This window comes from Achromobacter sp. LC458, from assembly GCF_001005835.2.
In the GTDB taxonomy this organism is placed as follows: Bacteria; Pseudomonadota; Gammaproteobacteria; order Burkholderiales; family Burkholderiaceae_B; genus Achromobacter; species Achromobacter spanius_B.
On the sequence record NZ_LBHW02000003.1, the window covers coordinates 169167 to 225168 of the forward strand.

The window sequence follows — 56002 nt, forward strand, 5'->3', positions numbered from 1 at the left end:
CTGAAGCCGTTCGATCAAGTGGAGAATGCCGTTGAGTTCGGCCTGCGCAAGGGTGCGCTGGTCGGGGGTCAGTTCGATTCTGGCCAGCCGGGCAATGCGGGCCACATCTGTGTCATTGAGCGCCATAGGGATTGCAAAATCGATAAGCGAAGGCCGAAGGGCGGGACCGGGCAGTATGTATGCGCCGATCCCGTTACAAAGCTTGAATAGCCTGCATTTATGCGCTATTTCCGGTGAAATTATAAGTTATGATTCACGGTTTAATCGCCGTGATGACAGGCGGACCCGACCTTTTTCGGGCCAAACGCCCCATGGCATGAACCCAATTCCCCCCAGAATTTAGCTGAGCTCCCATGTTCGGATTCCTGCGCAGTTATTTTTCCAGCGATATGGCGATTGACCTCGGTACCGCCAATACGCTGATTTACGTCCGCGGCAAGGGCATCGTGCTCGATGAGCCCTCCGTGGTCGCAATCCGTCATGAAGGCGGGCCTCACGGCAAAAAGATCATCCAGGCCGTCGGCCACGAAGCCAAGCAGATGCTCGGCCGAGTTCCCGGCAATATTGAGGCCATCCGGCCCATGAAGGACGGCGTTATCGCCGACTTCACGGTCACCGAACAGATGCTCAAACAGTTTATTCGCATGGTGCACCCCCGCAACATGCTGGCTCCCAGCCCGCGGATCATCGTCTGCGTGCCTTGCGGTTCCACCCAAGTCGAACGTCGCGCCATCCGTGAATCGGCGTTGGGCGCGGGCGCCTCGCACGTCTTCCTGATCGAAGAACCCATGGCCGCGGCCATCGGCGCCGGCCTGGCCGTGTCCGACGCCAGCGGCTCCATGGTCGTCGACATCGGCGGCGGCACCACCGAGGTGGCAGTCATCTCGCTGGGCGGCATGGTCTACAAGGGTTCGGTGCGCGTGGGCGGCGACAAGTTCGACGAAGCCATCGTCAACTACATCCGTCGCAACTACGGCATGCTGATCGGCGAACCCACGGCTGAACTGATCAAGAAGGAAATCGGCTCGGCATTCCCGGGTTCCGAAGTCCGCGAAATCGAAGTCAAGGGCCGCAATCTGGCCGAAGGTGTGCCGCGCAGCTTCACGGTCTCGTCCAACGAGATCCTGGAATCGCTGACCGACCCGCTGAACCAGATCGTGTCCGCGGTGAAAATCGCGCTTGAGCAGACCCCGCCGGAACTGGGCGCCGACATCACCGACAAGGGCATCGCCCTGACCGGTGGCGGCGCGCTGCTGCGCGACCTGGATCGCCTGCTCCAGGAAGAAACCGGCTTGCCCGTCGTGGTGGCCGATGATCCCCTGACCTGCGTCGTGCGCGGCTGCGGCGAAGCGCTGGAACACCTTGAGAAACTGGGCGCCATCTTCATCAACGATTAATACCGCCCGCCAGCCCGGAGCCCCGCTTTTTTTCGGCTCCGGCCGCTGCGGGGGCTTCGGACGCGGGCGCCCGGGCTGAGATTCATGCAACGACAAGGGACCCCCCCTTTATTCAGGCGCGGCCCACCCGCGGAGGTGCGGCTGGTCGTTCTGGTCGTCCTGGCGTTGGCCCTGATCATCATCGATTCGCAATGGCGCATGCTTGAACCGGCGCGCCGTACGATCGCCGTGGCGCTTTACCCCTTCCAGCGCGCCGTCATGGCGCCGCGTGACCTGGTGCAACAGGTCAACGAATGGGTCAACGCGGCCAATCTTATCCGCAGTGAAAACGAAGCCTTGCAGCGCCAGCGCATCGAGCTGGCCCAGGTGGCGTCGCACGCCGCCCAGTTGGCGGCCGAAAACGCCCAGCTGCGCCGCCTGCTTGGCGTGACCGATACCGTGGCGCAATCGGCCGTGGTGGTCGAAGTCATGTACGAACCCACCAATGCCTTCACACAGCGGCTGGTGTTCAACAAGGGCAGCAAGGCCGGCCTGGCGCCGGGCATGCCGGTGATCGACGAAGGCGGCGTGGTCGGCCAGATCGTGCGCGTGACGCCGATGACGGCCGAGGCCGCGTTGGTCACCGACGAGCAGGTGTCGATCCCCGTGCAACTGCTGCGCAACGGCTTGCGGCTGATTGCATTCGGCGGCAATTCTCCCGGCAAGATGGAAGTTCGTTACCTTGCCGCCAATGCCGACATCAAGGAAGGCGATACTATCGTCACCAGCGGCGTGGGCGGCCTGTTCCCCGCCGGACTACCCGTGGCCAAAGTGACCTCGGTCGAACGCGACACCGCCTCCGGTTTCGCTCGCGCCGTGTGTGAACCGCTGGCCCATCCCGAACGCTATCGCCACTTCCTGGTCTTGCAGGTGGATGTGGCGCGCGCCGAGTCCAACCGTCAGGAGGTCGATTCCGGTGGATCGGACTAATTCTTCGCAACCCAGGCGCCGCCTGGGTACGCCCAGCAACGTGCACCCCGACCGGCTGTCCGGTCCCGCGCACGGTGTGTTCGTGTGGGGCACGGTGCTGCTGGTGTGGCTGGTGTCGTTGCTGCCCTGGCGCCTGTGGCAGGGCGCGCCGGACGTGCTGCTGCTGATCATCGCCTTCTGGTGCGTGCATGAGCCGCGCCGCGTCGGCCTGTTCACGGCGTTTTTCTTCGGCTTGCTGATGGACGTGCACGACGCCGGCATGCTGGGCGAACACGCGTTGTCCTACACCCTGGTCGCCTATGGCGCCGTGGTGCTGCATCGCCGCCTGCAACGGTTCGACCTCTGGAGCCAGGCGATGCACATGCTGCCTGTGTTCTTCGTGGCGCGTTTCCTGACGCAGATCATCCATGCCTGGGTCGCGGGCAAGTGGCCGGGTTGGGATTGGTGCATCAGCGTGGCCATCACGGCCGCCCTGTGGCCGTTGGCGGGTTGGGTTTTGCACCTGCCGCAGCGCGGTGCCGACGACGCCGAATCTTCCTCCGCCTGATGGCGGCGTCGCGTCATGTTTGAATTCAAGAAAACCGGCCAGCAGCAAAAGCAGCGCTTCCGCCTGCGCGCATGGGTGGGCGGCGTGTTTGCGCTGCTGTGCTTTGGCGTGCTGGTGGGCCGGTTCTGGTATTTGCAGGTGGATCGCTACGAAGGTCTGTCCGAACGCGCCGATCGCAACCGTATCGCCGTGGTGCCGATTCCGCCGCGGCGCGGCGAGATCCTGGACCGCAACGGTGAAGTGCTGGCGCGCAACTACCGCACCTACACGCTGGAAGTCGTGCCGGCCCACGCGGGCAACATGAACGAATTGTTCGAACGGCTGACCGAAGTGGTCTACATCAGCCCGACCGACCAGCGCCGCTTCAAGCGCCGCGCCGCCGAGTCCAGCCGCTACGCCAGCCTGCAACTGCGCAACAACCTGAACGAAACGGAAGCCGCGTGGTTCGCCGCGCACGCCTTCCAGTTTCCGGGCGTCGAGTTGCGCGCGCGATGGGTGCGCGAATATCCGCAAGGCGTGTCGGCCGCGCACGTGGTGGGCTACATCGGCCGCATTGCCGAAGGCGACAACGAAGAGCTGGAACGCGCCGGGCAACTGGGCAACTATCGCGGCACCGATGTCATCGGCAAGAAGGGCATCGAGAAAACCTGGGAAGAGCAGCTGCATGGCCGCACCGGGCTTGAAGAAGTCGAAGTGACGGCGGGCGGGCGGCCCATGCGCACGCTGCGGCGCATCGACCCGGTGCCGGGGTCCGACATCATGCTGTCCATCGATCTTGGCCTGCAAAAGGTGGCCGAGGAAGCGTTTGAAGGGCAGCGCGGCGCCCTGGTGGCCATCGACCCCGACACGGGCGAAGTGCTGGCCTTTGTGTCGCAGCCCTCGTTTGACCCGAACCTGTTCGTGGACGGCATCGACGTCGACAACTGGCGCATGCTGAACGAATCGCCCGACCACCCGCTGATCAACCGCCCGCTTTACGGCACCTACCCCATCGGGTCGACCTACAAGCCCTTCGTGGCCCTGGCCGCACTGGAACTGGGCAAGCGCCGCGCCACGGACCGCATCTCGGACCCTGGCTACTACGAATTCGGCGGACAGAAATTCCGCAACGCGGGGGGCGCGGCCTACGGCATGACCGACATGCACAAGGCCATCGTGGTGTCGTCCGACACGTATTTCTATTCGCTGGGCCCCGAGATCGGCGTGAACGCGCTGCACGACTTCACCAAGCAGTTCGGCTTTGGCCAGATCACCGGCATCGACCTGGAAGGCGAAAAACGCGGCGTGCTGCCGTCCACCGACTGGAAGCGCGCGGCCTACAAAGACAAGGACCGCCAGCGCTGGTACGCGGGCGAAACCATTTCGGTTGCCGTGGGCCAGGGCTATAACGCGTTCACCTTGCTGCAACTGGCGCAGGGTACGTCCACCTTGGCCAACAACGGGTTGTTTCGTCGCCCGCACCTGGTGCACGCCGTGCGCGACCCGCGCAGCGGTGTGGCCAAACCCACCGAGTCCACGCCCGACTACCGCATTCCGCTCAAGCAGGCCAATGTGGATGTCATCAAGAATGCCATGGCGGACGTGGTGCGGGCGGGCACCGCGCGCCGCGCGTTTGCCAATGCGCCGTACCAAGCGGCCGGCAAGACGGGCACCGCGCAGGTGTTCAGCCTGCGTGGCGGCCATTACCGCGCCAGTGCCATCGACGAACGCCTGCGCGATCACGCGCTGTTCATGGGCTTCGCCCCACTGGAACACCCGCGCATCGCTTTGTCGCTGATCGTCGAGAACGCCGGCTGGGGCGCCAGCGTGGCCGCGCCGGTCGCGCGCAAGGTGTTCGATTATTGGCTGGCCAAGGACCGCCAGGACAAGATCGTGCGCCCGGAACGCGCCGACCCCCTGGCCTCGGTCGAAACCATTACCTCTGACGTGGTGCGCCAACAATGAAGCGCCTGGGCCTTATCCTGCTACGCGTCTTCACGGCGTTCGACTGGCCGCTGCTGGCCATCCTGATGATGTTCGCGGCGCTGGGCCTGACCGTCATGCATTCCGCCGTGGGCGGCACGGACTGGCGGTTCGCCGAACAGTCCCGCAACTTCATCATTGCGTTCTTCGCCATGTGGATCATGGCGCTGATTCCGCCCAAGTGGCTGATGAAGCTGGCGCTGCCCTTCTACGTCGTGGGCGTGGTGCTGCTGCTGGGCGTGGAGTTCTTTGGTGAAACCAGCAAGGGCGCCACCCGCTGGCTGAACCTGGGCGTGACCCGCATCCAGCCGTCCGAGATGATGAAGATTGCGGTGCCGATGATGCTGGCCTGGTATTTCCAGCGCCATGAAGGCGCCGTGCGCATCCGCGACTTCCTGGCCGCCGCCGCGATGCTGGCCGCGCCTTTCGCGTTGATCGTGCTTCAACCCGACCTGGGCACGGCGCTGCTGGTGTTTGGCGCCGGTTTCTTCGTGATCTATTTCGCGGGGCTGTCGTTCAAGCTGCTGGTGCCGGTGATGCTGGCCGGCATCATCGCCATTGGCACGCTGGTGTATTACGAAGACCAGTTGTGCGAGCCGGACGTAAGCTGGGTGGTGCTGCACGATTATCAAAAGCACCGCGTCTGCACGCTGCTCAACCCCAGCTCGGACCCCTTGGGCAAGGGCTTTCACACCATTCAGTCCATGATCGCGGTGGGCTCGGGCGGCGTGTATGGCAAGGGCTACATGAAGGGCACGCAGACCCACCTGGACTTCATTCCCGAGCGCACCACCGACTTCATCTTCGCCGTCTACGCTGAGGAATTCGGCCTGTACGGCGGCATCGCCATCCTGGTGCTGTACGGCCTGATGATGGCGCGCGGGCTGACCATCGCGTCCCGCGCGGCCTCGCAGTTCGGGCGGCTGCTGTCAGGCGCGCTGACGATGATGCTGTTTATCTATGTGTTCGTGAACGTCGGAATGGTCACGGGCATCCTGCCCGTGGTGGGTGTGCCCCTGCCGTTCATGAGTTACGGCGGGACGGCGTTGTTCACCATGGGCATCGCTTTCGGCATCATGATGAGCATCAGCCGCCACCGCTCCGTAAAAGCCTGACGCCCCGATAGCGGGGCGTCAGAGGCGCGGTCGAGCTTGCGGCAACGTGCCTGTCCCGCTCAGCCAGGCAATGCGTCCGGCACACCCAGTTCAATGGCCAGCGTCGTCAGCCCGTCCCAGATGCGGCTGTCGAACTCGATTGAATCCGCATTGACGGCGCGGTTGCGGGCTTCGTACTCGCCCGGATACTGCACGCTTTCCACGCCGGGTTGCGGCTTGCAGGCGTGCAGGTAGTCGATGAACGCGCCGACTTCCATCGACCGCCAATCCGTATTGAAATCCACCTGCGGGTCCAGCAGTAGCGCAAACATATTGTTCGTCGCCACGCCAATGCGCGGGTGCTGCGGCTGGATCGTGCCGCCGCCGGACAACACGCCCGCCAGCAACTCGGCCACCAGGCCCAGCGCATAACCCTTGTGGCCGCCAAAGGGCAGCAGGGCGCCCGGCGGGTCGGCGAACAGCGCATTGGGGTCCGTCGTGGGGTTGCCCTGGGCATCGATCAACGACCCCGGCGGGGCCTTTTCGCCCTTGGCCGCCAGCACGCGCGCCCGGTTCACGGCGATTGAACTGGTCGCCATGTCCACGATGAACGGCGGCCGGCCACCGGGTAGCGGGCCGGCAAAGCACAGCGGATTGGTCGTCAGGCACGCCTGCGCGCCGCCGAACGGCGCCACGGTGGGCGAACGGTTGATCACGTTGGTGAAGGCCAGCAGGATCAAGCCCTTGGCCGCAACCATTTCCCCAAAGTGGCCCATGCGGCCCAGGTGGTGGCTGTGGCGCAGCGTCACGATGCACTGCCCGTGTTCCTGCGTGCGTTCGATGGCCTTTTCGATGACCGTCTTGCCCACGTACTGGCCCAGGCCGTGGTGGCCGTCGTAGGCCAGCATGGCGCCACGGTCATTGACCAGTTCAGGCCGGCCGTCTGCCTGCGCCAGCCCTTCGGACAGGACGCGGCGGTAGTTGGTCAGGATGGACAGGCCGTGGCTGGTGTAGCCGACGCGGTCGGACTCCACCAGGTGTTCGGCCACGTCGCGCGCGATATCTTCCGGCACGCCTTGCGCCATCAGCACGCGGCGGCCGTATTCGTTGGCTTGGGCTAAAGAGAGTTTCATGATGCGTTCTCCTTACAGCCAGCCAAGCCAGCGCCAGTAGGTCATGCCCATCAGCAGCATCAGCAGGTAGCCCACGATGGTGACGATGATGCCGACTTTCGCGAACTGCTTGGCGTTGAAGGTTTCCGTGCCCAGGCACACCATGTTTTGCGGCGCGTTGATCGGCAGGATGAAGCCATAGCTGACGACAAAGCCCAGCAGCATGGTCATGCCCAGCCGGCTGAACTCGCCGGGCAGCGTGGCCAGCACCGAGATCAGGATGGGCAGCATGGCCGACGTCAGCGCGGTGGCGCTGGCAAAGCCCAGGTGGATGACGATCAGGAACGCGGCCAGCACGGCGAAGATGGCCAGCGGACCCAGGTGATCCAGCCCCGTGTGCGCCACGACCTGGTTGCCCAGCCATTGGCCGGCTTGCGTCGTCAACAGGGCGGTGCCCAGGCTGATGCCCACGCCGAACACAATCACGGTGCCCCATGGGATACGCGACTGCACGTCCTTCCATGTCATCACGCCAAAGCGCGGCAGCATCAAGAGAACCAGGCCGAAGTAGGTGGTCGACGTGGTGTCGAACTTGTGCAGCTTGCCTTCGGTCGACCAGAACAGCAGCAGCATGATCGACACGGCCATCAGGCGCTTTTGCGCGCCGGTCATCGGGCCCAGTTCAATCAGCGACTTTTCGACGGCTTCCTTGCCCCCGGCGATGCTGTCGCTTTCCGGCGGCAGCAGCTTGAGCACCACCACGATCAGCACGGCCGACATGATCAGCGACCACGGTGCGCCCGCGATCAGCCAGTCCGACCACGCCACGCGTTCGCCCAGCATCTTTTCCATGAAGCCGACCGTCAGCAGGTTTTGCGCGGCGGCGGTCTGGATGCCCACGTTCCAGATACTGGTGGCCTGCGCCACGATGATCATGATGCCGGCGGCGATGTTGGACCGCTTGTCCACGCCGAACGCGGCGATGACGCCCATCATGATCGGCACCACGGCGGCGCTGCGCGCGGTGGCGCTGGGCACCACCAGGCTCAGCACGATCGTCACGGCGATACATCCGATCAGGATGCGGCGCGTGCTGGTGCCCACTCTCGACAGCGTGACCAGCGCAATGCGCCGGTCCAGCCCGGTGAAGGTCATGGCGGCGGCAATGAACAGGGCGCCGGTCACCAGCGCCAGCGCCGAGTTCGCGAAGCCCGTCAGCGCCATGCTGATAGCGGCCGAGGTGCCGTACAGCACGTTCGGGTCTTTGATTGTCGGAGCCGTGCCCAACAGGAAAGCCATCAGCGTCGTGATCATGATCGCGCTGGCTTCGTAAGACACGGCTTCGGTAATCCAGACCACCACGGCGAATGCCAGGATTGCCAGCATGCGGTGTCCCGCGACCGGCAGGTCGGCGGGCAGGGGCATCAGCAATACCCCGATCATCACCACGAAACCGGCGATTAGTCCGATGGGAATTTTTGCTTTTTGGGGTGCCTGTGAGGCAGGGACGGCGGCTGGCGCGGTCATATCCATCTCCGGTTGAGGTCAAACCGTCGACACACTCCCCGCGAGCACGGGTTTGTTCAATTCGATGTGTCGACGCTACAGGACGATCGTGACGGCATTGAGGAAAACCCGCATTGATATGGATCAAGCCGATGAAGATTTCGGCTTGAGAAAACCCACCTGGCGCATTATGCTCGCGCGCCCTGTTGCGCCGCAAGCACGGTGCGGCCGACCAAGCCCGCCATCAACCCAGCGCCAGCCGCAGTTGTTCGTCCAGATGCAGCGTGGGCGCCACCCGCCAACCGCTTTGGGCGTAGCGCAGCCAACGGCCCAGCACCAGATGCGTCAGCAGGCTGGCGTGCGCTGCTACGTTGGCGTCCGCGGGCAGCCCGCCGTCGGTGATCGCGATGCGCAGCGACTGCTTCAGCGACGTTTCGATGCGGTCATTGATATGGTTGATGCGCTCTTGCAGCCGGTTGTCTTCCGTGACCAGCGCGTCGCCGGTCAGCACCCGCGTCATGCCCTTGTTGCGTTCGGAGAACGTCAGCAGCATGGCAACGGTCTTGTGCGCCTGGGGCACGCCGTAGGGTTCCACGGTGGCAATCTGGTTGACCAGCGTGAAGATGCTGGTCTCGATGAATTCGATCAGCCCTTCGAACATCTGCGCCTTGCTGGCAAAGTGCCGGTACAAGGCGGCCTCGGACACTTGCAGACGCGCGGCCAGCGCAGCCGTGGTGATGCGGGAAGCGTGCGGCTGCTCCAGCATTTCGGCCAGGGTCTGCAGAATCTGGGTCTTGCGCTCGCCGGGTTTGCTCGCCATGGAAGGGACTGCTCTCGCGCAGGCTTGACGGTGAAGGGGGAGGGAGGAGCGCGCCGCTATCCCCGCAGGGGACGCCGGCGTAACAACAAATCACTGACGGAGTTTACCCGCAAGTCGACATAGGGCGGACGATGCGAACGACCGCGCGAGAAGGGCGTGCCAGGGTGATACACGTGCACGGTGCGCACGCCGACGCGGCGCGCGCCGCGCAGGTTGGCCAGCGTGTCTTCGACCAGCACGGCACGGTGGGCGGGTACGCCTTCGCGGGCCAGCACATAACGCAGCAGCGCGGGCGACGGCTTGGGGCGGAATTCGCCATGCAGCCGCATATGTTCAATGGCCCACAGGCTGTCGAACTGCCGCAGGATGCCCAGGCGTTGCAGTACGGAGCGGGCGTAGCGCAGCGGCGCGTTGGTCAGCAGCACCTTGCGGCCGGGCAGCTGGCGCAGCTTGTAGGCCAGCGCCTTTTCGCCGCGCACCAGCGGGTTGACGTCGAAGTCGTGGCTGCGGTGCAGGAAGTCGTGCGGGTTGACGCCGTGGTGGCGGACCATGCCGATCATCGTGGCGCCGTAACGCTGCCAATACTTGCGGCGCAAGTCGTTGGCAGTGTCGACGTCCACGTTCAGCGCCTCGGCCACCGCCATAGTCATACCCAGATCGATTTTCGGGAAGATGGCGTGCGAGGTGTCGTGAAGCGTGTTGTCCAGGTCAAACAGCCACAGGCGTTCGGAAACGCCCGTGGCCATGCGGCGCGAGCGGCGCATACGCACCGCCGGCCGTAACAGCAGACGTTGAGCTCGCATCAATGCGAGCTGATCATCGTGCCCACGCCTTGGTCGGTCAGGATTTCAAGCAGCAGGCAGTGCGGCACGCGGCCGTCGACGATGTGAACGGAATTCACGCCGTTCTTGGCGGCATCCAGCGCCGACGAGATCTTGGGCAGCATGCCGCCCGAGATGGTGCCGTCGGCGAAGAGTTCGTCGATGGTCTGGGCCGACAGGCTGCGCAGCAGCTTGCCCGCCTTGTCCAGCACGCCCGGGGTGTTGGTCAGCATCAACAGCTTTTCGGCGCCCAGCACTTCGGCCATCTTGCCGGCGACGACGTCGGCGTTGATGTTGTAGGCCGTGCCGTCTTCGCCATAGCCGATGGGCGAGATCACGGGAATGAACTGGTCGTCTTGCAGGGCCTTGACCACGGCGGGTTCAACCAGCGTGATGTCGCCCACGAAGCCGATGTCGATGGGTTCGGCGGGGTTGTCCTTGTTGGCCATCAGTTTTTTCTGAGCCTGGATCAAGCCGCCGTCCTTGCCGGTCAGGCCCACGGCCTTGCCGCCGACCTCGTTGATCATCATGACGATGTCTTGTTGGACCTGGCCGCCCAGCACCCATTCGACCACTTCCATGGTCTCGGCATCGGTCACGCGCATGCCCTGGATGAAGGTGCCCTGCTTGCCGATGCGGCGCAGCGCGTCGTCGATCTGCGGACCGCCGCCGTGCACCACCACCGGGTTCAGACCCACCAGCTTGAGCAGCACGACATCGTGCGCGAAGCTGCGCTGCAAGCGCTCTTCCGTCATGGCGTTGCCGCCGTACTTGACCACGATGGTCTTGCCGTGGAATCGTCGGATATACGGCAGTGCTTCAGACAGCACAGCGGCTTTGACAGCGGGGGACGAAACGGCAGCAGGGTCGGGGGTGTCGGTCATGGCAGCTAAGTCGGCAAATATGTATGAGTGGTTAGAAAAAATGCCTGCACAACATCGCGTTCGAAACGCGGTAGCGCAAGCATACGACGGATTGTAGTACCCACGCGTTTCATATGCCTAAAACCCATGTCCATATGCCCGACAAATAACCGGCATTCAGGTAAATTGGGGCGTTTTCGAGACGCGAGCCCCCCACAAAAGGGGGGCAAATCCGCACCGGTCGGGGTATCAGCCCCCATTTTATTTCCATAAAAGAGGCAAGCCATGCGTTTGAACTTCGTCCGCGCCGCCCTGGCGGCATCGGCCTTCCTGGTGGCGGCCAACGCCGCCCATGCAGAAAAAGTGGTGGTGGGCGCCACGCAGGTCCCGCACGCCGAGATCCTGGAAGTGGTGAAGCCGCAGCTGGCCAAGCAGGGCGTCGAGCTGGACATCAAGGTGTTCAGCGATTACGTGCAACCCAACCTGCAATTGGTGGACAAGCAGCTGGACGCCAATTTCTTCCAGCACAAGCCGTATCTGGACACGTTCAACAAAGACCGCAAGGCCACGCTCGTGCCGGTCGCGCTGGTGCACGTCGAGCCCTTCGGCGGCTACTCCAAGAAAATCAAGAGCCTGGCCGACCTCAAGGACGGCGCCACCGTCGCCATCCCGAACGATCCGTCCAATGGCGGGCGTGCGCTGGTGCTGCTGCAAAAGCAGGGCATCATCAAGCTGAAGGACGCGTCCAACATCCTGGCGACGGCCGCCGACGTGGTCGACAACCCCAAGAAGCTGAAATTCCGCGAACTTGAAGCCGCCATGCTGCCGCGTTCGCTGGACGACGTGGACCTGGCGCTGATCAACACCAACTACGCGCTCGAAGCCGGCCTGGTGCCCACGAAGGACGCGCTGTTCATCGAAGGCGCCGATTCGCCTTACGCCAACATTCTGGTCACCCGTTCCGACAACAAGGACGCGCCGGGAATCAAGAAGCTGGTCGACGCGCTGCACTCGGCGGACGTGAAGAAATTCATCCAGGAAAAGTACAAGGGCGCGGTCATTCCGGCGTTCTAAGCCTGAGAGGCGGCTCCTGGTTCCGTTGCAGGTTCCGGGTTTGCCGGCCCAGCGAATGGGTTCGGCTGGCCGCAAGCAAGCCACCGCCAATGAAACCGCGCCAATGAAAAACCGCCCTCGTGGGCGGTTTTTTATTCAGGCCGGGGAAGGCCGCAGAGCCGGGCGATCAGCCCGCCGCCAGCGCCTTTTCCACGGTGGCGTGGAACTCAGCCACATCGTATTCGCCCAGATAGCGCTTAATGATGTGCCCCTGCTTGTCGATCAGGAACGCCGTGGGCGTCAGCCGGATGTCGCCAAAGGCGCGCGCGATGTCGCCCTTGGTGTCCAGCGCCACCGGGAACGGCAGCTTGCGCTGGTCCGCGAAGTTCAAGACGAAATTGGGCGGATCGTAGTTCATGGCGACCGCGATGGCCTCGTAGCCCTTGGCGGCGTATTCCTTATAGGCGGCGATGGTTTCCGGCATCTGCTTCACGCAGGTGACGCAGCTGGTCGCCCAGAACTTGACCAGCACGACCTTGCCGCGCAAGTCCTGCATCGAGAAGGTTTTGCCTTCCAGCGTGGTGAACGAGACGTCGGGGGCGGTCTGGGCAGGGCGCCAGACGAACCAGGCGCCGATACCAACCGCCACCAGGACGGCGAGGGCTACGATGGCTTTTTTCATTTGATAGGCATGGCTTCAACGCCATTGCTGGTGCCGGCCGCGTTGTTGTCGCTGGGTGCTGCGCCGGCGCCGCTTTGGATAGGCGCTTTGGTTTCTGTGGAGGCGTCCCGGGTGCTGCTGTTGGACAGCCGGATGGCTTCTTCGCGGCTGATGGTCTCGAACAGTTTAACCACCTTGGCCACGCCGCCCACATCCGCCGTGGCGTTGGCGGCGTATTCGCCTTCGGCCTGGGTGACCTTGCCCATCAGGTAGACGACGCTGTGGTCGGTGGTCAGGGCGATGGTGCCCGACGGCACGTACTTGGTGTTGATCAGCGCGGTCTTGACCTTGGAGGTCAGCCACGTGTCGTTCGAACGCGTGCCAAAAGAGGCGATGGGGCCGACGTTCAGCTGGTTGATGACCTGTTTGACGTTCTCGATGCCCTGGGCGATGGTGGTCGCTTCGGCTTTGGCCTGCTCGGTGGGCACATCGCCCGTCAGCAACAGGTGGCCGCCATAGGCCATGGCATTGACGCGGGCGGTGTCGCCCAGCTTTTGCGAGATCTGGCTTTGCGCCTTGAAGGCCATGTTCTGGTCTTCAAGCTGGATACCGGAAGTGCGGCGGTCCGTGACCACGACCGCCGTGGTGGCGGCCGCGCCGCCTACGATCAGGGGCGCGCAGGCCGTCAGCGAGAGCGCCGCGGTGGACAGCGCCGCGGCGAGCATCAGGGGGCGAACCGCGGTTCTGACGTCAGAAATCATTCGGTGTCTCCAAGCAAAAGAGCGTCAATGCCGTCGCACAGTGCGTGCAGCAGCAGAATATGGACTTCCTGGATCCGCATGGTGCGGTCGCTGGGAACACATAGATGGACGTCCATCGGCGTGATGAGTTCCCCCATGACGCCGCCGCCCTTGCCGGTCAGGGCCAGCACGTGCATTTCGCGCGAGCTGGCGGCTTCCATGGCGCGCACGACGTTGGGCGAATTGCCGCTGGTGGAAATCGCGACCAGCACGTCGCCGGCCTGGCCGAACGCGTTGACCTGGCGTTCGTAGATCTCGTCAAAGCCGTAGTCGTTGCCGACGGCGGTGAGGATCGAGGTGTCGGTATTGAGCGCGATGCCGGCCAGTGGCAGGCGTTCGCGCTCGAAGCGGCCCACCAGTTCGGCGATGAAATGCTGCGCGTCGGCTGCCGAGCCGCCGTTGCCGCAAGCCAGAATCTTGCCGTTGTTCGCCAGGGCGCCGAACAGCACGTCGACCGCCACTGCCAGCGGTTCCGCCAGGACGTTCATACTTTGTTCGCACGCAGCCATGGCGTCGCGAAAGTGCGACGTCATACGAGAGGTCATATCCATGGGCGCGATTATCTCACGCGGCAGTCGCGCTGTTCTGTCCAGGCGTAACGACTGTGCGGCAGCCCGTTACCGGCCCGGGTCGCGGTGGCGCCGCCAGTGTCTAGGGAAGGGAAAAAGCGTCTTGCAGCCATTGCGGCCGGCCGGCGTCGAACACCACCGCGTCAAAGCGGGCGGGGGGCGTCACGCCCTGGAAATGGCGGCGGGCAAGTTCGGGCAGCCAGTGCGCCGCCGCGCGCGCCAGCCGGGCTTGCTTGGCGCGGCCGATGCTGGCGGCGGCGCCACCAAAACGGGACAGGGCACGCGCGCGCACTTCGATAAAGACCAGCGTGCCGCCGTCGCGCATCACCAAGTCCAGCTCGCCGGCGCGCGTCCACAGGTTGCGCGCCAGCAGCACCAGGCCGCGCGCCTGCAACCAGCGCAACGCCGCGTCTTCGTGCTGATCGCCCTTGCGCTGCGTGGGCGAGCGGCGCTGCGGCGTGTCTGCGGGCATGCCGCCGTGCGGGTCGGCGCCAGGGTCGGCGCCCGGGTCGACACCTCGGTCGACACCCCGGTCGACACCTCGGTCAGCGCGCCGTCCGGCAGCCGGGCGCCGAGAGCCCGCCCGACGACGGCGCTTGTCCGCGCGGTGTCGTGCAGCCAGTGCCAGATCGCAGGCCAGGCGCAAGGTCTCATCCGTCATGCGGGCTCCTGGTATGGCGAGGTTGGCGGCTACACTGACATGGTTTTCCGTGTCAGTAGGCTGCAATGAATCAAAATGTCTCACCCCCGCCCGCTGGCGACGCCTGGAGCCGCGTGGCGGATCGCGTTGCCGGGCAGCATTGGCCCGCTTCGACGCTGTATGTCGTGGCCACGCCAATCGGCAACCTGGGCGACTTGGGGCTGCGGGCCTGGCACGCCCTGCAACGCGCCGACGTGATCGCCGCTGAAGACACGCGCGCCAGCCGCACCCTGCTGGACGCCTGGGGCGTCAATACGCCGCTGATGGCCGCGCACCGCCACAACGAGGCCGCCGCCGCCCAAGCCATCTGCGAACGCCTGGCCCAAGGTCAGCGCGTGGCGTTGGTGTCGGATGCGGGCGCGCCCGCGGTCAGCGACCCCGGCGCCCGTGTAGTGCGCGCCGTGCGCGAAGCCGGCTTCGCCGTGATGCCGGTGCCCGGCCCCAGCGCGGTCATCGCCGCGCTGATGGGCAGCGGCGTTACCACCGATGAAAACCCCGCCTACGCCTTCGCGGGCTTCCCGCCGCCCAAGGCCGTGGCTCGGCAGCGATGGCTACGGTCATGGTGCGCCTTGCCCGCGCCCGTGGTGATGTTTGAATCGCCGCATCGGCTGGCCGCCACGCTGGCGGATCTGCTGGAAGTCTGCGGGCCCGACCGCCAACTGACGGTGGCGCGCGAACTGACCAAGCGCTTTGAAGAAATCGCCACGCTGACGATGGGTGAAGCCGCCGCCTGGCTGGCCGCCGACGCGCATCGCGAGCAAGGCGAATTCGTCTTGATCGCCCATGCCGAAGTGGCGCAGGAAATTGACGAGGACGCCGACCCGCGCACCGACGTGCTGCTGGACGCGCTGCTGGAATCGATGTCCGTGCGCGATGCTGCCAGGGTCGCCGCCAAGGTCACGGGCCAGGCGCGCGACGTGTTGTACAACCGGGCGCTGTCGCGCAAGAAGTCGGCGGAGTAAAGCCATGGCGTATTCAACCATTGTGTCGAACAAGCCGGCCGACCCGCTGGAGCCGCTTGCGTACCGCGACATCGAGACCCCGCTGGGCGAATTGCGCCTGGTCGCCAGCCCCAAGGGCCTGCGTGGCGCCTGGTTTACCGACCAGGAATTGCTGCCGTCTTCTGAAGGCTGGACGCACGCCGATGCCGACCCGATTCTGGAGCAGGCGCGGCGTGAGCTGGACGAATGGTTCGCGGGCAAGCGCCGCGGCTTCGACGTGGCGCTGGACCCCATCGGCACCACGTTCCAGCACAAGGTCTGGCACGCGCTATGCGCGCTGGAATTCGGCAAGCTTGCAAGCTATGGCGATCTTGCCCGGACCGTGGGGCGGCCCAAGGGGGCGCAGGCGGTGGGCGGCGCGGTGGGGCGCAACCCCATCATCATCATCATCCCGTGCCACCGGGTGATTGGCGCCGATACCTCATTGACGGGGTTTGGTGGCGGCCTGCCGCGCAAGCAGGCGCTGCTGGCGCACGAAGGCAACCGCTACGTCAGCCGCACCGCGCGGGCTCGGCGGATTTGCGACGGGCAGGCAGAGCTGCCCTGGTAGGGGCGGCCAGGCATACGGGTCTACTGCGTAGCGATACTGGGCAGGATGCCGATGCGGTCCGACACCAGCGGCACCGCGTTCAAGGCGCTTTGGCGGTCGGGGTAGGGGCCGATCCGCACGCGATACAGGTTGTTTGATTGCTCGACCTGCGCGGGCGGGGCGCCCGCCGAACTCAGCTGCGAATTGATGCGGGCCACCAGCGACTGCGCATTGCCGGGCTGGCTGAATGCGCCCACTTGCAGATACACGCTGCCAATGCCGGCGGCCGGCGCTTGGCGTACCGGGGCTGATCCGGCCGCCGGGCCGGGGATCGGTTCGGCCGTCAGCGCGACCGGCACCGCGGACACGGGCGCCTGAATCGGCAGCGAGCCGGTGGCCGAAGCCGGTTCCGGCGGGGGTGCGGCAGGCGTGCCTTGCGAGGCCAGGCGGCGGATCTCTTCCTGGGGAATGCTCTCGACTACGACCTGACCGCTACCCGGCCCGATGATGCCCAGCTTATAGGCCGCCACGTACGACAGATCCATGATGCGGTCGCTGTGGAACGGCCCCCGGTCATTCACGCGCACGACGATCGTCTTGCCGTTGACCAGGCTGGTGACGCGCGCATAACTGGGAATCGGCAGCGTCGTGTGCGCGGCCGTCATGGCGTACATGTCGTAGGACTCGCCGATGGACGTGGAATTGCCATGGAATTTCTTGCCGTACCACGACGCAATGCCGCGCTGCTTGTACGGTTGGCCGCTGGTGTCGGGCACGTAGCGCTGGCCAAACACCACGTAGGGCCGGTTCGCGCCGCTGGCATAGGGTTCGATGCGCGGCACCGCATCCGGCACCTGGTCCAGGTTTGCCGGCGGATTGGCGTCCGGCCCGTCGTCCTTGTAGTAGCCGCCGCCCTTTTTGCGCCCCCCGGTAGAAGAGCAGCCGGCCACGGCAATGGCCAGCAGCAACATCAGGATCAGGTGGAGCGGGCGGGGCAGGGTCATGCGGATTCGGTGGGCAGTTGGTTTCGGTGGCGCACCAGCAAGGGATCGTGGTCGGCAAAGCGCAGCGCCAGCTGTTCGACCACATAGACCGACCGGTGCTGGCCGCCCGTGCAGCCGATCGCCACGGTCAGGTAGTTGCGGGTGTCTTGGGTGTAGAGCGGCAACCAGCGGTTCAAGAAGCCGGCGATGTCGTCGATCATCTGCCCCACCTGTTCGTACCCGGCCAGCCAGGTGGCGACGGGTTCGTCGCGGCCGGTCAAGGGGCGCAGGTTGCGGTCGTAGTGGGGGTTGGGCAGGCAGCGCACGTCAAACACCAGGTCGGCATCACCGGGCACGCCGCGTTTGTAGGCGAAGGATTCGAACGTCAGTACCAGCGGCGCGCGGTCGGCCTGGATCAGGTCGCGGATCCAGGCACGCAATTGGCCGGGCGTCAGGTCCGAGGTATCGATGACGTGTTCTTGTTCCCGCAACGGCGCCAGCAGTTCGCGTTCAAGCGCGATACAGTCAGTGAGCGATGGCGGTGTACCGCCGCGTTGCAGGCGGTCGGTCAGCGGATGGCGGCGGCGCGATTCGGAATAGCGCTGCACCAGTGTCGAGGTGTTGGCGTCCAGGAAAACCACGCGCAGGCTGGTGCCCATGGCGCGCAGCGCGGTCACCACATCGGGCAGTTCAGCCAGTTCGCCGGGCGAGCGCACGTCGATGGCCACGGCCACGCGTTCCAGGCCTTCGTCGCGCGCATTGGCGATGAATTCCGTCAGGAATCGCACGGGCAGGTTGTCGACGCAGGTGTAGCTGGCGTCTTCCAGCATGCGAAGCGCAACGGATTTGCCTGAACCTGAGATGCCGGTGACAAGGACGACTTTCAACATGGACATGATTGTGGCACGCTTTTTCCGAGACGATGCGGGCGGGATGGCATCTGATATGGCTGCAATTCGGGAATCTGGTTCTGTACCCTTTCTTGCCCCGTCGCGTAAGCTTGCGGGTCGGATACTGGTTCGATTCACTTACGACACCCCCGCCGTCATGCTTTCGGGGGATAGGAATTCGACGTAGATGTTAGCCCTCATTTCCATTCGTAGTGTTTCACTGCCGCGGTTCAGGGCGATTTTCCGCGTGCTCGCGGCTGCCGCTGTTGTCTTTACGACAAGCGTTGCGGAGGCCCAGCCGGCAGCGCCCGATGGCCTGCGCCCCGACACTCTGAGCCCCGGCACTCTGCGTCCCGACACCATGGCGGCACGGGTTGCGGCCTGTACGGCCTGCCACGGCGCGCAGGGCCGGGCCGGCACCGACGGCTATTACCCCCGCCTGGCCGGCAAGCCTCAAGACTACCTCTATCATCAGCTGCTGAACTTTCGCGATGAGCGCCGCCAGTACCGGCCCATGTCGCATCTGCTGGTCGGCCTGCCCGACGACTACCTGCGCGAGATGGCCCAGTATTTTTCGCAGCAGCATGTGCCGTATCCGCCGCCCACCCGCGCGGACGTCTCCAGCGCCACGCTGGAAGCGGGCCGCGTGCTGGCCTTGCAGGGCGACGCGGCGCGCGGCTTGCCCGCCTGTGCGTCCTGTCATGGCGCCGCGCTGGGCGGCTTGATGCCCGCCATTCCCGGCTTGCTCGGCCTGCCGCGCGACTACATCGGTTCGCAGATCGGCAGCTGGAAGAACGGGCTGCGTCGCGCGGCGGCGCCTGATTGCATGGCCGACATCGCCCAAAAGCTTACCCCCACCGACATCGGCGCCCTGGCGGCGTGGCTGTCGTCGCAACCCGTGATCGAGCCCTATGTGCCCGACGCCGCGGGCTCGCTGACCTTGCCCGCGCAATGCGGCAGCCAGGCGCAACGCTGACTCGGGGGCCACCATGAAACTGTTCAAAAAAATCCTGACCTTCGTCCTCGTTGCGCTGATCGTTGCGGTGGGCGGCCTGTATTGGCTGGGCACGCGCGAGGACACCAGCACGGGTCCAGCCGCCACCACGACCGACGCGGCCACGCTGATCGACCGCGGGCGCTACCTGGCGCAAGTGGGCAACTGCATGGCCTGCCACACCAGCCGGGGCGGCAAGGTGCTGGCGGGCGGCACGCCCATACCGACGCCGTTCGGCACCGTCTACGGGCCCAACATCACGCCCGACGACAAGACGGGCATCGGCTCGTGGACGGCCGACGATTTCTGGCAGGCGCTGCACAACGGAAAGTCCAAGGACGGCACCTTGCTGTATCCCGCGTTTCCGTACACGGAATACACCCGCGTCAGCCGCGCGGACGCCGATGCCTTGTACGCCTACCTGCGTAGCGTGCCGCCGGTCGAGCAAGCGAATCGGCCGGCCGACATGGCATTTCCGTACGACCAGCGCGAGCTATTGGCGGCCTGGCGCGCGTTGTACTTCAAGCCCGGCGTGCAAGAGGCCGACGCGGGCCAGTCGGTGCAATGGAATCGCGGCCGCTACCTGGTTGAAGGGCTGGGGCACTGCGCGGCCTGCCATACCCCCCGCAATCGTCTGGGCGCCACCAAGACGTCCGAGGCGCTGACGGGCGGCGTGATCCCGGTGCTGGATTGGTACGCGCCGCCGCTCACCAACGACATGCAGACCGGCATGGGCCGCTGGACGGCGGACGATATCGCCGCGTTGCTCAAGACCGGTATCTCGGCGCATTCCAGCGCCAGCGGCCCGATGGCCGAAGTGGTGTTGGGCAGCACGCAGCACCTGACGGATGACGATGCGCTGGCTATCGGCGTATACATCAAGTCCTTGCCGGCCACGCCGGCCTCTACGCCGCGCCAGCAATCGGCGGCGGCGCCGGCGGCCATGGAACTGGGCAGCAAGATCTACAGCCAGCAATGCGCGCAGTGTCACCAGCCGCAAGGGCAGGGCAGCGGTACGGCCTGGCCGGCGTTGGCGGGCAACCCGACCGTGACGGCGCCTGTGCCCACCAACGTGATCCGCATGGTGCTCGATGGCGGGTACGCACCCGCCACGGCAGCCAATCCCCGGCCGCACGGCATGCCGCCGTTCGGCCAGATCCTGAACGACAGTGATATCGCCATGCTGGTGTCCTACATCCGCAATAGCTGGGGCAATGAAGCGGGCAGCGTGACCGCGCTGGACGTCAAGCGCGCGCGTGCGGCGTCAACGCTGAACTGATGCCGATTGCCGCGGGTCTATCGCTTCGCGCTGGCCCGCGCGCAAGCCTGGCGGGCCAGTTCGCCCAGCACGCGGATGGCGTCTTCGTGCGCGGCGTCCCAGGGATGCCCGTAATTCAAGCGCAGGGCGCTGGCGAACTGGCTGCTGGCTGAAAAAATCGGGCCGGGCGCCACGCTGATGCCGCGCGCCAGCGCATCGCGATGCAGTGCCAGCGCGTCCACCGCCGCCGGCAGTTCCACCCACAAAAAGAAGCCGCCTTGCGGACGCGTCACGCGCGTGCCCGCGGGAAATTCTTGTGCAATCGCGTCGGCCATACGGTCTTGCTGCGTCTGCAACGTTTGCCGCAACCGGCGCAGATGGCGATCGTATCCGCCTTGCTCAAGATACTCGGCGATAGCGCCTTGCGCGGGGCCCGACGCGGACAGCGTCGACGACAGTTTCAGCCGCTGCACCTGTCGCGAGTAGCGACCCGCCGACGCCCAACCAATGCGGTATCCGGGCGCCAGGCATTTGGAAAACGACGAGCAATGCAGCACCAGCCCCTCGGTGTCGTAGGCCTTGGCCGGCACGGGCCGCGCGGCGCCGTAATAGAGTTCGCCGTAAACATCGTCTTCGATCAACGGAATGCCGTGGCGCGCCAGCATTTCCACCAACTGACGCTTCTTGTCGTCGGGCATCAGGCTGCCCAGCGGGTTCTGGAATTGCGTCATCAGCCAGCAGGCGCTGGGCGCGTGCCGCTTGATGGCGGCCTCCATGGCGGCCAGGTCCACGCCCGTGCGCGGATGCGTCGGCACTTCCAACGCTTTCAGGCCCTGGCGCTCCAGGGCTTGCAAGGCGCCGTAGAACGTTGGGGCTTCGACCATCACCGTGTCGCCCACTTGCGTGACGGCTTGCAGGCAAAGGTTCAACGCTTCCAGCGCGCCGTTGGTAACGACGATGTCGCTGGCCGGCACGTTCATGCCGCCAATCAGATAGCGCAAGGCGATCTGCCGCCGCAGGCCGGGATTGCCGGGGCTGAGATCTTCGACAGTATCCAGCGGGTCCTGGCGTTTCAGATGCGCGGCCATGGCCTGCGCCAAGCGGGGCAGCGGAAACAGCAGGGGCGACGGAAAGGCAGACCCCAGCGGCGTCACGTCGCGATTGCGCACGGAACCCAGGATGTCGAAGATGCGTTCGCTGATGGCCAGTTCTGTCGACTCGCCGTCCGGGCTGGATGTGCCGGGTTCAGGCGGCCGGGATTCGGCGGGGGCGTGCACGTAGTAGCCCGAACGTGGCTGCGCGCGGATCAGGCCGCGCGCTTCAAGCAGGTAGTACGCCTGGAATACCGTGGACGGGCTGACCCCGCGCGCCGCGCACGCTTCACGCACCGAGGGCAGCTTGTCGCCCGCGCGCATGACGCCGTCTCGGATCGATTTGGCGATCTCGTCGGCCAGGGTTTCGTACAGGCTCACGATGCCGCGAGACCGCGTGCGTTCATTTGCTGCTTTGCAGGATCGCCATGGCCTGGCGTTCCATGAATTCGCCCAGCGTATCGATGCCGCGCAACTTCAGTATCGTGTTGCGCACGGCGGCTTCGACCAGCACCGCCAGATTGCGGCCGGCGGCCACTTGCAGCATCACCTTGCGCACGGGCAGGCCCAGCATGTCTTGCGTGATGTCTTGCAGGGGCAGGCGTTCGAACTTGTCTTGCGCGGTGGCGCGCACCAGATGCACGATCAACTTCAGGCGCATTTTGCGGCGTACCGAGGTCTCGCCGAAGATGGTGCGGATATCCAGCAGGCCCAGGCCGCGCACTTCCAGCAGGTTTTGCAGCAGCTGGGGGCAGTGGCCTTCGATCATGTTGGGCGCCGTGCGCGAGAACTCCACCGCGTCGTCGGCCACCAGGCCGTGGCCGCGTGAAATCAGTTCCAGCGCCAGCTCGCTTTTGCCCAGGCCCGACTCGCCGGTAATCAATACACCCAGGCCCAGCACATCAAGAAACACGCCGTGCACGGTGGTGGTGGGGGCCAGCTTCTTGCCCAGGTAGATACGCAGCAGGTCGATCAGCTGCGCGGCAGCGACCGGCGTGGACAACAGCGGCACCTGATGCTGGTCGCACTGGTCCACCAGGTCTTGCGGCGGCGTAAGGCCGTCGGCCAGCAAAATGGCCGGCACGCCGCCAATCAGCAGCTCGTCCATGTGGTGCATGCGGCGCCGCAGGTCGAAGCGCGTGTAATACGCCAGTTCTTCCTGGCCGAACACCTGGATGCGCGACGGGTGGATCAGGTTCAGGTGGCCGACAAGATCGGCGGCCGCCATGCCGTCATCGGGAATGGCGCGGTCAGCGGCGCCTTGGCCCGAAATCCAGTTAAAGGGGATTTTGTCGGCGTTGTCGTCGACGAGTTCCTGCACCGTGAGCATGGCAGCGTTTCCGCGAGGATCAGAGTTGGCCGGTGGTCAGCATGCGGTGGACGATGGCCGCGTCGGGTTCGGTGGCCAGGGCCTCGCGCAATGCCTTGTTGGACATCAGCTGCGCCAATTCGGCCAGGATGTCCAAGTGCTGTTGCGTAGCCGTTTCCGGCACCAGCAGGCACAGCAGCATCGACACCGGTTGCCCGTCGGGCGCGTCGAACGAGATCGGCTGGCTCAAGCGGATGAACGCCGCCAACGCCTGCTCAAGCCCCTTCACGCGGCCATGCGGAACGGCCACGCCCTGCCCAAGGGCAGTGGAGCCTAAACGTTCCCGGGCAAACAGGCTGTCGAACACGAGCGCGCGTGCCAAGCCATGATTGTTTTCAAAGAGAAGGCCAGCTTGTTCGAATGCCCGTTTCTTGCTCGTTGCGAGCATATCGAGCACGACGTTGCCGGCGGGTAGGATGCGCGACAAATGATTCATCGGATCATTATATGGTTATATGACGCAGTGCAATAAATTGGCCTGGCGCCCCGCCCGGTGGACAGGCGGCGAACGGCGTGGCAAGAGCGACAGCATAGTCTGATCGCGGCGCGTTGTGGGCGTTCACACACAGCGTCCAGCCCGTGGACATGGCCAGGCACGGCAAAAACAGGGGGATTGGGGAATGCGGGAGAGGGGGTAGAGCGGGGAGTTTTGCCGATGCCCCGGCTGGACTGACGTCTAGCGGGACACCGGGACTTAGGCAGGATTTTTACAATCGCTGTTTAGCTTATCGCGCAGGGCGAGTGATCATGAAGCGCATTACTGCTGGGGTGGCGAGAGGCTCGCCGCTTGCCGCTTCACGGACTCCGCTGAGTGACTTCGTACCTTGTCCTTGTGCTTGATGACCTGACGGTCGACTTTGTCAGCAAGAAGGTCTATGGCTGCGTAGAGATTTTCATCGGTCGCTTCACAATGAATATCCTTACCGCTTAGACGCATGGTGATTTCGGCTCTGTGCCGCAGGGGCTCTACTGAGAGCATGACCTGGGTATCGATGACGTGATCGAAATGCCGCAGCACTCGCGCCAGTTTGTTCATGACATATTCCCGGATTGCCGGGGTGACGTCGAGGTGACGACCGCAGATGCTCAGGTTCATAGTGTGCTCTCCTTCTAAAAGAGAAAAATGGGTGCGCAAAATGCGCGGTGAGGTCGTTAGGCGTTCTCCTTGGATTGGTGGGTGCGTTTAGTACTAGTGTATAGACTCGGGCCGAGAAAACAAGCTGACCTAGCGCAAGAACATGGCATTTTTATGGCTGAACCCCTAGGGCGTATTTGCCTTCGCCCGAGAGGCGACTAGGGGTCTTCCCCAGGGTGCCCGTTACATGCGGAAGTGCTCGCCCAGGTACACGCGGCGCACGGCGGGATCGCCCACGATTTCGTCCGGGTGACCGTCGGTCAGCACCTTGCCTTCACTGATGATGTAGGCGCGATCGCAGATGCCCAGCGTTTCGCGCACGTTGTGGTCGGTGATCAGCACGCCGATGCCGCGGCCCTTCAGAAACCGCACGATGCGCTGGATCTCGATGACGGCAATGGGGTCCACGCCGGCAAAGGGTTCGTCCAACAGGATGAAGCGCGGGCTGGTGGCCAGCGCGCGTGCGATTTCCACGCGGCGGCGTTCGCCGCCCGACAGCGAAATGGCGGCATTGCTGCGAATGTGACCGATCTGCAGCTCTTCAAGCAGCGATTCCATCTGCTCGTTGATCTTGGCCGTGGACAGCGCGCGGCCATCGGGCCCCAGCTGCAATTCCAGCACGGCGCGGATGTTCTGCTCGACGGTCAGGCGGCGGAACACGGATGCGTCCTGCGGCAGGTACGACAGGCCCATGCGCGCGCGCTTGTGGATCGGCATCGCCGTGATCACGGCGCCGTCGATCTCGATGCGTCCGGCGTCCGCGGGCACCAGGCCCACGATCATGTAGAAGCTGGTGGTCTTGCCGGCGCCGTTCGGGCCCAGCAGGCCCACGACTTCGCCACTGACCACGGACAGGGACACATCCTGCACCACGGTCCGGCCGTTATAGGTCTTGCGCAAGCCGGTTGCGCGCAGGCTGCCCTGCTTGACCCCCGAGGGGGCGGAGGTCACGGGTGTGGGCACAGAAGGTTGGTTCATCGTGGCTGCGAGTGGTGTTGCATGGGGGACGCTTTAGCGTCCTTTCTTGGCGGCTTGCTGCTTGCGGCATTCGGCCACGGCGGCATCGGACTTGGCGCGAGGTTCGGCAACCGAACGCACGCGACCGCCGGCAGCGGCGGAATTGGGACCGCCCTGCGCTTCATAGGTGCCGGTTTTTTCGTTGTAGCGTACCCGTTCGCCGCGAATCGTGTCGAACGGTTTGCCACAGACGTAACGGACCACAACGGCCTGGCCGATCAGGTCGAACGTGCTCTTGGTGCCGTCGTATTCCGCGCGCAGGCCCTTGCCTTCGATCAGCTCGAACGTCTCGGGGCGCTCTTGCCGGATGGTCACGACCTTGCCCTTGTTGGCGGTAGCCGTGCCGTACTGCCCGCCCTGTGCGTCTTCGTGCATTTCCAGCGTGTCGGACGTCAGCGTCATCAGGCCGCGCGTCATGTTGACGTTGCCAGTGAAAACGCTTTGTTTCTTTACGTCGTCATAGTGCAGCGTGTCCGACAGGATCAGAGTGCTGGGCTCTTCAGCCGGCTTGGCGGGCTCGGCCGCGTGGGCGGGCGCAAACACCGAGGCCGTCAGCAGGACGGCGCCAAGCAGGCGAGTCGTCGGGGCAAAGAGAGTCCGAAGGTCGGTCATGGTTTCTTTTGGTCAGTGTTGTTGGCGGGTATCTCGGTGCGGCGCTGTTGCTTGCCTTCGGAACCGGCAATTTCAACATCCGTCGACGCGGACACCTGCAATTGGCGCGTCTTGTTGTTGTAGTGCATGCCCTTGCCGTTCATGCGCGAGCGGCCCTTGAGCACTTCCGCCGGCAGGTCGGTATACACCACGTCTTCGTCGGGCAGGATGATCAACTGCTGGCTGCGTACATCCAGCACGTCGTTGTTGGCGTCGGGCTGGCGATGCACGTGCGCGTCGCCATTCATGACGATGCGCTTGCCGCCTTGTTCCATCACGGCGGTTTTCGAGACGCCCACTGTCACTGGGTTGGCTTCGCGCTGGCCCACCGCGCGGGGCGCGGTGATGTGATACGAATCGTCGTCGGGGAAATGCTCGGCGTATTCGCCTTCCAGCCGATTGATCGGACGGCCCGTCGGGTCCGTGCGCAGCATGACGAAATCGCGCGACCACGCGTCCATTTCGTGGGTGATGCGGCGCGGCGGGTCGACCTGGATCGCCCGCTGTGCGTAATCGGCGGCCCACCACGAGCTGGTGACCAGCACCAGTAGCAGGAACAGCGCAATCAGGGAAGGAAAACGTTCTTTCATCAGTGTCGCCGCCAGGGCGTGTCGAAGTTCGTGGCCGTCATTGGATGGCGCCGGGGCCCAGCAGGCCGGGCGCCGCCAGGAACGCGCCCAGGCGTCCTTGGGAGGCCAAGAGCAGGTCGCAGCATTCGCGCACCGCGCCGCTGCCGCCGGCCTGCGTGGAAACCCAGTGGGCGGCCTGGCTGACATAGCCGGGCGCGTTGGGCACGCTGGCTGCGAAACCCGCGCGTTGCATGGCCGGCAGGTCGATGATGTCATCGCCCATGTAGCCGGTTTGATTCAGTTGGACACCCGAGCGCTGCGCAAGTTCTGCCAGTGCTGAACCCTTGTCGCGCACGCCCTGCATCACTTCCGAGATGCCCAGTTCGGCGGCGCGGCGGGCAACGATGGGGCCCGAACGGCCCGTCATCAGCGCCACCGTCAGGCCACCTTCCATCAACAGGCGCAGGCCGTGGCCGTCCAGGGCGTGAAAGCGCTTTTGCAGTTCGCCGCCTTCACCGTAATAGAGGCTGCCGTCGGTCAGCACGCCGTCCACGTCGAACACCATCAGGCGCACGGCGGCGGCGCGGTCGCGCACGGTAGCGGGGATGCGGGCAAGAACCAGCGCTTCGGCCGGGTGAGTCACGGAAGCAGGAAGAGTCATAGTCATACCACTTTAGCGGCCATCAGATCATGCATGTGCAAGGCGCCCAGCAGCGCGCCGTCTGCGTCCAACACCAGCATCTGGCTGAGACGAAGCTCGTCCATCTGCTGCGCGGCCTCGACGGCCAATGCGTCGGGGGGGATGCTGCGTGGCGATCGGGTCATGCCCGCCTCCACGGTCAAGCTGCGGATATCGCCGTGCCGGGCAATCAGGCGGCGCAAGTCGCCGTCGGTGAAGATGCCCAGCGGGCGGTGTTGCGCGTCGGTCACGACGGTCATGCCCATGCCCTTGGCGGACATCACCTCAAGCGCTTGCGACACCGGCGTGCCGGCAAGCACGATGGGCAGGGCGTTGCCCTGGCGCATCACGTCGCGCACCAGCGTCAGCAGGCGGCGGCCCAGCGCGCCACCGGGGTGGGATCGCGCGAAATCCTGCGGACTGAAGCCGCGCGCTTCCAGGCAGGCAACCGCCAGGGCATCGCCCAGCGCCAGCGCCGCCGTGGTGCTGGCGGTGGGCGCCAGATTCAACGGGCAGGCTTCCTGCGCCACGCTGCCGTCCAGGTGCACGTCGGCCAACTGCGCCAATTCGGATTGCGGGTTGCCGGTAATGGCCACCAGCTTGGCGCCCATGCGGCGCGCCACCGGCAGGATGGTCAGCAATTCCTGCCCGGCTCCTGAATAAGAGATGGCGATGACCACGTCGTCTTTCGTGATCATGCCCAGATCCCCGTGCACCGCTTCGGCGGCATGCACGAAGAAGGCGGGCGTGCCCGTCGAGGCGAAGGTCGCGGCGATCTTGCGGGCGATGTGCCCGGTCTTGCCGATGCCGGTGACCACGACGCGGCCCCGGCAGGCCAGCAGCAGCGCGACAACCTGCGAGAACGAATCGTCCAGCCGCGCGGACAGGTCCAGCAGGCCTTGGCTTTCGACTTGCAAGGTGCGGCGGGCGGATGCCAGCGCGGCATCGGACGAAGTGATGGGATGATCAGTCATGCGGGGATTTTAATATCAGTGGGCGGGTTTGCCCCCGCCAGGGCCGTATGGCATTCTGGCGGCTCTTTTCAACGGCTTTCAATTCTTCTTATCCAGGCCCGCTCCATGTCCAGCATTTCCAGCCCCGTCCTTGGCACGCCCCTGTCCCCCCTGGCCACCCGAGTCATGCTGCTCGGTTCGGGCGAATTGGGCAAAGAGGTCATCATTGCCCTGCAAAGGCTGGGCGTGGAAGTCATTGCGGTGGATCGGTACGCCGACGCGCCGGGCCATCAGGTGGCGCACCGTGCGCATGTGGTGTCCATGACCGACGCGGACGCCCTGAAAAAGATCATCCAGCAGGAACAGCCGCACGTTATTGTCCCCGAAATCGAGGCCATTGCCACCAGTTTGCTGGTCGAGCTGGAAGCGGCGGGCGTGGCCCGCGTGACGCCGACCGCGCGCGCCGCCCAGTTGACCATGAACCGCGAGGGCATCCGCCGCCTGGCGGCCGAGACGCTGGGCCTGCCCACTTCTCCCTACCGTTTTGTCGACACCGAAGAAGAATTGCGCGCCGCCATTGACGGCGGCATCGGCTACCCCTGCGTCATCAAGCCGGTGATGTCCTCGTCCGGCAAGGGCCAATCCGTCATCAAAAGCGCGGATGACGTCGCCCAGTCCTGGCGCTATGCCCAGGAAGGCGGCCGGGTAGGCGGGGGCCGGGCGATTGTTGAAGGATTCATCCGCTTCGACTACGAAATCACCCTGCTGACGGTGCGCGCGCGCGGCGCCGACGGCCAGGTCGAAACCCGTTATTGCGAGCCCATCGGCCACAAGCAGGTTGACGGTGACTACGTTGAAAGCTGGCAGCCGCATCCCATGTCGCCCGCCGCGCTGGAACGCGCCCGAGAAATCGCGCTGGCCGTCACGTCGGATCTGGGCGGCCTGGGCATCTTCGGTGTCGAGCTGTTCGTGGCGGGGGACCAGGTCTGGTTCTCGGAAGTCAGCCCGCGTCCGCATGACACCGGCATGGTCACCATGATTACCCAGACCCAGAACGAATTTGAACTACACGCCCGCGCCTTGCTGGGCCTGCCGGTGGACACCAGCCTGCGCCAGCCCGGCGCCAGCAGCGTGATCTATGGCGGCGTGGACGCCGCCGCCGTGTCCTTTCACAACGTGGCGGAAGCGCTGGCCGAACCGGGCACCGACATCCGGCTGTTCGGCAAGCCAGAATCCTTCGTCAAGCGCCGCATGGGCGTGGGCCTGGCCGTGGCCGACGACGTGGCCGCCGCGCGCGCCAAGGCCAAGCGCGTTTCCGCCGCCGTGACCGTCAAGGCGGGCTAAAAGCTCGGGCATCCCATTTCCTCAGGCTTTCCCCACGCCTGGGCCTCTTGATGTGGCCCGGTGCCGGGTCTTGGGGCAGGCTCTCAGGACAGGCTCTCGGGATAGGCTCTATCAGATAGCCTGAATAGCCGCAGGTTTTTCCCTACCTTCACAGCCACCGCGCCCTTCAGGCCGGTGGCTGTTGTCGTTGCCTGTCACCCGCAGCGGTGACCGTCGTTTCCACCCGGTCGTTTCCCCTCCCTCGCCATTTCACCCGTCGTTTTCCCGCCACGAAGCGTCGCTTGCGTCTTTGCCCCTGCCGATATTGTGGTTTGCGCAATCGCACAGTTTGTTCGATAATTTCAGAAATTTCTGAAAGCGGTGTAACTGGATCTCTCCAAATCGCCGCGCTCTAGTCCTTCGGCGCAATAAAAACATGGTTCTTACCCCTCAAAACGAACGTTTCGTCTTGCACTTTGGCGAAATGGGCAGCCGTTGGGGTGTGAACCGCACGGTTGGCCAGATCTACGCGCTGCTGTTCCTGCACCCGGATCCCCTGAATGCCGACGAAATTGCCGAGACGCTGGGTTTTTCGCGCTCGAACGTCAGCCTGGGCCTGAAGGAGTTGCAATCGTGGCGCCTGGTCAAGCTGGTCCACCAAGTGGGTGACCGGCGCGATTACTTCGAAACGCCCAAAGACGTTTGGGAAATCTTCCGCATCCTGATGGAAGAAAAGCGCAAGCGCGAAATCAATCCCACGATGACCCTGCTGCGCGACACCCTCCTGGAGACCCCGTCGGGGCCCAACGACGCCTACGCGCAAGAACGCATGACCGAAATGCTGGAACTCATCGAACTGTCGTCTGGATGGTTCGACGAGGTTCAACGCCTGCCCCCGGAGACCGTGCAGAAGCTCATGCGACTGGGTTCGCAAGTGCAGAAAGTGCTGGGCTTCGCCGGCAAATTGCGGGGCAAGGATTGAGCTGCCATGCGCCCCGATTTTTCAGGAAACTGCTATGAAGTTGTATCCATCGCCCGTAACATGGCGCCAGAGTCGGCCTGGGAACCACGCCGGTTGCCACGGTGTCTTGACTGCTTGGGAGCGCCCCAATGATTGATCTAGACGTCGTCAACCTGTCGCGATTCCAGTTTGCCGCGACCGCGCTTTACCATTTCCTGTTCGTCCCCCTCACGCTTGGCCTGTCGTTCATGCTGGCCATCATGGAAAGCGTGTACGTCATGACCGGTCGCCCCATCTGGAAACGGATGACGATGTTCTGGGGCACGCTGTTCGGCATCAACTTTGCCTTGGGCGTGGCCACCGGCGTGGTGATGGAGTTCCAGTTCGGCATGAACTGGTCCTACTACAGCCACTACGTGGGTGATATTTTCGGCGCGCCGCTTGCGCTGGAAGGGCTGATGGCCTTCTTCCTGGAAGCCACCTTCGTCGGCCTGTTCTTCTTCGGCTGGAACCGCATGTCCAAGGTCAGCCATCTGGTCGTGACCTGGCTGGTGGCGTTCGGCACCAACTTTTCGGCGCTGTGGATCCTGATCGCCAACGGCTGGATGCAGAATCCGGTGGGCGCCATCTTCAACCCCGACACCATGCGCATGGAGATGACCGACTTCGCCGCGGTGATCTTCAACCCGGTGGCGCAGGCCAAGTTCGTGCACACGGTCAGCGCCGGCTACGTCGCGGGCGCCATGTTCGTGATGTCGATCAGCGCCTGGTACCTGCTGAAGGGCCGTCATACCGACCTGGCCAAGCGCTCGATGGCCGTGGCCGCCAGCTTCGGCCTGGCGGGCGCGCTGTCGGTGGTGGTGCTGGGTGACGAAAGCGGCTACCTGACCACCGAGCATCAGAAGATGAAGATCGCGGCCATGGAATCCATGTGGCACACCGAGCCCGCGCCCGCGTCCTTCAACCTGATCGCGATACCCAACCAGGCCGAACGCAAGAACGACTTCGCTATCGAGATCCCGTACGTCATGGGCATCATCGGTACGCGTTCGCTGACCACGCCGCTGCTGGGCATCGACGACCTGATCCTGCGCGCCGAAAACCGCATCCGCGACGGCATGGTGGCGTATGAAGCCTTGCAGAAAATCCGCGCCAACCCCAAGGACACGGACGCGCGCATGGTCTTTGACAAGACCTGGCCGGACCTGGGCTACGCGCTGCTGGTCAAGCGCTATCAAGAAGACATGACCAAGGTGACCGAGGCCGACATCAAGCAGGCCGCGATCGACACCGTGCCAAACGTGGCGCCGTTGTTCTGGGCGTTCCGCATCATGGTCGCGGTGGGCATGTACCTGATCCTGTTCTTCGGCGTGGCGTTCTGGCTGGCCTCGCGCGGCCGCCTGGACAGTCGCCGTGGCTTGTTGAAGGTGGCGCTGTGGAGCTTGCCGCTGCCCTGGGTCGCAATTGAAAGCGGCTGGTTCGTGGCCGAGTATGGCCGCCAGCCCTGGGTGATTGAAGGCGTGCTGCCGACGTACTACGCGGCATCCGGCCTGACGATTGCCGACCTGGCCATCAGCCTTGCCATTTTCCTGGTGCTGTACACCGTCTTGCTGATCATCGGCGTGAAGGTCATGTTGCACGCCATCAAGGCGGGTCCGAAATCCGATGGGCCGGTGGCAAGCGACGCCGCCGCCGATCCTGTGCGCGCCGCCGTGCGCGCCTAAGCGGAGACAAGCACATGGACACCCTGATTCCTTTTGATTACGGCACCTTGCGTGTCATCTGGTGGGTGCTGCTGGGCGCCTTGCTGATCGGTTTTGCCGTCATGGACGGCTTTGACCTGGGCGTGGCCGCCTTGCTGCCCGTGGTGGCCAAGACGGACGCCGAACGCCGCATCGTCATCAACGTTGTCGGCCCGGTATGGGAAGGCAACCAGGTGTGGTTGATCACGGCGGGCGGCGCCATCTTTGCCGCCTGGCCGCTGTTGTACGCAGCATCCTTCTCCGGCTTCTACCTGGCGATGATGCTGGTGCTGATCGCGCTGATCCTGCGCCCCGTGGGCTTCAAGTACCGCAGCAAGATGGAAGGCACGCGCTGGCGCAACAGCTGGGATGGCGTGCTGTGCTTTTCAGGCGTGGTGGCCTCGCTGGTGTTCGGTGTGGCGATGGGCAACATCATCCTGGGCGTGCCGTTCACCTTTGACCCCGTGACGTTGCGGCCCATCTACGAAGGGCACTTCTATCAGCTGTTCGCGCCGTTCGCCTTGCTGGCCGGCGTGCTCAGCGTGGTGATGCTGGCCATGCACGGCGCGGTGCTGCTGGCCTGGCGCACGGACGATCCCGTGTCCTCGCGCGCCCGCAATTGGGGGCGGCTGGCCGGCCTGCTGACCGCGGCGCTGTTCGTGGCGGGTGGTTTCTGGGTGGCCGGCGGCATAGGCGGCCACACCATCACCAGCGCGGTCAACATGGGCGGCCCGTCCGACCCCATGCTCAAGACCGTGGCGGTGCAGTCCGGTGCGTGGATGGCCAACTACGCGACGTGGCCGTTGATGTGGATTGCGCCCGCGCTGGGCGTGGGCGGCGCGCTGCTGGTGGTGCTGCTGTTGACGGCGCGCGCCAACATGCTGGCGTTCCTGGCATCGGCGTTGTCGATCACGGGCGTCATTCTGACGGTGGGTTTTGCGCTGTTCCCGTTCGTCATGCCGTCCTCGACCAAGCCGCAAGCCGGCCTGACCATCTGGGACGGTTCGTCCAGCCACCTGACGCTGTGGATCATGGTGATTGCCGTGGCTGTGTTCCTGCCGATCGTGACGCTGTACACCGCCTGGGTGTATCGCGTCATGCGCGGCAAGGTCACCCATGAATCCGTGGGCGGCACGCCCAATTCGTACTAAAAGGAGCCGCCTCATGTGGTATTTCTCATGGATACTCGGCCTGGGCCTGGCATGCGCTTTTGCCATCCTCAACGCCATGTGGTTCGAGCTGCGCGAAGGTCACTCGCACGACCCGCGCGTCAGCCGTAACGACGAGTGAGCGGCGGCGCCAGCAGCCTGGAGCATGACCCGTCGGCCAGTTTGCAGAAGCCGCCGCGCGAACAATCGCGGTGGTTGATGACGCTGGCCAAGGCGGCCAGGCCCGGCTTGATGCTCGCCGGCGCCGCGCCGCTGGTCAGCGGCGCGTTGCTGGTGGTGCAGGCGTGGTTGCTCGCGCGTGTGCTGGACGCCGCAATCGTTCAGCACGCGCCGCGCCAGCAACTGCTGGCCAGCATCCTGGCCATCGCGGCGTTGATGCTGCTGCGCGCCACCATCACCTGGGCGGGCGAACGCGCCGGCGCCGATGCCGCTGAACGCATCAAGCGTCACGTGCGCCAGTCCTTGTTTTCACGAATGGTAGCCAAGGGGCCTTACTGGACCCGGGGCAAGGCCTCGGGCGAATTGGCCAGCGCGGTCGTGGACCAGGTGGAAGCGCTGGACGGCTTCTTTGCCAAATACCTGCCCGCCATGGCCGCCGCGGCGTTATTGCCCGTGGCGTTTTCGGTGGTGTTGCTGCCGGTGGACGTGGTGGCCGGCCTGGTGCTGCTGATCACGGCGCCGCTGATTCCCTTGTTCATGGCGCTGGTGGGGTGGGGCGCGCAAGGCGCCAGCCGCCGCCATTTGCGCGCCTTTGCGCGCTTGTCGGGCTTCTTCGCGGATCGCTTGCGCGGCTTGTCGACACTGAAACTGTATGGCCGCGCCGACGCCGAAGCCGCCTCGGTCGTGGCCGCCAGCGACGCGCTGCGCCAGCGCACGATGTCGGTGCTGCGCATCGCATTCCTGTCGTCCGCCGTGCTGGAATTCTTCGCCGCGCTGGGCGTGGCGGGCGTGGCCGTGTACATCGGCTTGACGTACCTGGGCTTCCTGGATGTGCGCTGGTCGCCCCTGACGTTGCAGGCGGGCTTGTTCTGCCTTCTGATGGCGCCCGAAGTCTACGCACCGCTGCGCCAGTTCGCCGCGCATTATCACGACCGCGCCACCGCGCTGGCCGCCGTGACGCAAATCGCGGTGCTGTTCGACGGCTTGCCCATGGACGATGCCGCCGAACCGGGGCGGGTCCACGGGCAGCCGCAACCGCAACTGCAACTGCAGCCGCAGCCGCAGCCGCAGCCGCAGCCGCATTCGCAACCGCACTCGCCATCGCAACCGCAACTGCAAAGCCCCCCCTACGCCACCGCCCGATTGCACTTGTCGGCGGCGGCACTGTCGGTGTCTGCGCTGACCGTGCTGGCGCCGGGCCGCGCGCAACCGGTGCTGTCTGATGCCTCGCTAACGCTGGCGCCCGGCGAACACGCCGCGTTGATGGGTCCCAGCGGCATCGGCAAGTCGACGCTGATCGAGGCCATCGCCCGCCTGCGCCCCTACCAGGGCCACATCCTCGTCGACGGTCGGCCGCTTGAGGCATGGGACGAAGCCGCTTTGCGCGGGCGCGTGGCGTTGATCGGCCAGACGCCCCAGCTATTGGCCGGGTCCATCGCCGACAACATCCGCCTGGGCCGCCCGGCCGCGTCCGATGCCGACGTGCACGAAGCCGCGCGTCGCGCGTGCGTGCTAACGTTTACCGGTGCCTTGCCGCAAGGCCTGGATACGCTGCTGGGCAGCCGTGGTCACGGCTTGTCAGGCGGGCAGGCGCAGCGCGTGGCGCTGGCGCGCTTGTTCCTGCGCGACCCGGGGCTGATCCTGCTGGACGAGCCCACCGCGCATCTGGACGAATCGACGCAGGCGCGCGTGCTTGAGGAAATTCTGAAATTTGCCGTCGGCCGGACCTTGTTGCTGGCCACGCATTCGCCGGCCGTGGCCGCGCGCGTCGGCCGGGTGCTTCGGTTGGCCAACGGCGGCTTGGAAGACGCATGAAGAATCTGCTGTTGCTGCTGCCGCTATACGCACGCCGAAAAAGCGGGCTTTTGCTCGCATTGTTCTGTGCGCTGGCTACCGTTGCTGCTGGCGTCGGCTTGCTGGGCGTGTCGGGTTGGTTCCTGACGGGCGCGGCCTTGGCGGGGGCGGGCGGTGTGTTCAACCTGTTTGCCCCGTCCGCGCTGGTGCGCGGCCTGTCGTTCCTGCGCATCGTGTCCCGCTACGCCGACCGCGTGGTCGGGCATTCCGCCACGCTGCGCCTGTTGGCCGACCTGCGCGCCATGGTGTTTGGCGCGTTGATCCGTTTGACCCCGCGACAACTCGCCCGCTATCGCAGCGGCGATCTGGTCGCGCGCATGACAGGCGACGTCGACGCGTTGGACACGGTGTTCCTCTTTGTGCTGGCGCCCTTGGCGACGGCCGTGTTGGCCGGCGCCGTCTTGACCGCCGTTTTGGGAATGTGGGTGCCGGCAGCGGCGTTGACGTTTGCGCTGGCCTTGCTGACCGCTTGCGTGCTGGTGCCGCTGTGGCTGCTGCGCGCCGCGAAAAAGCCCGGCGCGGCCGCCCAGGAAAGCGCCGCCGGGCTGCGCGCGGCGACCTTGGACGCCGTGGAAGGTCACGCCGACATGGTCGCGCTGCACACGCAGGCGCAGACCGCCGAACATTTTCAGCACCTGTGCGAGGCCAGCGCGCGCGCTCGACGCAGCCAGGCGCGTGTCGCCGCACGCGGTCAGTGGTTCTTGCAGGTCGCCGCGGGTGTGTCGGTGCTGGCATTGCTGTGGTTCGGCCTGGGCACCCACGAAGCAGGCGGTATCGACGGCCCCGTACTGGTCGGGCTACTGCTGGCGGTGATAGGCGTTTTTGAAGTGGCCGGCCCCATCATGCGAGGCGCGTCACGCATGGGCTCTGCCATGACTGCCGCCGCGCGCATCCGTGAAGTCACGCAGGCCCAACCCGACATGCAGGACCCCGCCCACCCGTGCGCCTTGCCCCAAAGCGGCGCGCTGGAGCTGGACGGGGTGACGTTTCGCTACCCGGCGCGGTCGGCGGACCACAGCCCCGCCGTGCTGGACGGCATCCAGTTGCATGTCGAACCGGGCGAACGCGTGGCTATTCTGGGTGCCAGCGGCGCGGGCAAGTCCACGCTGTTGCACCTGATCCTGCGGCTGGAAGATCCGCAAGGCGGGCAGGTGCGCTTTGGCGGCGTCGACGCCCGCGCGTGCACGCAGCGTGATTGGCACCGCCGGATCGCCTTGTTGTCGCAAGATGCCCCCGTATTCCTGGGCACGCTGCGCACCAATCTGTTGATCGGCGACGCCGACGCCGATGACGCGGCGTTGTGGCGCGCGCTGGATGCCGCCCGCCTGGGCGACTTTGTGCGCGCGCTGCCGGAAGGGCTGGACACCTGGGCTGGCGAAACGGGGTCGCAGTTGTCGGCCGGGCAGGCGCGCCGCCTGTGTCTGGCGCGCGCCTTGTTATCGCCCGCGGCCCTTATTGTGCTGGACGAACCCACCGCCGGGCTGGACGCCGCCGCCCAGGCCAGCTTCTTCAATGACCTGGAACGCGCGGTGACCGGTCGGTCGGTGGTGGTGGTGACGCACGCCGCGCTACCCCGCGGCGCCGTGCACCGCAGCCTGCAATTGTGCAATGGTCAATTACATGACCTGTCATCGCAGCCGGCATTCCTGGCTTAAGCGCGGTGGCAGGGTTATAGTTCGCCTTGCTTCAATTCTTCAGGCCCGCCTTTCATGCAGACCGACAACGCCGAGACCATCCGGCGCACCATCCGCAGCGTTCCGGACTGGCCCCAACCTGGTGTCATCTTCCGCGACATCACGCCCGTCCTGCAGGACCCGCGGGCGTTCCGGGTTTTGATCGATCTGTTCGTCTACCGCTATATGCGCCAACGCCTTGACCTGGTGGCCGGCATCGACGCGCGCGGCTTCATCGTGGGCAGCGTGCTGGCCTACGAGCTGAACCTGGGCTTTGTGCCCGTGCGCAAAAAGGGCAAGCTGCCTTTCCGCACCGTGGCCGAGGAATATTCGCTGGAATATGGCAATGCCGCCGTCGAGATGCACACGGACTCCGTGCGCACCGGCCAGCGCGTGCTGCTGGTCGACGACCTGATCGCCACGGGCGGCACCATGCTGGCGGCCATCAAGCTGTTGCAGCGACTGGGCGCCAACGTGGTCGAGGCCGCCGCGATTATCGACCTGCCCGATCTGGGGGGCTCGACCAAAGTGGCCGAAACCGGCACGCCGCTTTTCACCGTCTGTCAGTACGGCGCGGCCACGCCGTAAACGTCGCTCGCGCTTAGGAATCCGACAGCCTGGGCTGGATGAAATCCAGAAACGCCTTGGTCTTGGCGGGCAGCATGCGCGAGGGCAGCAACGCAAACAACGGCAGCGGCGTGAGGCTCCAGTCGGGCAGCACCCGCACCAGCCCAGACTGCTTGATGGCGCGTTCCATCGCGTCGAACACCAGCAGCGGCGTAATGCCCAGCCCCTGGCTGGCCAGCCGCCCCAACATGCCGACGTTGTTGGCCGACAGCCTGCCTGATACCTGCACGCGTTCCACCTTGTCTCCCGAATGCAGCATCCAGAACGACGATTCCTCGCGCATGGTGGGGCGCAGGCATTCGTGGTGCGTCAGGTCGCCCGGCACGCGCGGTTCGCCATAGCGCGCCAGATAATCCGGCGACGCGTACAACTGGTGCGCCATCAGGACGATCTTGCGCGAAATCAGGCTGGAATCGGGTTGCTGCCCAAAGCGCAGGATCAGGTCGAACGGATTGCTGATCGGATCGATCGGACGCATGCTCAGATCGAAATCGCATTCGATATCGGGATGCTGCTCGCGAAATTCGCTGATGACGGCCGGCAGGAACAGCTGGGCCAGGCTGGTCGGCAGCGAGATACGCAACCGCCCCTTGGGCTGCACCGCCATGTCCAGCAACTGGTCGTGCGCGATGCGTGCTTCTTCAACAATATGGCGGCAGCGTTCGAAATAGATAGCGCCGGCTTCGGTCAGGTCGATCTTGCGCGTGCTGCGGTTCAGCAACCGCATCCCCACGCTGCGTTCCAGTTCGCTGACACGGCGCGACAGCGTGGACGTTGGAATATTCAAGGCTTCGGCGGCGTGGCTGAAGTTCTTGCGCTTGGCGACTTCGACAAAAAGCGCGATGTCGTTAAGCTGGATATCCATGGGGTCCTCGACTCTGTAAATTCCATTTCTGGCAGGTTTGTATGATAAATGGATTTATTGTCCCGCCAGCTGAAATGTCTATTTCCTTGCGCTGAATATCGTCTTCCTGGTTCGTGCTGTCCGGTTTCGCCGGGCCGGCTTGCGGCAAGCTGAACGCCCGCAAGGCTTGCCACGCCCTGGCGCCGCTGTGACGTCCCAAGACTGCGGGCACGATTGCTCAAATATTGCACCGCTGGCGCCCGGTGCATCAGGCGATTGTCCCATCCGTGCAAATATGTTCACCAAATTAAGGGTTTTTACTAAGCCGGATTTTCCAGATACTTCGTCCCAGCAATCAAACAGTCACATCGCGGCTGCCATTCTGGCGCCGGACGCTGTGCAAGGTTTAGGATGGAGTCATCACAATGAAAGCCCTAGCAACCGCACTCATGGTTACCGCAACCCTGGTTGGCATGACCGCCGCCCACGCCGATGGCAAGACGCGTGAACAGGTCCAACAAGAACTGCAAGCCGCCAAGGCCGCCGGCCAGGTCACGTTTGGTGAACTGGACTACCCGCCCGCCACGGTGCAGCAAACCGGTCTGACGCGCGACCAGGTTCAGCAAGAACTGCAAAGCGCCAAGGCCGCAGGCCAAGTCACCACCGCTGAACTGGACTACCCGCCCCGCGCCACCGTGTCGCAATCCGGTGGCAAGACGCGTGAGCAGGTCCGCCAGGAACTGGCCGAAGCCAAGGCGCGCGGCGAATACACCTTTGGCGAATTGGACTACCCGCCCAAGGGCAAGTAAGCCCGCCGATTGTGTTGTTGCACTACCCGTACCCGCTGGTCACGAAAAAAACCCCTTGAGACGCCAAGGGGTTTTTTATTCGCCGGTCATCTGTGTCGGCACGTCCAAAGCCCCGTCCAGTGTGGCGTTTTTGCCGCATAACTGGTCGGCGCGCACAACAAGTGCTGTCGGGAAATTCTGGCGCATTGAACATCGATACGCGGCGCGCCACGCAATGGCGAGCAAACATTCGCATTTATTTTCAAGGCCTTAAGCGCACCGCCGCACTGCGCTGCACCGCTGTCGCGGCCGCATTATCCCAACCATGGAAAGTAGTTCGTCGAAATCCGTGTTACTTCGCGTTGCAGCACGCCGGACACTAGCGTCAGTGCAGACGCCGCTTGCGAATCGCAGCGGCACGCAGCAGGCCCGCCGTTTGGGCGTGGCCGTTGCGCATGCCTTTTCATCTCGCCATTTTGGGGTAACTGTTATGAAGAAGACGCTATTGGCCGTCGCGTTGCTGGCAGGCTTTGCCAGTGCCGCGCAAGCCGCCGACTCCGTGACGCTGTACGGCTTGATCGACGCCGGTATCGGCTACGAACAAGTGAAGTTCAACGGTGTGAAGCAAAGCCGTATCGGCGGCGTGCAGGGCGTGAGCAGTGGCTCGCGCTTCGGCCTGCGCGGCACGGAAGACCTGGGCGACGGCCTGCGCGCCGTGTTCACTTTGGAAGGCGGCTTTGGCCCGATGAACGGCAAGTCGGCCCAGAACGGCCGCCTGTTCGGTCGTCAAGCCACGGTGGGCCTGGACAGCGATTCCTGGGGTCGCCTGGAATTCGGTCGTCAAACGAACCTGGCCTCGAAGTACTTTGGCTCCATCGACCCGTTCTCGATCAGCTACAACACCGCCAACATGGGTACGACGTTCGGCAGCGCCAACACGATGCGCCTGGACAACATGGTGCTGTATCAAACGCCCAGCCTGGGCGGCTTCAAGGCCGGCGTCGGCTATTCGTTCAGCGCGGATGACACCGTCAGCGACACCACGCAGACCGGCTTTGCCACGGGCAACAACAACCGCGTGCTGACCGTTGGCGCGCAGTACGTGAATGGCCCGCTGAACCTGGCCGCCGCATACGACCGCTTCGACCCGACCAACGATCGCGTTGGCGGCAAGAGCGCCGCGCGCATCCAGGAATACATCGTGGGTGGTTCGTACGACTTTGAAGTCGTGAAGCTGGCTGCCGCATTTGGCCAGACGCGCGACGGCTGGTTCGTGGGCCAGAACATGGGCACCACGCCGGAAGGCATGAACAACCTGGGTTCGTTCAAGCTGGCCGATGGCTTTCGCGCCAACTCGTACATGATCGGCGCCACCGTGCCGTTGGGCCGTCACGCCATCTTCGGTTCGTGGCAGCGCGCCACCCCCGGCAACGACAAGCTGACGGGCGATGACGCCACGTTCAACGTGTACAGCCTGGGCTACACCTACGACTTCACCAAGCGCACCAACCTGTACGCGTACGCCTCCTACGGCGACAACTACGCGTTCCAGCGCGACGCACGCGACACCGCCGTCGCCGTGGGCTTGCGCCACCGCTTCTAATCGGCGGGACGCCTGGCTGAACCCTGCTGAATGCGCGGCTTATCTCCGTAGGCCGCCGAGTGACAGCGAGCCCCCCCTTGGGGTTCGGCCGGGCGTCTTTGACGGACAGAAGGGAAGGGCCTCCAGATGGAGGCCCTCTCGCATTGTGGGCAGCGTGTTGCGGGGTAGCGCGTTGTCTACAGGAACAGCTTGTAGGCCGGGTTCTCGGTCTCGTTCCAGTGGGGATAGCCCAGTTCGGCCACAAAAGCGCGGAACTGTTTCTTGTCGGCGGGCGGCACCTGGATGCCGATCAGGATGCGGCCATAGTCGGCGCCCTGGTTGCGATAGTGGAACAGGCTGATGTTCCAGTCCGGATTCATCGCGTTCAAAAAACGCATCAGCGCGCCCGGGCGCTCGGGGAATTCAAAGCGGTACAGCAGTTCGTTGCGCGCCAGCGCCGACCGGCCGCCCACCATGTGGCGCAAGTGCGTCTTGGCCATTTCGTCGTGCGTCAGGTCCAGCGTGTCAAAACCGTGGCGGCGGAAATTGGCGGCGATCTTGTCGGGCTCGGCGGCCGAGGACACCTGGATGCCCACGAACACATGCGCGCGGTCCGCATCGGAAATCCGGTAGTTGAACTCGGTCACGCTGCGTTCGCCCACCAGTTCACAGAAGCGGCGGAAGCTGCCGCGTTGCTCGGGCATGGTTACGGCGAAGACGGCTTCGCGCATTTCGCCGACTTCGGCGCGTTCAGCCACAAAGCGCAGGCGGTCGAAGTTCATGTTGGCGCCGCAGGCGATCGCTACCAGCGTCTTGCCCTTCAGGTGGTGTTCGGCGGCGTATTGCTTGGCGCCGGCCACGGCCATGGCGCCCGCCGGTTCCAACACGCTGCGCGTGTCCTGGAACACGTCCTTGATCGCGGCGCAGATCGAATCCGTGTTGACCACGACAAAGTCGTCCACGTATTGACGCGTCAGCTTGAAGGTTTCGGCGCCCACCATCTTGACGGCGGTGCCGTCCGAGAACAGCCCGACGTCGTTGAGCTGCACGCGGCGGCCGGCGCGCACGCTGCGCAGCATGGCGTCGGAGTCTTCAGTCTGCACGCCGATGATCTTGATTTCGGGGCGCAACTGCTTGATATAGGCCGCCACGCCCGAGATCAATCCGCCGCCGCCGATGGCCACGAAGATGGCGTCGATGGGGCCGGGGTGCTGGCGCAGAATTTCCATGCCCACCGTGCCCTGGCCCGCGATCACGTCGGGGTCGTCAAAGGGGTGGACGAAGGTCAGCTTTTCTTTTTTCTCAAGGGTTTGCGCGTGTGCGAAGGCGTCGGTGAAGCTTTCACCGGCCAGCACCACTTCGCCACCCAGCCGGCGCACCGCGTCCACCTTCACTTGGGGGCTGGTCGTGGGCATGACGATGACCGCGCGGCAGCCCAGCCGGCTGGCCGCCAGCGCCACGCCCTGGGCATGGTTGCCGGCCGACGCTGCGATCACGCCGCGGTTCAGCGCGGCGGCCGGCAGGTTGGCCATCTTGTTATAGGCGCCGCGCAGCTTGAAGCTGAACACGGCCTGGGTGTCTTCACGCTTGAGCAGCACCGTGTTCGACATGCGCGCGGACAGCTGGGGCGCCACCTCCAGCGGCGATTCCACCGCCACGTCGTAAACCTTCGAAGTCAGGATGCGTTTCAGATAATCAGTGGACATGGGCCGCGCAAAGAAGCAAAAGTGAGGATTGGGCGAGATTATTGCAGGGAAAGCCGCGTCGCCCGACAGGTTTCTGGTTGCGATGCCGCGACGTGGACGCGCGGGCCGGTTCGATTCCTGATCGTCATTTCCCTGCGCGCGGCTACACTCGCTCCTCATGGAAGAAAGCCTCTTATCCGCTGTTCACTGGTTGCTGGGAATGTTGGCGCTGCCCTCGGTGGGCCTGTCCGCCATCTTCACGGTGTCGTTGATATCCGCCACCTTGCTGCCGCTGGGCTCCGAGCCGGCGGTGTTCGGCTTCATCAAGCTGGCGCCCGACATGTTTTGGCCCGCCATCCTGGTGGCTACGGCCGGCAACACCGTGGGGGGGGCGGTCAGCTACTGGATGGGCGTGGGCGCCGAAAAAGCCGTGCAACGGTGGAAGGAAAAGCACCCGCACCCGCATCCGGACGCCACCGAGGGCGGGCGCATGCGTGGCCGCTGGAACGAACGCGCGCATGACTGGCTGCACCGCATGGGTCCTCCCGCGCTGCTCTTGTCGTGGCTGCCCGCCGTGGGCGATCCGCTGTGCGCCGTGGCCGGCTGGTTGCGCTTGTCGTTCTGGCCGTGCGTGCTCTATATGGCCATCGGCAAATTCCTGCGCTACCTGGCCATGACGGCCAGCCTGCTGTGGTTCTTCCCAGGCCAGATCTAAGCACCGACTTTCAATTTAATCGGGGACGGTATATATCGTTTTCCCCGCGCCATTGGCCGGCTTCCTAAGGGTATTAGGGGTCAAGTCCGGCCAATGGCATAAAATAATTTTTTATGGGCCCCTCTTGCCGCCATGAACGCCCCACTCGCTAGCCACATCTTGAACGGGGCGATGCCGCCCGCCGCTCCCGCGCGATTGCGCGAAATCCCCTACAACTACACGTCGTTTTCCGACCGCGAGATTGTCGGCCGGCTGTTGGGCGATGACGCCTGGAGCCTGCTGTCCGACCTGCGCGGCGAACGCCGCACCGGCCGCTCTGCGCGGATGCTGTACGAAGTGCTGGGCGATATCTGGGTGGTGCGCCGCAACCCGTACTTGCAGGACGACCTGCTGGACAACCCCAAGCGCCGCAAGCAGCTGATCGACGCGCTGCATCACCGCCTGAGTGAAATCGATCGCCGCCGCGAGCCGGGCTCGCCCACGGAAGAAGGCCACGACCCGCATCGCGATGAAAAGGTCGTCGGCTTGCTGGCCCGCGCCCGTTCCGCCATTGCCGCCTTCGAAGGCGAATTCGACCAGACCACCATGATGCGCAAGCAGGCGCAGAAGGTGCTGGGCCGCATCACCGCGCGCGACAACATCAAGTTCGACGGCCTGTCGCGCGTATCCCACGTGACGGACGCCACCGACTGGCGCGTGGAATACCCGTTCGTGGTGCTGACCCCCGATTCCGAAGACGAAATCGCCGCGCTGGTCACTGCCTGTATCGAACTGGGCCTGACCATCGTGCCGCGCGGCGGCGGCACCGGCTACACGGGCGGCGCCATCCCGCTGACCTGGAAGTCGGCCGTCATCAACACCGAGAAATTCGACAAGCTGGGCAAGGTCGAGTCCTGTATCTTGCCGGGCCTGACCGAGCCCGTGGCCGTCATCCATGCTGGCGCCGGCGTCGTCACCAAGCGCGTTTCCGAAGCGGCCGAGGCCGCCGGTTTCGTGTTCGCCGTGGACCCGACTTCGGCCGAAGCCTCGTGCGTGGGCGGCAACATCGCCATGAACGCGGGCGGCAAGAAGGCCGTGCTGTGGGGCACCGCGCTGGACAACCTGGCCTGGTGGCGCATGGTGGACCCGGACGGTAACTGGCTGGAAGTCACCCGCCTGGAACACAACATGGGCAAGATCCATGACGTGGAAACGGCACGCTTCGAACTCAAGTGGTTCGACGGCAAGGGCAAGCCTGGCGAGCGCCTGCTGAGAACCGAGCTGCTTGAAATCAAGGGCCGGGTGTTCCGCAAGGAAGGCCTGGGCAAGGACGTTACCGACAAGTTCCTGGCCGGCTTGCCCGGCATTCAGAAAGAAGGCTGCGACGGCCTGATCACGTCGGCGCGCTGGGTGCTGCACCGCATGCCGCGCCACACGCGCACGGTCTGTATGGAATTCTTCGGGCAGGCGCGCGACGCCATCCCGTCGATTGTCGAGGTCAAGGGCTATCTGGACGGCGAAGGCAAGGCGCGCGGCGCCATCCTGGCCGGCCTGGAACACCTGGACGAGCGCTATCTGCGCGCGGTCGGCTACGCCACCAAGAGCAAGCGCGGCGTGCTGCCCAAGATGGTGCTGATCGGTGACATCGTTGGCGACGATGACGACGCCGTGGCGGCTGCCGCGAGCGAAGTCGTGCGCCTGGCCAACACGCGCCATGGCGAAGGCTTCGTGGCCGTCAGCCCCGAGGCGCGCAAGAAGTTCTGGCTGGACCGCTCGCGCACCGCCGCGATTGCGCGCCACACCAACGCCTTCAAGATCAACGAAGACGTGGTGATCCCGCTGCCCCGCATGGGCGAATACACGGATCACATCGAACGCATCAATATCGAACTGTCGACCAGCAACAAGCTCAAGCTGCTGGGCGCGCTGGATGCCTACCTGTGCACGCCGCTGCCGGTGGGCAAGGCCGACGACGCCGATATCGAAAGCACCCGCGCCGAAGTGCTGGCGGACCGCACGCGCCAGGCCCTTGAGCTGCTGGGCAGCGTGCGCCAGCGCTGGCAATGGCTGCTGGACAACCTGGACCTGCCGCTGGCGCAGGCGCTGCCCGAACTGCAAGCACTGGGCCTGGGCGACGTCCACGCCACGCTGACCGACCGCCTGGCCGCGCAGCCCACCGCGCGCGTGTTCGACGTGGTGCAGGACCGCACCATCCGCGTGTCCTGGAAGACCGAAGTGCTGGCCGGCCTGCAACGCACGTTCTCGGGCGCGTCGTACAAGAAGATCGTCGACGAACTCATCGCCATCCACGGCCGCGTGTTGAAAAGCCGCGTGTTCGTCGCGCTGCACATGCACGCCGGCGACGGCAACGTGCACACCAACATCCCGGTCAACTCGGACGACTACGAAATGCTGCGCGAGGCCCATCAGGCCGTCGACCGCATCATGCAGATCGCCCGCGACCTGGACGGTGTGATCTCGGGCGAACACGGCATCGGCCTGACCAAGTACGAATTCCTGACCGAAGCCGAACTGGCGCCGTTCCAGGACTACAAGCGTCGCGTCGACCCCAACGGCCACTTCAACGCCGGCAAGCTGATGCCGGGCGCCGACCTGCGCCACGCCTGGACGCCCAGCTTCAACCTGATGGGCCACGAGTCGCTGATCATGCAGCAAAGCGACATCGGCGCCATCTCGGAATCCATCAAGGACTGCCTGCGTTGCGGCAAGTGCAAGCCGGTGTGCGCCACCCACGTGCCGCGCGCCAACCTGCTGTATTCGCCCCGCAACAAGATCCTGGCCACCTCCTTGCTGGTGGAAGCCTTCCTGTACGAAGAGCAGACCCGCCGCGGCGTCAGCCTGAAGCACTGGGAAGAATTCGAAGACGTGGCCGACCACTGCACGGTCTGCCACAAGTGCTACAACCCCTGTCCGGTCGATATCGACTTTGGCGACGTGTCGATGAACATGCGCGCCGTGCTGCGCCGCATGGGCCGCAAGTCGTTCAACCCGGGCACGGCCAGCGCCATGTTCTTCCTGAACGCCAAGGACCCGGCCACCATCAACGCCACGCGCAAGGCGATGGTGGGCGTGGGCTACAAGGTGCAGCGCGCGGCGCACGATCTGTTTTCGGGCCTGGTGAAAAAGCAGACGGCCAAGCCGCCGGCCACCGTGGGCAAGCCGCCGCTGCGCGAGCAGGTCATTCACTTCGTGAACAAGAAGATGCCCGGCGGGCTGCCCAAGCAGGCGGCGCGCAAGCTGCTGGACATTGAAGACGCCAACTACGTGCCGATCATTCGTGACCCCAAGGCCACGACCGCCGACACCGAAGCCGTGTTCTATTTCCCCGGCTGCGGTTCCGAACGCCTGTTCTCGCAAGTGGGCCTGGCCACGCAAGCCATGCTGTGGCACGCCGGCGTGCAGACCGTCTTGCCGCCGGGCTACCTGTGCTGCGGCTACCCCCAGCGCGGCAACGGCATGACCGACAAGGCCGAGCAGATCATTACCGACAACCGGGTGCTGTTCCACCGGGTCGCCAACACGCTGAACTACCTGGACATCAAGACCGTGGTGGTCAGCTGCGGCACCTGCTACGACCAGCTGTCGGGCTATGAATTCGACAAGATCTTCCCGGGTTGCCGTCTGATCGACATCCACGAGTACCTGCTGGAAAAGGGCATCAAGCTGGAAGGCGCCAAGGGCGTGCGCTACATGTATCACGACCCCTGCCACACCCCGATGAAGCTGCAAGAGCCGATGAAGACGGTTCGCGCCCTGGTCGGCGACGACGCCATCAAGAGCGACCGCTGCTGCGGGGAGTCGGGCACGTTGGCGGTCAGCCGGCCCGACATTTCCACGCAGGTGCGCTTCCGCAAACAGGAAGAGCTGCTCAAGGGCGACGCCGCGCTGCGTGGCGACGGCTTCGCGGGCGACGTGAAGGTGCTGACGTCCTGCCCGTCGTGCTTGCAAGGCTTGTCGCGCTATGAAGGCGACGTCAAGATGGAAGCCGACTACATCGTTGTCGAAATGGCCCGCCACATCCTGGGCGAAGGCTGGATGGAAGACTACGTGAAACGCGCCAACGCCGGCGGCATCGAGCGCGTGCTGGTCTAAGGCGGCCAGCGCCTGGCCCCATGAAAAAACCCGCGTTCATCGCTGAACGCGGGTTTTTTATTGCCTTGCCGAATCCACGAATCCACGCATCACGGATCACAGATCACGGATTGCGGATTACTCCAGCTTGATATTGGCCTTCTTGATCACGTCGGCCCAGGCGCTGCGCTCTTGTTCGGCATAGGCCTTGAAGTCCTGCGCGGACATCGGCATCGGGATCACGCCCATGTCCAGCATCTTTTGCGACACGGCGGCGCTTTTCAGCGTGGCGTCCAGGTCGGCCGACAGCTTTTTCACCACCGCTTCCGGCACGCCGGCCGGGCCTACCAGGCCTTGCCAGGCGTAGGCCGTGAAGTTGGCCACGCCCTGTTCCGCCATGGTCGGCGTGTCGGGCAAGACCGACACGCGTTCCGGCGTGGCGGCGGCCAGCACGCGCAGCTTGCCGGCCTTGACGTTGGGCAGGCCCGAGGCCAGGTCGATGAACATCACGTCCACCTGTCCGCCCAGCAGGTCCTGAATGGCGGGGGCCGCGCCCTTGTAGGGCACGTGCAGCAGGTTGGCGCCGGTGCGCTGCTTGAACAGTTCAAGCGCCAGATGGTGCGGCGAACCCGCGCCGGCCGATGCGGCGGTCAGCTTACCCGGCTCTTTCTTGGCGGCATCCAGCACGTCCTGCACCGACTTGTACGGCGAATTCACGTTCACGGCCAGCAGCAGCGGAAACTTGGCAATGCCGCCGATGTAGGTGAACTTGGCCGGGTCGTAGGACAGCTTGGCGTACAGCGACGAGTTGAACGCCAGGGTGCCCGAGTCCGCCGTTCCTACCATGTAGCCGGTGGGGTCGGCCTGGGCGATGGCGGTGGCGCCGATGATGGTGGCCGCGCCGGGGCGGTTTTCCACCACGATGGTCTGGCCCAACGATTTTTCCAGGCTGCTGGCGACCGTACGCGCCACCACATCGGTGCCGCCCCCGGCCGGGTACGGCACGATCCAGCGGACGGGTTGCGTGGGCCACGATTGGGCGGATGCCGTGGCGGCGGCCAACGACAGGGTGGCCAGCGCCAACAGGCGCCGTGTGGAATGTTGCATGGGGTGTCTCCTCGTGCGGGATCAAAGTTTGAGCGCGACGCGGGCGGTCGTGTTCTGCGCCGTCGGTTCGCGTCGCTATTTTTTGCGCCGCTATTATGCTCGCGTTCGACGTGAAAAGGGGGCCGTCCGGCCCCCCGTTTTCCCGCAGCACGTGGCCCCGTTACTGTGGGTCGGGGTAGGTACGGGCGCCGAATATCGCCGTGCCGATGCGCACTTCGGTCGAGCCTTCCTCGATAGCCAATTCGAAATCGCCGCTCATGCCCATCGACAGGCGGTCCAGCGACACGCCCTCGATGTTTTCGGCGCGCAGGCTGTCGCGCAGCGTGCGCAGGGCGCGAAAGCAGGCCCGCACTGGTTCCGGATCGGGCGAGTTGACGGCCAGCGTCATCAGTCCCTTGACATGCAACGTAGGAAATTCCGCCGCGATGCGCCGCAGGAACGCCGACACGTCTTCAGGCGCCATGCCGAACTTGCTGGGCTCGGAAGACGTTTTCACCTGGATCAGCACGTCCAGCGTGCGGCCTTCGGTCAGCAGGCGGCGATGCAAGGCTTCGGCCAGGTCGACGCGGTCCAGCGATTGCACTTCGGTGGCGTCGCGCGCGGCGTCCTTGGCCTTGTTCGTCTGCAAATGGCCAATCAGCACCCATTGCAGGCCCTGGCCGGCCAGCGCTGCCGCCTTCTGTCGGATTTCCTGCGTTTTGTTCTCGCCAAAACGCGTCATGCCCAGCGCCATGGCTTCGCGGATCGCGTCCACCTCGAAGGTCTTGCTGACGGGCAGCAGCACCACGCTGTCCGGGCTGCGCCCGGCCCGCGCGCAGGCGTCGGCGATGCGTTGGTGGATGTGGGCAATGCGCCCGGCCATGGTGTCTTCGACGGTCATGCAGCTCTCTTGCAGGAACAGGATGTCCCATAGTGTAGGACTGCGCGCGCTCGTTTCGCCACACGATGCGCGCCAGTCGTTGACCCTGCGTAATACGCAGGCTTAGAATTTGCGGAGATTTGTTTATATTTCAATGTTCTATGCCCTCCGGCGCCGCCCCAGCGGGCGACACGGTTTCCCACCTTCCCCAGTCTCCCGCCATGTCCAGCGCTGCGCCAGAATACGCCTTTGCCACGCCTTTCCTGAATCCCCCCGCTTCCCCCATCCGGTCCTTGATGCCCTACGCGTTGCGCCCCGGCACCATTTCGCTGGCCGGCGGCTACCCCGCTCAGGAGCTGTTTGACGTTGAAGGCTTGTCGGTGGCGTCCACCCAGGTCATGTCGCGGCTGGGCGCCTGCCTGCAATATTCCAACATCGATGGCCAAGCCAGCCTGCGTAACGAGCTGGCGCGCCTGTCCGCCGCACGCGGCCTGCACTGCAATGCCGACACCGAGCTGGTTGTGACGGGCGGGTCGCAGCAGGCGCTGGCGCTGCTGACGCGCGTGATGCTGCAACCCGGCGACCACGCCATCATTGAATCGCCCGCGTTCCCCAATTCCGTGCAGGCGTTGCGCTACACGGGCGCCACCGTGCACACCGTGGCATCCGGCCCGGACGGCATCGACGTGGACGCGTTGGACGAACTGGCCGCGCGGGTCAAGCCGAAGATGGTCTGCGTCGTGGCCTCGTTCTCGAACCCTTGCGGCGCCACCATCTCGCGCCAGCGCCGTCTGCGCTTGCTGGAACTGGCGGTCAAGCACCGCTTCCTGATCGTTGAAGACGACCCGTACAGCGAGTTGCGCTTTGCCGGCGAAGCCGTGCCGCCCATCGCGGCCCTGGCGGAAGGCGAAGCCCGCCACTGGGCGGTGTACCTGGCCAGCATGTCCAAGACCATGGCGCCCGCGCTGCGCATCGGCTGGCTGATCGCCCCGCCGGAAATCCGCCGCCGCTGCGTCAGCGCCAAGGCGGCCGACGATATGGCCTCGTCGGCGTGGATCCAGGAAGTGGTGGCGCAGTACCTGGCCAACGGCCGCTACGACGAACACGTGCCGCGCATTCGCGCCGCCTATGGCCTGCGCTGCGACGCGATGGCCCAGGCGTTGGCGCGCGAACTGGACGGCCGCGTCAGCTTCAGCAAGCCCGAAGGCGGCATGTTCTTCTGGGCGCGGCTGACGGGCGATGTGGACGCCACGCGCCTGTTGCCGTATGCGATTGAACACGAAGTGGTTTATGTGCCCGGCAAGGCGTTCTACGCCAATGTCGAACAGGCCGACCTGTTTGCCATGCGCATGTCGTTTGCCACCATGAACGAAGCGCAAATTGCCCAGGGCATGGTGCGCCTGGGTCGCGCGCTGGACGCGTGCGAAGCGAACGAGCCGGTGTCGATTTCGTTGGCGGCGTAGGGCACCCGGTAACCGGGCGGCGCAGCGCAACCCCACCAGCGGGCGGCGCTGCGCATACCTAAATAAGCGCTTGTTATTTGGCGCGGGCGCTTCATGTCTATAAGCTTCTTGCCTCGGCGCGTCCGCGCGCCCGGTACAACAGGAATCCAGGTCATGAACATTGCAAAAGGGTTGGTGGGCGCGGCGCTATTGGTAGCGGTGGCGCAGGGCGCGCAAGCGGCAACGGTAGACGTCGTGCGCCAGCGCGGCGCCGTGGCTTGCGGCACGACCACGGGCTTTGCCGGCTTTTCAGCGCCCGACGCGCAAGGCAAGTGGCAAGGGCTGGACGTGGACCTTTGCCGCGCCATCGCCGCAGCGGTTTTTGGCGATGCCAACAAGATCAAGGTGGTGCCGCTGAATTCGCAGCAGCGCTTCACCGCGTTGCAATCCGGCGAAGTGGACGTGTTGACCCGCAACACCACCGTCACGCAGCAGCGCGACACGGCGCTGGGCATCATCCACGCCGGCATCAACTTCTACGACGGCCAGGGCTTTCTGGTGCCCAAGTCGCTGGGCGTGAAAAGCGCCAAGGACATCAACGGCGCAACCATCTGCCTGCAAACGGGCACGTCCAACGAGAACACGTTGGCCGACTGGGCGCGCGCCAACAACGTCACGTACAAGCCGGTGGTGATCGAAACGTTCAACGAAGTGGTCAACGCCTTCGCGGCGGGTCGTTGCGACGTGTTCTCGACGGACGCGTCGGGCCTGGCGTCGATCCGTATCTCCAAGCTGCAAAATCCGGACGACTACGTCGTGCTGCCCGAGATCATTTCCAAGGAACCGCTGGGCCCATTCGTGCGCCAGGGTGACGATACGTGGCTGAACATCGTGCGCTGGTCGCTGTCGGCAATGATCGAAGCCGAAGAATACGGCGTCACGTCCAAGAACGTGGACGAGCAACTAAAAAGCGCCAACCCGAACATCAAGCGCATTCTGGGTGTCACGCCCGGCAGTGGCGCGAACCTGGGCCTGGACGAAAAATGGGCCTACAACATCGTCAAGCAGGTGGGCAATTACGGCGAGAGCTTTGAACGGAACGTGGGCGAAGGCAGCCCGCTGAAGATCAAGCGCGGCCTGAATGCGCAATGGACGCAAGGCGGCTTGATGTACGCGCTGCCGATCCGCTGATCGGCCGGGTTACAGGGTTGCGGCAACGCCGCACCCTGCCTTCCCAGCCCGTCATCCGCGCCGATACAGCTGCGCGATCTTCACAAAGGCCGCGCGCAGTTCGCGCGTGCCGCCCTGGATGATGACGGGTTTGCCTCGGTGCGTGAATATCACCAGGCGCTTGGAAAACAGCATGGGCACAAAGCGTGCATAGCGCACGTCGTCCCATGCCACTTCGCGACGCGTGAACCAGGATTGGCGCAGGCCACGATCGTCGATCGTGGTGATCGACGTCTGCATGTGCCAGGACACGAACAGCAGCCCCACAAAGCACAGCACCACGACCACCGCCAGCACCGTGTCGAACGGCTGCGCGGGCGCGCGAATCGCGGTGGTGACCACCTGCACGCCCAGCACCGCCAGGATGACCCAGGCCAGAATGCGGACCCAGTCGGGCCAGGCCTGGCCCGACAACGGCAACGGGCCGATCTCGCGCAGCAGGGCCGCGCGATCTTCAAGAGTCGGGGCGGGGCCAGGCGAGGTCATGCCGCCCGTTTGGCCGCGATGGCATTGCCCGCGCGGCTGGAACCCTTGCGGTTCAGGTTGGCCGACATCCACTGGCCGATATCGACCACGGCGTCGAAGTCCACGCCCGTGTCGATGTCCAGCCCGCGCAGCATGTACAGCACGTCTTCGGTGGCGACGTTGCCCGTGGCGCCCTTGGCGTAGGGGCAGCCGCCCAGGCCGGCAACCGACGTATGGAAGATCGAGATGCCGGTTTCCAACGCGGCCAGGATGTTGGCCAGCGCCTGGCCGTAGGTGTCATGGAAATGGCCGGACACGCGCGCCGGATCGACCACGCGGGTCACGGCCGTCATCACGTCGCGCACCCGCTGCGGCGTGCCCACGCCAATGGTGTCGGCCACGTCGATTTCATCCACCTGCATTGCCAGGTAGCGCTGCGCCACGTCCACCACCGACGCAATCGGAACCTCGCCTTGATACGGACAGCCCAGCGCGCAGCTGATGCTGCCGCGCACGCGGATGCCGGCGTCGCGCGCGGCTTGCACCACGGGCTCGAAGCGGGCGATGGATTCCGCGATGGAGCAGTTGATGTTCTTTTGCGAAAACGCTTCGCTGGCGGCGCCAAAGATGACGATTTCATCCGCGCCGGCGGCCAGCGCGCCTTCAAAGCCCTTCATGTTCGGCGTCAGCACGGAATAGATCGTGCCCGGGCGGCGTTCGATGCGCGCCATGACGTCGGCGCCGTCGGCCATCTGCGGCACCCACTTGGGCGACACGAACGACGCGGCTTCCACATTGGGGAAGCCCGCGGCGGACAGGCGGTTGACCAGCTCGACCTTGATGTCGGTCGGCACGAATTCCTTTTCATTTTGCAGACCGTCGCGGGGCGACACTTCGACGATCTTCACGCGGGAGGGCAAAGCCATGTCTCTTCCTGGTTCGATTTGGGTGACGCGTCGCGCAACGCTGCGGCGCCATCGACAATATTAGCGCCATCGCCGCGCGCCGGGCTTGTGCGCGGGGCCGGGTGTCGGGCCATGGGATGACCCTATTTCAAACGTTGGTAGCGGCCGTCATCCAGACGGGCGAGCCGGCCCTCTAATTCCAGCTGAACCAGCTGCGCCTGCAGGTCGCCGATGGCGATGTTGGATCGCGTCTGGATGGCATCCACGTGCAGCGGGTCGTAACCCATGGCATCCAGCACGGGGTGGTCCGGCAATGACGGTGGCGGGGGCGGCGCGCGGCGACTGGCGGGCGTGGGCCCGCCGCCCAGTTCATCGGTAATGTCAGCCGCGGTTTCCACCAGCTTTGCGCCCTGCCGAATCAAGGCATGGCAACCGCGCGACAACGGCGAGTGGATCGAGCCGGGGATGGCAAACACTTCGCGCCCGCTTTCGCCGGCCAGCCGCGCCGTGATGAGCGAGCCGCTTTGCTTGGCCGCTTCCACCACCAGCACGCCGCGAGCCAGGCCCGCCACGATGCGGTTGCGCTTGGGGAAGTGGGGCGGCAAGGCGCCCGTGCCAAGGGGGAATTCAGACGCCAGCGCGCCGTTGCCGGCGATGCGGTGGGCAAGGTCGCGGTGGCGAGCGGGGTAGATGCGGTCAATGCCGGTGCCCATGACGGCGACGGTGCCCGCGCCATCGGAGCCGGCGTCCAGCGCGCCTTCGTGCGCGGCCGCGTCGATGCCCAGCGCCAGGCCGCTGACGACGCGCCAGCCGTGGCCGGCCAGGTGGCGGGCAAACGCGCGCGCGGTTTCCTGGCCGCCGGGCGTGGCATTGCGCGCGCCCACCACGGCCAGCGATGGGCCTTGCAGATAGGCCGGATCGCCCACCACGTACAACAGAATGGGCGGGTCGGCGATGGTCAGCAGGCTTTGGGGATAGGTCGGGTCCGCCAGCGTCACGATGTGGCGGTGGGGCGCATCCACCCATTGCAGCGCGGCGTCCACCTGCGCCGCCATGTCGGCCGGCATGGCGGCGGCCAGCTGGCGCGCCAGCGCATCGGGCAAGTGGCGGGCGAGGGCAGTCGCCCGCTGGGCGTAGATCTGCTCGGGCAGGCCCAGCGCGCTCAGCAGCGTACAGGCGGTAGCGGAACCCACGTTGGGCTCCAGGGACAGCCGCAACCAGGCGGACAGTTCGGCGGACGTATGCGTAAGCGGCATGAGGCGGGCGCGATGGCGTCAAGGGTGGCAAGTGTCGCATGCAAGGCGCAACAGGCGCCGATGCATGGGTGGCGTTTTTATCTCTCTTGTCTGCTTGCCAGCCAGCCAAAGAAGCGGGGACGCAGCGCTCTGGTAATGCTCCATTTAGCCGAAAACTATTAGAAATCAATACTCTAATGAATTAAACTCTTGCCTACGCATCAATTACTGGCGATCCCTTTTCAATGGCTTTACTTCCTATCCTTCGCTATCCGGACCCGCGCTTGCACAAGAAAGCCAAGCCGGTAGCCGAAGTCGACGACCGCATCCGTCAACTGGTACGCGACATGGCCGAAACCATGTACGACGCGCCGGGCGTCGGCCTGGCCGCAACCCAGGTTGACGTGCACGAACGCGTGGTCGTGATCGACGTGTCCGAAGACAGCAACGACCTGCTCGCGCTGATCAACCCCGAGATCACCTGGCGCAGCGACGACTACAAGATCTACGAAGAAGGCTGTCTGTCGGTGCCCGGCATCTACGACGAAGTCGAACGCGCCTCGCGCATCCGCTGCAAGGCGCTGGACATCGACGGCAAACCCTTTGAATTCGAAGCCGACGGCCTGCTGGCCGTGTGCGTCCAGCACGAGCTGGACCACCTGGAAGGCAAGGTCTTCGTCGAATACCTGTCCAACCTGAAGCAGAACCGTATCAAGACCAAGCTGAAGAAGGCCGAGCGCGAAGCGCTGCGCGACTGATTCCCGTTTTTTGACTTTTTGGTCTGAACCCCATGCGCCTAGTTTTTGCCGGCACGCCGGAATTTGCCCGTATCGCCTTTGACGCCTTGCGGGCCGCCGGTCACGACATCGCCCTGGTCATGACCCAGCCTGATCGGCCCGCCGGGCGCGGCTTGAAGCTGACGCCCAGCCCGGTCAAGCAGGCCGCGCTTGACGCCGGCATACCCGTCGCCCAACCGCGCAGCCTGAGGCTGGACGGACGCTATCCCGACGAGGCCGCCGACGCGCGCGCGTTGTTGGAACAGGTGGCGCCCGACGTCATGGTGGTGGCGGCGTATGGGTTGATTTTGCCGCAATGGGTGCTGGACTTGCCGCGCCTGGGTTGCCTGAATATCCACGCCAGCCTGTTGCCCCGCTGGCGCGGCGCAGCGCCCATCCAGCGCGCCATCGAAGCCGGCGATGCGCAAACGGGCGTGACCATCATGCAGATGGATCAGGGCCTGGACACGGGCGACATGCTGCTGGAACGCGTGGTGCCCATCTCGGCCGAGACCAACGCCGCGCAATTGCACGACGCCTTGGCGCTGGCGGGCGGGCAGGCGATTGTGGACGCGCTGAACGCGTTGGAACAAGGCGGCCTGACGCCGACCAAACAACCCGAGGCCGGCGTGACGTACGCCGCCAAGCTGGATAAAGCCGAAGCCGCGCTGGACTGCACGCAACCCGCGGCATTGCTGGCGCGCCGCGTGCGCGCGTTCAACCCCGTGCCCGGCGCCAGCATCCGGCTGCCGGGCCTGCCCGACCCCGTCAAGGTCTGGCGCGCGCAGGCGCTAGAA

At 64.9% G+C, this 56002-nt stretch carries 54 protein-coding genes (2 of these 54 only partly in view); 26 read left to right on the plus strand and 28 right to left on the minus strand.

All coding sequences use genetic code 11. The features are described from left to right. A protein-coding gene (gene gatC / locus YH64_RS04215) for an Asp-tRNA(Asn)/Glu-tRNA(Gln) amidotransferase subunit GatC (protein WP_046803060.1) crosses the window boundary here: on the minus strand, window positions 1-126 show its beginning. Its footprint begins 183 nt before the window's first position; 126 of the gene's 309 nt are visible here — the first part of the coding sequence; it begins with the start codon at window positions 124-126; its stop codon lies beyond the left edge, outside the window. Between the two features lie 227 nt (window positions 127-353). On the opposite strand from gatC, the gene YH64_RS04220 reads away from it, so the two are divergent. From YH64_RS04220 to rodA, 5 genes are all read left to right on the plus strand, one after another. Next, window positions 354-1397, plus strand: a complete 1044-nt coding sequence (locus YH64_RS04220; protein ID WP_006216320.1) for a rod shape-determining protein — start codon at window positions 354-356, stop codon at window positions 1395-1397. An 84-nt stretch (window positions 1398-1481) separates the two neighbouring features. Further along, complete coding sequence (mreC, locus tag YH64_RS04225; protein ID WP_039882480.1) at window positions 1482-2366, plus strand: rod shape-determining protein MreC; 885 nt, start codon at window positions 1482-1484, stop codon at window positions 2364-2366. After that, complete coding sequence (gene mreD, locus YH64_RS04230; protein ID WP_006216318.1) at window positions 2353-2913, plus strand: rod shape-determining protein MreD; 561 nt, start codon at window positions 2353-2355, stop codon at window positions 2911-2913. Before mreC ends, mreD begins: the two co-directional genes overlap by 14 nt. Window positions 2914-2928: 15 nt before the next feature. Next, a complete protein-coding gene (gene mrdA / locus YH64_RS04235) occupies window positions 2929-4857 on the plus strand; it encodes a penicillin-binding protein 2 (RefSeq protein WP_046803061.1) in 1929 nt (642 codons plus the stop codon). Beyond that, entirely contained in the window at window positions 4854-5990 is a 1137-nt protein-coding gene (gene rodA, locus YH64_RS04240) for a rod shape-determining protein RodA (protein ID WP_046803062.1), read from the plus strand. Before mrdA ends, rodA begins: the two co-directional genes overlap by 4 nt. Window positions 5991-6049: 59 nt before the next feature. Here the strand turns inward: rodA and YH64_RS04245 are convergent, their stop codons facing one another. The 5 genes from YH64_RS04245 to argB form a co-directional block, all read right to left on the minus strand. Continuing rightward, the gene (locus tag YH64_RS04245; protein WP_046803063.1) at window positions 6050-7102 is read right to left on the minus strand and encodes an Ldh family oxidoreductase; all 1053 of its coding nucleotides are present in this window, start codon (window positions 7100-7102) and stop codon (window positions 6050-6052) included. Between the two features lie 12 nt (window positions 7103-7114). After that, the gene (locus tag YH64_RS04250) at window positions 7115-8608 is read right to left on the minus strand and encodes a DASS family sodium-coupled anion symporter (protein WP_046803064.1); all 1494 of its coding nucleotides are present in this window, start codon (window positions 8606-8608) and stop codon (window positions 7115-7117) included. A 223-nt stretch (window positions 8609-8831) separates the two neighbouring features. After that, complete coding sequence (gene slmA, locus YH64_RS04255) at window positions 8832-9407, minus strand: nucleoid occlusion factor SlmA (RefSeq protein ID WP_046803065.1); 576 nt, start codon at window positions 9405-9407, stop codon at window positions 8832-8834. A 56-nt stretch (window positions 9408-9463) separates the two neighbouring features. Next, the gene (locus tag YH64_RS04260; RefSeq protein ID WP_046803066.1) at window positions 9464-10210 is read right to left on the minus strand and encodes a pyrimidine 5'-nucleotidase; all 747 of its coding nucleotides are present in this window, start codon (window positions 10208-10210) and stop codon (window positions 9464-9466) included. After that, a complete protein-coding gene (gene argB / locus YH64_RS04265) occupies window positions 10210-11112 on the minus strand; it encodes an acetylglutamate kinase (RefSeq protein ID WP_006216311.1) in 903 nt (300 codons plus the stop codon). The genes YH64_RS04260 and argB overlap by 1 nt, the downstream gene beginning before the upstream one ends. A gap of 264 nt (window positions 11113-11376) precedes the next feature. On the opposite strand from argB, the gene YH64_RS04270 reads away from it, so the two are divergent. Next, window positions 11377-12165 carry a MetQ/NlpA family ABC transporter substrate-binding protein gene (locus tag YH64_RS04270; protein WP_046803067.1) on the plus strand — a complete coding sequence of 263 codons (789 nt, stop codon included), beginning with the start codon at window positions 11377-11379 and terminating at the stop codon, window positions 12163-12165. Between the two features lie 166 nt (window positions 12166-12331). Here the strand turns inward: YH64_RS04270 and YH64_RS04275 are convergent, their stop codons facing one another. The 4 genes from YH64_RS04275 to YH64_RS04290 all read right to left on the minus strand — a co-directional run bounded on the left by YH64_RS04275 (window position 12332) and on the right by YH64_RS04290 (window position 14835). Beyond that, entirely contained in the window at window positions 12332-12826 is a 495-nt protein-coding gene (locus tag YH64_RS04275; RefSeq protein ID WP_046803068.1) for a peroxiredoxin, read from the minus strand. After that, the gene (locus YH64_RS04280; RefSeq protein WP_046803069.1) at window positions 12823-13566 is read right to left on the minus strand and encodes a BON domain-containing protein; all 744 of its coding nucleotides are present in this window, start codon (window positions 13564-13566) and stop codon (window positions 12823-12825) included. The genes YH64_RS04275 and YH64_RS04280 overlap by 4 nt, the downstream gene beginning before the upstream one ends. After that, on the minus strand, window positions 13563-14156 hold the full coding sequence (locus YH64_RS04285) for a phosphoheptose isomerase (RefSeq protein ID WP_006216307.1): 594 nt from the start codon (window positions 14154-14156) through the stop codon (window positions 13563-13565). Before YH64_RS04285 ends, YH64_RS04280 begins: the two co-directional genes overlap by 4 nt. Before the next feature lie 100 nt (window positions 14157-14256). After that, on the minus strand, window positions 14257-14835 hold the full coding sequence (locus YH64_RS04290) for a YraN family protein (protein ID WP_082134342.1): 579 nt from the start codon (window positions 14833-14835) through the stop codon (window positions 14257-14259). Between the two features lie 65 nt (window positions 14836-14900). On the opposite strand from YH64_RS04290, the gene rsmI reads away from it, so the two are divergent. Continuing rightward, complete coding sequence (gene rsmI, locus YH64_RS04295) at window positions 14901-15836, plus strand: 16S rRNA (cytidine(1402)-2'-O)-methyltransferase (RefSeq protein ID WP_046803071.1); 936 nt, start codon at window positions 14901-14903, stop codon at window positions 15834-15836. Window positions 15837-15840: 4 nt separating this feature from the next. Continuing rightward, window positions 15841-16425 (plus strand): methylated-DNA--[protein]-cysteine S-methyltransferase, encoded by a 585-nt coding sequence (locus tag YH64_RS04300; protein WP_046803072.1) that lies wholly within the window; start codon window positions 15841-15843, stop codon window positions 16423-16425. A 20-nt stretch (window positions 16426-16445) separates the two neighbouring features. On the opposite strand, the gene YH64_RS04305 is transcribed toward YH64_RS04300, so the two are convergent. Both YH64_RS04305 and rapZ read right to left on the minus strand, forming a co-directional pair. Next, a complete protein-coding gene (locus YH64_RS04305; RefSeq protein WP_046803073.1) occupies window positions 16446-17408 on the minus strand; it encodes a septal ring lytic transglycosylase RlpA family protein in 963 nt (320 codons plus the stop codon). Then, the gene (gene rapZ, locus YH64_RS04310; protein ID WP_046803145.1) at window positions 17405-18277 is read right to left on the minus strand and encodes an RNase adapter RapZ; all 873 of its coding nucleotides are present in this window, start codon (window positions 18275-18277) and stop codon (window positions 17405-17407) included. Before rapZ ends, YH64_RS04305 begins: the two co-directional genes overlap by 4 nt. A gap of 187 nt (window positions 18278-18464) precedes the next feature. Here rapZ and YH64_RS04315 point away from each other — a divergent pair, with 187 nt between their 5' ends. Together YH64_RS04315 and YH64_RS04320 are read left to right on the plus strand one after the other, a co-directional pair. Beyond that, entirely contained in the window at window positions 18465-19253 is a 789-nt protein-coding gene (locus YH64_RS04315; protein WP_143215244.1) for a c-type cytochrome, read from the plus strand. A 13-nt stretch (window positions 19254-19266) separates the two neighbouring features. After that, a complete protein-coding gene (locus tag YH64_RS04320; RefSeq protein ID WP_046803075.1) occupies window positions 19267-20550 on the plus strand; it encodes a cytochrome c in 1284 nt (427 codons plus the stop codon). Between the two features lie 17 nt (window positions 20551-20567). Here YH64_RS04320 and YH64_RS04325 read toward each other — a convergent pair whose 3' ends face one another. From YH64_RS04325 to YH64_RS04365, 9 genes are all read right to left on the minus strand, one after another. Next, window positions 20568-22001 (minus strand): PLP-dependent aminotransferase family protein, encoded by a 1434-nt coding sequence (locus YH64_RS04325; RefSeq protein ID WP_046803076.1) that lies wholly within the window; start codon window positions 21999-22001, stop codon window positions 20568-20570. 22 nt (window positions 22002-22023) lie between these two features. Beyond that, window positions 22024-22950, minus strand: coding sequence for an HPr(Ser) kinase/phosphatase (hprK, locus tag YH64_RS04330; protein WP_006216298.1), 927 nt, complete (start codon window positions 22948-22950; stop codon window positions 22024-22026). 19 nt (window positions 22951-22969) lie between these two features. After that, window positions 22970-23425, minus strand: a complete 456-nt coding sequence (locus YH64_RS04335; RefSeq protein WP_046803077.1) for a PTS sugar transporter subunit IIA — start codon at window positions 23423-23425, stop codon at window positions 22970-22972. A 321-nt stretch (window positions 23426-23746) separates the two neighbouring features. Next, window positions 23747-24085, minus strand: coding sequence for a ribosome hibernation-promoting factor, HPF/YfiA family (gene hpf / locus YH64_RS04340; protein ID WP_006216296.1), 339 nt, complete (start codon window positions 24083-24085; stop codon window positions 23747-23749). Window positions 24086-24307: 222 nt separating this feature from the next. Next, entirely contained in the window at window positions 24308-25102 is a 795-nt protein-coding gene (gene lptB / locus YH64_RS04345; RefSeq protein WP_046803078.1) for an LPS export ABC transporter ATP-binding protein, read from the minus strand. A 33-nt stretch (window positions 25103-25135) separates the two neighbouring features. After that, on the minus strand, window positions 25136-25753 hold the full coding sequence (gene lptA, locus YH64_RS04350; RefSeq protein ID WP_046803079.1) for a lipopolysaccharide transport periplasmic protein LptA: 618 nt from the start codon (window positions 25751-25753) through the stop codon (window positions 25136-25138). Further along, window positions 25750-26382, minus strand: a complete 633-nt coding sequence (lptC, locus tag YH64_RS04355; RefSeq protein ID WP_046803080.1) for an LPS export ABC transporter periplasmic protein LptC — start codon at window positions 26380-26382, stop codon at window positions 25750-25752. The genes lptA and lptC overlap by 4 nt, the downstream gene beginning before the upstream one ends. Before the next feature lie 37 nt (window positions 26383-26419). Beyond that, window positions 26420-27028 (minus strand): HAD hydrolase family protein, encoded by a 609-nt coding sequence (locus YH64_RS04360; protein ID WP_082134343.1) that lies wholly within the window; start codon window positions 27026-27028, stop codon window positions 26420-26422. Beyond that, a complete protein-coding gene (locus YH64_RS04365; protein WP_046803082.1) occupies window positions 27025-28014 on the minus strand; it encodes an SIS domain-containing protein in 990 nt (329 codons plus the stop codon). The genes YH64_RS04360 and YH64_RS04365 overlap by 4 nt, the downstream gene beginning before the upstream one ends. A gap of 105 nt (window positions 28015-28119) precedes the next feature. Here YH64_RS04365 and purT point away from each other — a divergent pair, with 105 nt between their 5' ends. The 8 genes from purT (at window position 28120) to YH64_RS04405 (ending at window position 37462) form a co-directional block, all read left to right on the plus strand. Continuing rightward, complete coding sequence (purT, locus tag YH64_RS04370) at window positions 28120-29337, plus strand: formate-dependent phosphoribosylglycinamide formyltransferase (RefSeq protein WP_046803083.1); 1218 nt, start codon at window positions 28120-28122, stop codon at window positions 29335-29337. Window positions 29338-29752: 415 nt separating this feature from the next. Further along, window positions 29753-30298 (plus strand): GbsR/MarR family transcriptional regulator, encoded by a 546-nt coding sequence (locus YH64_RS04375; RefSeq protein ID WP_046803084.1) that lies wholly within the window; start codon window positions 29753-29755, stop codon window positions 30296-30298. A gap of 128 nt (window positions 30299-30426) precedes the next feature. Next, window positions 30427-32001, plus strand: coding sequence for a cytochrome ubiquinol oxidase subunit I (locus tag YH64_RS04380; protein ID WP_046803085.1), 1575 nt, complete (start codon window positions 30427-30429; stop codon window positions 31999-32001). 14 nt (window positions 32002-32015) lie between these two features. Further along, window positions 32016-33170 (plus strand): cytochrome d ubiquinol oxidase subunit II, encoded by a 1155-nt coding sequence (cydB, locus tag YH64_RS04385; protein ID WP_104142637.1) that lies wholly within the window; start codon window positions 32016-32018, stop codon window positions 33168-33170. A gap of 13 nt (window positions 33171-33183) precedes the next feature. Continuing rightward, window positions 33184-33309, plus strand: coding sequence for a cytochrome bd-I oxidase subunit CydX (cydX, locus tag YH64_RS04390; protein ID WP_046803087.1), 126 nt, complete (start codon window positions 33184-33186; stop codon window positions 33307-33309). Next, the gene (cydD, locus tag YH64_RS04395) at window positions 33306-35162 is read left to right on the plus strand and encodes a thiol reductant ABC exporter subunit CydD (RefSeq protein WP_046803088.1); all 1857 of its coding nucleotides are present in this window, start codon (window positions 33306-33308) and stop codon (window positions 35160-35162) included. Before cydX ends, cydD begins: the two co-directional genes overlap by 4 nt. Then, window positions 35159-36856, plus strand: a complete 1698-nt coding sequence (cydC, locus tag YH64_RS04400) for a thiol reductant ABC exporter subunit CydC (protein WP_046803089.1) — start codon at window positions 35159-35161, stop codon at window positions 36854-36856. The genes cydD and cydC overlap by 4 nt, the downstream gene beginning before the upstream one ends. Before the next feature lie 54 nt (window positions 36857-36910). Then, the gene (locus tag YH64_RS04405) at window positions 36911-37462 is read left to right on the plus strand and encodes an adenine phosphoribosyltransferase (protein WP_046803090.1); all 552 of its coding nucleotides are present in this window, start codon (window positions 36911-36913) and stop codon (window positions 37460-37462) included. A gap of 13 nt (window positions 37463-37475) precedes the next feature. Here the strand turns inward: YH64_RS04405 and YH64_RS04410 are convergent, their stop codons facing one another. Then, the gene (locus tag YH64_RS04410; RefSeq protein WP_046803091.1) at window positions 37476-38366 is read right to left on the minus strand and encodes a LysR family transcriptional regulator; all 891 of its coding nucleotides are present in this window, start codon (window positions 38364-38366) and stop codon (window positions 37476-37478) included. Window positions 38367-38770: 404 nt separating this feature from the next. Between YH64_RS04410 and YH64_RS04415 the strand changes: the two genes are divergently transcribed. Both YH64_RS04415 and YH64_RS04420 read left to right on the plus strand, forming a co-directional pair. Continuing rightward, window positions 38771-39154 (plus strand): DUF4148 domain-containing protein, encoded by a 384-nt coding sequence (locus tag YH64_RS04415; protein ID WP_046803092.1) that lies wholly within the window; start codon window positions 38771-38773, stop codon window positions 39152-39154. A gap of 469 nt (window positions 39155-39623) precedes the next feature. Then, window positions 39624-40736 carry a porin gene (locus tag YH64_RS04420; RefSeq protein WP_046803093.1) on the plus strand — a complete coding sequence of 371 codons (1113 nt, stop codon included), beginning with the start codon at window positions 39624-39626 and terminating at the stop codon, window positions 40734-40736. A gap of 176 nt (window positions 40737-40912) precedes the next feature. On the opposite strand, the gene ilvA is transcribed toward YH64_RS04420, so the two are convergent. Beyond that, on the minus strand, window positions 40913-42421 hold the full coding sequence (gene ilvA / locus YH64_RS04425) for a threonine ammonia-lyase, biosynthetic (protein WP_046803094.1): 1509 nt from the start codon (window positions 42419-42421) through the stop codon (window positions 40913-40915). Between the two features lie 157 nt (window positions 42422-42578). Here ilvA and YH64_RS04430 point away from each other — a divergent pair, with 157 nt between their 5' ends. Continuing rightward, window positions 42579-43115, plus strand: coding sequence for a YqaA family protein (locus YH64_RS04430; RefSeq protein WP_046803095.1), 537 nt, complete (start codon window positions 42579-42581; stop codon window positions 43113-43115). 132 nt (window positions 43116-43247) lie between these two features. Beyond that, window positions 43248-47207 carry an FAD/FMN-binding oxidoreductase gene (locus YH64_RS04435; protein WP_046803096.1) on the plus strand — a complete coding sequence of 1320 codons (3960 nt, stop codon included), beginning with the start codon at window positions 43248-43250 and terminating at the stop codon, window positions 47205-47207. 117 nt (window positions 47208-47324) lie between these two features. Here the strand turns inward: YH64_RS04435 and YH64_RS04440 are convergent, their stop codons facing one another. Together YH64_RS04440 and YH64_RS04445 are read right to left on the minus strand one after the other, a co-directional pair. After that, a complete protein-coding gene (locus YH64_RS04440; RefSeq protein ID WP_046803097.1) occupies window positions 47325-48293 on the minus strand; it encodes a tripartite tricarboxylate transporter substrate binding protein in 969 nt (322 codons plus the stop codon). A 160-nt stretch (window positions 48294-48453) separates the two neighbouring features. After that, window positions 48454-49173, minus strand: coding sequence for a YggS family pyridoxal phosphate-dependent enzyme (locus tag YH64_RS04445; RefSeq protein WP_046803098.1), 720 nt, complete (start codon window positions 49171-49173; stop codon window positions 48454-48456). Window positions 49174-49373: 200 nt separating this feature from the next. Between YH64_RS04445 and YH64_RS04450 the strand changes: the two genes are divergently transcribed. Together YH64_RS04450 and YH64_RS04455 are read left to right on the plus strand one after the other, a co-directional pair. Beyond that, window positions 49374-50615 carry a PLP-dependent aminotransferase family protein gene (locus tag YH64_RS04450; protein WP_046803099.1) on the plus strand — a complete coding sequence of 414 codons (1242 nt, stop codon included), beginning with the start codon at window positions 49374-49376 and terminating at the stop codon, window positions 50613-50615. A 153-nt stretch (window positions 50616-50768) separates the two neighbouring features. Continuing rightward, on the plus strand, window positions 50769-51785 hold the full coding sequence (locus tag YH64_RS04455) for an amino acid ABC transporter substrate-binding protein (RefSeq protein ID WP_046803100.1): 1017 nt from the start codon (window positions 50769-50771) through the stop codon (window positions 51783-51785). 51 nt (window positions 51786-51836) lie between these two features. On the opposite strand, the gene YH64_RS04460 is transcribed toward YH64_RS04455, so the two are convergent. From YH64_RS04460 to dprA, 3 genes are all read right to left on the minus strand, one after another. Further along, window positions 51837-52310 carry a membrane protein gene (locus YH64_RS04460; protein ID WP_046803101.1) on the minus strand — a complete coding sequence of 158 codons (474 nt, stop codon included), beginning with the start codon at window positions 52308-52310 and terminating at the stop codon, window positions 51837-51839. Continuing rightward, on the minus strand, window positions 52307-53215 hold the full coding sequence (locus tag YH64_RS04465) for a hydroxymethylglutaryl-CoA lyase (RefSeq protein ID WP_046803102.1): 909 nt from the start codon (window positions 53213-53215) through the stop codon (window positions 52307-52309). The genes YH64_RS04460 and YH64_RS04465 overlap by 4 nt, the downstream gene beginning before the upstream one ends. Window positions 53216-53337: 122 nt before the next feature. Beyond that, a complete protein-coding gene (gene dprA, locus YH64_RS04470) occupies window positions 53338-54450 on the minus strand; it encodes a DNA-processing protein DprA (protein ID WP_046803103.1) in 1113 nt (370 codons plus the stop codon). Between the two features lie 224 nt (window positions 54451-54674). Here dprA and def point away from each other — a divergent pair, with 224 nt between their 5' ends. Both def and fmt read left to right on the plus strand, forming a co-directional pair. Beyond that, window positions 54675-55187 (plus strand): peptide deformylase, encoded by a 513-nt coding sequence (gene def, locus YH64_RS04475; RefSeq protein ID WP_046803104.1) that lies wholly within the window; start codon window positions 54675-54677, stop codon window positions 55185-55187. A gap of 32 nt (window positions 55188-55219) precedes the next feature. Next, on the plus strand, window positions 55220-56002 hold the 5' portion of the coding sequence (gene fmt, locus YH64_RS04480; protein ID WP_046803105.1) for a methionyl-tRNA formyltransferase. The gene runs 168 nt beyond the window's last position; 783 of the gene's 951 nt are visible here — the first part of the coding sequence; its start codon is at window positions 55220-55222; its stop codon lies beyond the right edge, outside the window.

Coding starts and splice junctions, on each gene's coding strand:
- YH64_RS04220 (WP_006216320.1), top strand. CDS start 354: ATGTTCGGATTCCTGCGCAGTTATTTTTCCAGCGATATGGCGATTGAC.
- mreC (WP_039882480.1), top strand. CDS start 1,482: ATGCAACGACAAGGGACCCCCCCTTTATTCAGGCGCGGCCCACCCGCG.
- mrdA (WP_046803061.1), top strand. CDS start 2,929: ATGTTTGAATTCAAGAAAACCGGCCAGCAGCAAAAGCAGCGCTTCCGC.
- rodA (WP_046803062.1), top strand. CDS start 4,854: ATGAAGCGCCTGGGCCTTATCCTGCTACGCGTCTTCACGGCGTTCGAC.
- YH64_RS04245 (WP_046803063.1), bottom strand. CDS start 7,102: ATGAAACTCTCTTTAGCCCAAGCCAACGAATACGGCCGCCGCGTGCTG.
- YH64_RS04250 (WP_046803064.1), bottom strand. CDS start 8,608: ATGACCGCGCCAGCCGCCGTCCCTGCCTCACAGGCACCCCAAAAAGCA.
- slmA (WP_046803065.1), bottom strand. CDS start 9,407: ATGGCGAGCAAACCCGGCGAGCGCAAGACCCAGATTCTGCAGACCCTG.
- YH64_RS04260 (WP_046803066.1), bottom strand. CDS start 10,210: ATGCGAGCTCAACGTCTGCTGTTACGGCCGGCGGTGCGTATGCGCCGC.
- argB (WP_006216311.1), bottom strand. CDS start 11,112: ATGACCGACACCCCCGACCCTGCTGCCGTTTCGTCCCCCGCTGTCAAA.
- YH64_RS04270 (WP_046803067.1), top strand. CDS start 11,377: ATGCGTTTGAACTTCGTCCGCGCCGCCCTGGCGGCATCGGCCTTCCTG.
- YH64_RS04275 (WP_046803068.1), bottom strand. CDS start 12,826: ATGAAAAAAGCCATCGTAGCCCTCGCCGTCCTGGTGGCGGTTGGTATC.
- YH64_RS04280 (WP_046803069.1), bottom strand. CDS start 13,566: ATGATTTCTGACGTCAGAACCGCGGTTCGCCCCCTGATGCTCGCCGCG.
- YH64_RS04285 (WP_006216307.1), bottom strand. CDS start 14,156: ATGGATATGACCTCTCGTATGACGTCGCACTTTCGCGACGCCATGGCT.
- YH64_RS04290 (WP_082134342.1), bottom strand. CDS start 14,835: ATGACGGATGAGACCTTGCGCCTGGCCTGCGATCTGGCACTGGCTGCA.
- rsmI (WP_046803071.1), top strand. CDS start 14,901: ATGAATCAAAATGTCTCACCCCCGCCCGCTGGCGACGCCTGGAGCCGC.
- YH64_RS04300 (WP_046803072.1), top strand. CDS start 15,841: ATGGCGTATTCAACCATTGTGTCGAACAAGCCGGCCGACCCGCTGGAG.
- YH64_RS04305 (WP_046803073.1), bottom strand. CDS start 17,408: ATGACCCTGCCCCGCCCGCTCCACCTGATCCTGATGTTGCTGCTGGCC.
- rapZ (WP_046803145.1), bottom strand. CDS start 18,277: ATGTTGAAAGTCGTCCTTGTCACCGGCATCTCAGGTTCAGGCAAATCC.
- YH64_RS04315 (WP_143215244.1), top strand. CDS start 18,465: ATGTTAGCCCTCATTTCCATTCGTAGTGTTTCACTGCCGCGGTTCAGG.
- YH64_RS04320 (WP_046803075.1), top strand. CDS start 19,267: ATGAAACTGTTCAAAAAAATCCTGACCTTCGTCCTCGTTGCGCTGATC.
- hprK (WP_006216298.1), bottom strand. CDS start 22,950: ATGCTCACGGTGCAGGAACTCGTCGACGACAACGCCGACAAAATCCCC.
- YH64_RS04335 (WP_046803077.1), bottom strand. CDS start 23,425: ATGAATCATTTGTCGCGCATCCTACCCGCCGGCAACGTCGTGCTCGAT.
- hpf (WP_006216296.1), bottom strand. CDS start 24,085: ATGAACCTGAGCATCTGCGGTCGTCACCTCGACGTCACCCCGGCAATC.
- lptB (WP_046803078.1), bottom strand. CDS start 25,102: ATGAACCAACCTTCTGTGCCCACACCCGTGACCTCCGCCCCCTCGGGG.
- lptA (WP_046803079.1), bottom strand. CDS start 25,753: ATGACCGACCTTCGGACTCTCTTTGCCCCGACGACTCGCCTGCTTGGC.
- lptC (WP_046803080.1), bottom strand. CDS start 26,382: ATGAAAGAACGTTTTCCTTCCCTGATTGCGCTGTTCCTGCTACTGGTG.
- YH64_RS04360 (WP_082134343.1), bottom strand. CDS start 27,028: ATGACTATGACTCTTCCTGCTTCCGTGACTCACCCGGCCGAAGCGCTG.
- YH64_RS04365 (WP_046803082.1), bottom strand. CDS start 28,014: ATGACTGATCATCCCATCACTTCGTCCGATGCCGCGCTGGCATCCGCC.
- purT (WP_046803083.1), top strand. CDS start 28,120: ATGTCCAGCATTTCCAGCCCCGTCCTTGGCACGCCCCTGTCCCCCCTG.
- YH64_RS04375 (WP_046803084.1), top strand. CDS start 29,753: ATGGTTCTTACCCCTCAAAACGAACGTTTCGTCTTGCACTTTGGCGAA.
- YH64_RS04380 (WP_046803085.1), top strand. CDS start 30,427: ATGATTGATCTAGACGTCGTCAACCTGTCGCGATTCCAGTTTGCCGCG.
- cydB (WP_104142637.1), top strand. CDS start 32,016: ATGGACACCCTGATTCCTTTTGATTACGGCACCTTGCGTGTCATCTGG.
- cydX (WP_046803087.1), top strand. CDS start 33,184: ATGTGGTATTTCTCATGGATACTCGGCCTGGGCCTGGCATGCGCTTTT.
- cydC (WP_046803089.1), top strand. CDS start 35,159: ATGAAGAATCTGCTGTTGCTGCTGCCGCTATACGCACGCCGAAAAAGC.
- YH64_RS04405 (WP_046803090.1), top strand. CDS start 36,911: ATGCAGACCGACAACGCCGAGACCATCCGGCGCACCATCCGCAGCGTT.
- YH64_RS04410 (WP_046803091.1), bottom strand. CDS start 38,366: ATGGATATCCAGCTTAACGACATCGCGCTTTTTGTCGAAGTCGCCAAG.
- YH64_RS04415 (WP_046803092.1), top strand. CDS start 38,771: ATGAAAGCCCTAGCAACCGCACTCATGGTTACCGCAACCCTGGTTGGC.
- YH64_RS04420 (WP_046803093.1), top strand. CDS start 39,624: ATGAAGAAGACGCTATTGGCCGTCGCGTTGCTGGCAGGCTTTGCCAGT.
- ilvA (WP_046803094.1), bottom strand. CDS start 42,421: ATGTCCACTGATTATCTGAAACGCATCCTGACTTCGAAGGTTTACGAC.
- YH64_RS04430 (WP_046803095.1), top strand. CDS start 42,579: ATGGAAGAAAGCCTCTTATCCGCTGTTCACTGGTTGCTGGGAATGTTG.
- YH64_RS04435 (WP_046803096.1), top strand. CDS start 43,248: ATGAACGCCCCACTCGCTAGCCACATCTTGAACGGGGCGATGCCGCCC.
- YH64_RS04440 (WP_046803097.1), bottom strand. CDS start 48,293: ATGCAACATTCCACACGGCGCCTGTTGGCGCTGGCCACCCTGTCGTTG.
- YH64_RS04445 (WP_046803098.1), bottom strand. CDS start 49,173: ATGACCGTCGAAGACACCATGGCCGGGCGCATTGCCCACATCCACCAA.
- YH64_RS04450 (WP_046803099.1), top strand. CDS start 49,374: ATGTCCAGCGCTGCGCCAGAATACGCCTTTGCCACGCCTTTCCTGAAT.
- YH64_RS04455 (WP_046803100.1), top strand. CDS start 50,769: ATGAACATTGCAAAAGGGTTGGTGGGCGCGGCGCTATTGGTAGCGGTG.
- YH64_RS04460 (WP_046803101.1), bottom strand. CDS start 52,310: ATGACCTCGCCTGGCCCCGCCCCGACTCTTGAAGATCGCGCGGCCCTG.
- YH64_RS04465 (WP_046803102.1), bottom strand. CDS start 53,215: ATGGCTTTGCCCTCCCGCGTGAAGATCGTCGAAGTGTCGCCCCGCGAC.
- dprA (WP_046803103.1), bottom strand. CDS start 54,450: ATGCCGCTTACGCATACGTCCGCCGAACTGTCCGCCTGGTTGCGGCTG.
- def (WP_046803104.1), top strand. CDS start 54,675: ATGGCTTTACTTCCTATCCTTCGCTATCCGGACCCGCGCTTGCACAAG.